Source organism: Saccharibacillus sp. JS10 (assembly GCF_024436065.1).
In the GTDB taxonomy this organism is placed as follows: domain Bacteria; phylum Bacillota; class Bacilli; order Paenibacillales; family Paenibacillaceae; genus Saccharibacillus.
On the sequence record NZ_JANFNS010000001.1, the window covers coordinates 57,672 to 115,342 of the forward strand.

Annotated in this window: 54 protein-coding genes (2 of these 54 cut by a window edge); 39 read left to right on the forward strand and 15 right to left on the reverse strand. The window is 46.1% G+C overall.

Annotated features, from left to right (window positions below; translation table 11 throughout):
* The 8 genes from NOM90_RS00265 to NOM90_RS00300 form a co-directional block, all read left to right on the forward strand.
* Positions 1-231: the 3' portion of an ABC transporter permease gene (locus NOM90_RS00265; protein ID WP_255940492.1), read on the forward strand. It extends 732 nt beyond the left edge of the window; only the last 231 of its 963 coding nucleotides appear in the window; its start codon lies beyond the left edge, outside the window; its stop codon occupies positions 229-231.
* Between the two features lie 33 nt (positions 232-264).
* Positions 265-1,170, forward strand: a complete 906-nt coding sequence (locus NOM90_RS00270; RefSeq protein ID WP_255939115.1) for a carbohydrate ABC transporter permease — start codon at positions 265-267, stop codon at positions 1,168-1,170.
* Between the two features lie 44 nt (positions 1,171-1,214).
* The gene (locus NOM90_RS00275; protein ID WP_255939116.1) at positions 1,215-2,819 is read left to right on the forward strand and encodes a type 2 periplasmic-binding domain-containing protein; all 1,605 of its coding nucleotides are present in this window, start codon (positions 1,215-1,217) and stop codon (positions 2,817-2,819) included.
* Between the two features lie 100 nt (positions 2,820-2,919).
* Positions 2,920-4,323 (forward strand): alpha-L-fucosidase, encoded by a 1,404-nt coding sequence (locus NOM90_RS00280; RefSeq protein ID WP_255939117.1) that lies wholly within the window; start codon positions 2,920-2,922, stop codon positions 4,321-4,323.
* A gap of 10 nt (positions 4,324-4,333) precedes the next feature.
* Complete coding sequence (locus NOM90_RS00285; RefSeq protein WP_255939119.1) at positions 4,334-5,401, forward strand: carbohydrate-binding family 9-like protein; 1,068 nt, start codon at positions 4,334-4,336, stop codon at positions 5,399-5,401.
* A 7-nt stretch (positions 5,402-5,408) separates the two neighbouring features.
* A complete protein-coding gene (locus NOM90_RS00290; protein ID WP_255939120.1) occupies positions 5,409-8,054 on the forward strand; it encodes a transglutaminase-like domain-containing protein in 2,646 nt (881 codons plus the stop codon).
* A 41-nt stretch (positions 8,055-8,095) separates the two neighbouring features.
* On the forward strand, positions 8,096-9,199 hold the full coding sequence (locus NOM90_RS00295; RefSeq protein ID WP_255939123.1) for a glycoside hydrolase family 18 protein: 1,104 nt from the start codon (positions 8,096-8,098) through the stop codon (positions 9,197-9,199).
* Positions 9,200-9,418: 219 nt separating this feature from the next.
* Positions 9,419-11,116, forward strand: a complete 1,698-nt coding sequence (locus tag NOM90_RS00300) for a M3 family oligoendopeptidase (protein WP_255939125.1) — start codon at positions 9,419-9,421, stop codon at positions 11,114-11,116.
* Between the two features lie 65 nt (positions 11,117-11,181).
* On the opposite strand, the gene NOM90_RS00305 is transcribed toward NOM90_RS00300, so the two are convergent.
* On the reverse strand, positions 11,182-11,748 hold the full coding sequence (locus tag NOM90_RS00305) for a YdeI/OmpD-associated family protein (RefSeq protein ID WP_255939128.1): 567 nt from the start codon (positions 11,746-11,748) through the stop codon (positions 11,182-11,184).
* A gap of 97 nt (positions 11,749-11,845) precedes the next feature.
* Between NOM90_RS00305 and pssA the strand changes: the two genes are divergently transcribed.
* Genes pssA through NOM90_RS00330 form a run of 5 tightly spaced genes read left to right on the forward strand, consistent with a single transcriptional unit; the run spans position 11,846 to position 16,109 of the window.
* Complete coding sequence (gene pssA / locus NOM90_RS00310) at positions 11,846-12,373, forward strand: CDP-diacylglycerol--serine O-phosphatidyltransferase (protein WP_255939129.1); 528 nt, start codon at positions 11,846-11,848, stop codon at positions 12,371-12,373.
* Entirely contained in the window at positions 12,373-12,861 is a 489-nt protein-coding gene (locus NOM90_RS00315; protein ID WP_255939130.1) for a DedA family protein, read from the forward strand. Before pssA ends, NOM90_RS00315 begins: the two co-directional genes overlap by 1 nt.
* The gene (gene asd / locus NOM90_RS00320) at positions 12,848-13,669 is read left to right on the forward strand and encodes an archaetidylserine decarboxylase (RefSeq protein ID WP_255939131.1); all 822 of its coding nucleotides are present in this window, start codon (positions 12,848-12,850) and stop codon (positions 13,667-13,669) included. Before NOM90_RS00315 ends, asd begins: the two co-directional genes overlap by 14 nt.
* Positions 13,666-14,346 (forward strand): response regulator transcription factor, encoded by a 681-nt coding sequence (locus NOM90_RS00325; protein ID WP_255939133.1) that lies wholly within the window; start codon positions 13,666-13,668, stop codon positions 14,344-14,346. Before asd ends, NOM90_RS00325 begins: the two co-directional genes overlap by 4 nt.
* Positions 14,343-16,109 (forward strand): sensor histidine kinase, encoded by a 1,767-nt coding sequence (locus NOM90_RS00330; protein ID WP_255939134.1) that lies wholly within the window; start codon positions 14,343-14,345, stop codon positions 16,107-16,109. Before NOM90_RS00325 ends, NOM90_RS00330 begins: the two co-directional genes overlap by 4 nt.
* Before the next feature lie 49 nt (positions 16,110-16,158).
* Here the strand turns inward: NOM90_RS00330 and NOM90_RS00335 are convergent, their stop codons facing one another.
* Positions 16,159-17,373, reverse strand: coding sequence for an MFS transporter (locus NOM90_RS00335; RefSeq protein ID WP_255939136.1), 1,215 nt, complete (start codon positions 17,371-17,373; stop codon positions 16,159-16,161).
* A 183-nt stretch (positions 17,374-17,556) separates the two neighbouring features.
* Between NOM90_RS00335 and NOM90_RS00340 the strand changes: the two genes are divergently transcribed.
* From NOM90_RS00340 to NOM90_RS00350, 3 genes are all read left to right on the forward strand, one after another.
* Positions 17,557-19,023 (forward strand): aminotransferase-like domain-containing protein, encoded by a 1,467-nt coding sequence (locus NOM90_RS00340; RefSeq protein ID WP_255939137.1) that lies wholly within the window; start codon positions 17,557-17,559, stop codon positions 19,021-19,023.
* Complete coding sequence (locus tag NOM90_RS00345; RefSeq protein ID WP_255939139.1) at positions 19,016-19,762, forward strand: hypothetical protein; 747 nt, start codon at positions 19,016-19,018, stop codon at positions 19,760-19,762. Before NOM90_RS00340 ends, NOM90_RS00345 begins: the two co-directional genes overlap by 8 nt.
* Before the next feature lie 162 nt (positions 19,763-19,924).
* The gene (locus tag NOM90_RS00350) at positions 19,925-20,200 is read left to right on the forward strand and encodes an HPr family phosphocarrier protein (protein WP_255939141.1); all 276 of its coding nucleotides are present in this window, start codon (positions 19,925-19,927) and stop codon (positions 20,198-20,200) included.
* 67 nt (positions 20,201-20,267) lie between these two features.
* Here NOM90_RS00350 and NOM90_RS00355 read toward each other — a convergent pair whose 3' ends face one another.
* Both NOM90_RS00355 and NOM90_RS00360 read right to left on the reverse strand, forming a co-directional pair.
* The gene (locus tag NOM90_RS00355) at positions 20,268-20,864 is read right to left on the reverse strand and encodes a GNAT family N-acetyltransferase (protein ID WP_255939143.1); all 597 of its coding nucleotides are present in this window, start codon (positions 20,862-20,864) and stop codon (positions 20,268-20,270) included.
* A gap of 100 nt (positions 20,865-20,964) precedes the next feature.
* Positions 20,965-21,168, reverse strand: coding sequence for a hypothetical protein (locus tag NOM90_RS00360; protein ID WP_255939145.1), 204 nt, complete (start codon positions 21,166-21,168; stop codon positions 20,965-20,967).
* A 235-nt stretch (positions 21,169-21,403) separates the two neighbouring features.
* On the opposite strand from NOM90_RS00360, the gene NOM90_RS00365 reads away from it, so the two are divergent.
* From NOM90_RS00365 to NOM90_RS00380, 4 genes are all read left to right on the forward strand, one after another.
* The gene (locus NOM90_RS00365) at positions 21,404-22,489 is read left to right on the forward strand and encodes a FecCD family ABC transporter permease (protein WP_255939148.1); all 1,086 of its coding nucleotides are present in this window, start codon (positions 21,404-21,406) and stop codon (positions 22,487-22,489) included.
* Positions 22,490-22,497: 8 nt separating this feature from the next.
* Positions 22,498-23,520, forward strand: a complete 1,023-nt coding sequence (locus tag NOM90_RS00370; RefSeq protein WP_370866568.1) for a FecCD family ABC transporter permease — start codon at positions 22,498-22,500, stop codon at positions 23,518-23,520.
* Between the two features lie 174 nt (positions 23,521-23,694).
* Entirely contained in the window at positions 23,695-24,582 is an 888-nt protein-coding gene (locus NOM90_RS00375; RefSeq protein WP_255939155.1) for an aldo/keto reductase, read from the forward strand.
* Positions 24,583-24,745: 163 nt separating this feature from the next.
* Entirely contained in the window at positions 24,746-25,369 is a 624-nt protein-coding gene (locus NOM90_RS00380; RefSeq protein WP_255939156.1) for a flavin reductase family protein, read from the forward strand.
* 114 nt (positions 25,370-25,483) lie between these two features.
* Here NOM90_RS00380 and cls read toward each other — a convergent pair whose 3' ends face one another.
* Positions 25,484-26,932: a cardiolipin synthase gene (cls, locus tag NOM90_RS00385; protein ID WP_255939157.1), complete on the reverse strand. Its 1,449-nt coding sequence runs from the start codon at positions 26,930-26,932 to the stop codon at positions 25,484-25,486.
* Between the two features lie 223 nt (positions 26,933-27,155).
* On the opposite strand from cls, the gene NOM90_RS00390 reads away from it, so the two are divergent.
* From NOM90_RS00390 to NOM90_RS00405, 4 genes are read left to right on the forward strand one after another with little or no spacing between them, the layout of a single operon-like run.
* The gene (locus tag NOM90_RS00390; RefSeq protein ID WP_255939158.1) at positions 27,156-28,070 is read left to right on the forward strand and encodes a sensor histidine kinase; all 915 of its coding nucleotides are present in this window, start codon (positions 27,156-27,158) and stop codon (positions 28,068-28,070) included.
* Complete coding sequence (locus NOM90_RS00395) at positions 28,067-28,726, forward strand: response regulator (protein ID WP_255939159.1); 660 nt, start codon at positions 28,067-28,069, stop codon at positions 28,724-28,726. The genes NOM90_RS00390 and NOM90_RS00395 overlap by 4 nt, the downstream gene beginning before the upstream one ends.
* 19 nt (positions 28,727-28,745) lie before the next feature.
* Positions 28,746-30,431: a copper resistance CopC/CopD family protein gene (locus tag NOM90_RS00400; protein ID WP_255939160.1), complete on the forward strand. Its 1,686-nt coding sequence runs from the start codon at positions 28,746-28,748 to the stop codon at positions 30,429-30,431.
* Positions 30,432-30,478: 47 nt separating this feature from the next.
* Positions 30,479-31,282 carry a YcnI family copper-binding membrane protein gene (locus tag NOM90_RS00405; protein ID WP_255939162.1) on the forward strand — a complete coding sequence of 268 codons (804 nt, stop codon included), beginning with the start codon at positions 30,479-30,481 and terminating at the stop codon, positions 31,280-31,282.
* A 101-nt stretch (positions 31,283-31,383) separates the two neighbouring features.
* On the opposite strand, the gene NOM90_RS00410 is transcribed toward NOM90_RS00405, so the two are convergent.
* Complete coding sequence (locus tag NOM90_RS00410; RefSeq protein WP_255939163.1) at positions 31,384-32,229, reverse strand: alpha/beta hydrolase family protein; 846 nt, start codon at positions 32,227-32,229, stop codon at positions 31,384-31,386.
* A 206-nt stretch (positions 32,230-32,435) separates the two neighbouring features.
* Here NOM90_RS00410 and NOM90_RS00415 point away from each other — a divergent pair, with 206 nt between their 5' ends.
* From NOM90_RS00415 to NOM90_RS00445, 7 genes are all read left to right on the forward strand, one after another.
* On the forward strand, positions 32,436-32,963 hold the full coding sequence (locus NOM90_RS00415; protein ID WP_255939165.1) for a sigma-70 family RNA polymerase sigma factor: 528 nt from the start codon (positions 32,436-32,438) through the stop codon (positions 32,961-32,963).
* Positions 32,964-32,991: 28 nt separating this feature from the next.
* Positions 32,992-34,110, forward strand: a complete 1,119-nt coding sequence (locus NOM90_RS00420) for a hypothetical protein (RefSeq protein WP_255939167.1) — start codon at positions 32,992-32,994, stop codon at positions 34,108-34,110.
* On the forward strand, positions 34,107-35,081 hold the full coding sequence (locus NOM90_RS00425; RefSeq protein WP_255939169.1) for an ABC transporter ATP-binding protein: 975 nt from the start codon (positions 34,107-34,109) through the stop codon (positions 35,079-35,081). The genes NOM90_RS00420 and NOM90_RS00425 overlap by 4 nt, the downstream gene beginning before the upstream one ends.
* On the forward strand, positions 35,078-35,908 hold the full coding sequence (locus NOM90_RS00430; RefSeq protein ID WP_255939172.1) for an ABC transporter permease: 831 nt from the start codon (positions 35,078-35,080) through the stop codon (positions 35,906-35,908). Before NOM90_RS00425 ends, NOM90_RS00430 begins: the two co-directional genes overlap by 4 nt.
* A 49-nt stretch (positions 35,909-35,957) precedes the next feature.
* Positions 35,958-36,539: a hypothetical protein gene (locus NOM90_RS00435; RefSeq protein ID WP_255939174.1), complete on the forward strand. Its 582-nt coding sequence runs from the start codon at positions 35,958-35,960 to the stop codon at positions 36,537-36,539.
* A gap of 168 nt (positions 36,540-36,707) precedes the next feature.
* Positions 36,708-38,663, forward strand: coding sequence for an ATP-dependent DNA helicase (locus tag NOM90_RS00440; RefSeq protein ID WP_370866544.1), 1,956 nt, complete (start codon positions 36,708-36,710; stop codon positions 38,661-38,663).
* The gene (locus NOM90_RS00445) at positions 38,663-38,959 is read left to right on the forward strand and encodes a DUF6509 family protein (RefSeq protein WP_255939178.1); all 297 of its coding nucleotides are present in this window, start codon (positions 38,663-38,665) and stop codon (positions 38,957-38,959) included. The genes NOM90_RS00440 and NOM90_RS00445 overlap by 1 nt, the downstream gene beginning before the upstream one ends.
* 84 nt (positions 38,960-39,043) lie before the next feature.
* Here the strand turns inward: NOM90_RS00445 and NOM90_RS00450 are convergent, their stop codons facing one another.
* Positions 39,044-39,736 (reverse strand): hypothetical protein, encoded by a 693-nt coding sequence (locus NOM90_RS00450; protein ID WP_255939179.1) that lies wholly within the window; start codon positions 39,734-39,736, stop codon positions 39,044-39,046.
* 195 nt (positions 39,737-39,931) lie between these two features.
* Here NOM90_RS00450 and NOM90_RS00455 point away from each other — a divergent pair, with 195 nt between their 5' ends.
* The 5 genes from NOM90_RS00455 (at position 39,932) to NOM90_RS00475 (ending at position 44,407) form a co-directional block, all read left to right on the forward strand.
* Positions 39,932-40,993: a GGDEF domain-containing protein gene (locus NOM90_RS00455; RefSeq protein ID WP_255939180.1), complete on the forward strand. Its 1,062-nt coding sequence runs from the start codon at positions 39,932-39,934 to the stop codon at positions 40,991-40,993.
* A 454-nt stretch (positions 40,994-41,447) separates the two neighbouring features.
* The gene (locus NOM90_RS00460; RefSeq protein ID WP_255940493.1) at positions 41,448-41,819 is read left to right on the forward strand and encodes a MarR family winged helix-turn-helix transcriptional regulator; all 372 of its coding nucleotides are present in this window, start codon (positions 41,448-41,450) and stop codon (positions 41,817-41,819) included.
* Between the two features lie 102 nt (positions 41,820-41,921).
* Positions 41,922-42,866 (forward strand): ring-cleaving dioxygenase, encoded by a 945-nt coding sequence (locus NOM90_RS00465; RefSeq protein WP_255939181.1) that lies wholly within the window; start codon positions 41,922-41,924, stop codon positions 42,864-42,866.
* Positions 42,867-42,904: 38 nt separating this feature from the next.
* Positions 42,905-43,516 (forward strand): alpha/beta hydrolase, encoded by a 612-nt coding sequence (locus NOM90_RS00470; RefSeq protein WP_255939182.1) that lies wholly within the window; start codon positions 42,905-42,907, stop codon positions 43,514-43,516.
* Positions 43,517-43,615: 99 nt separating this feature from the next.
* Entirely contained in the window at positions 43,616-44,407 is a 792-nt protein-coding gene (locus tag NOM90_RS00475) for a sulfite exporter TauE/SafE family protein (protein WP_255939183.1), read from the forward strand.
* Positions 44,408-44,894: 487 nt separating this feature from the next.
* On the opposite strand, the gene NOM90_RS00480 is transcribed toward NOM90_RS00475, so the two are convergent.
* A complete protein-coding gene (locus tag NOM90_RS00480) occupies positions 44,895-45,560 on the reverse strand; it encodes a hypothetical protein (protein ID WP_255939185.1) in 666 nt (221 codons plus the stop codon).
* Positions 45,561-45,604: 44 nt separating this feature from the next.
* A complete protein-coding gene (locus NOM90_RS00485) occupies positions 45,605-46,414 on the reverse strand; it encodes a hypothetical protein (RefSeq protein WP_255939186.1) in 810 nt (269 codons plus the stop codon).
* Between the two features lie 322 nt (positions 46,415-46,736).
* Here NOM90_RS00485 and NOM90_RS00490 point away from each other — a divergent pair, with 322 nt between their 5' ends.
* A complete protein-coding gene (locus NOM90_RS00490; protein WP_255940494.1) occupies positions 46,737-47,696 on the forward strand; it encodes an iron-hydroxamate ABC transporter substrate-binding protein in 960 nt (319 codons plus the stop codon).
* A gap of 85 nt (positions 47,697-47,781) precedes the next feature.
* Here NOM90_RS00490 and NOM90_RS00495 read toward each other — a convergent pair whose 3' ends face one another.
* The 6 genes from NOM90_RS00495 to NOM90_RS00520 form a co-directional block, all read right to left on the reverse strand.
* Positions 47,782-49,242: a M20 family metallopeptidase gene (locus tag NOM90_RS00495; RefSeq protein WP_255939188.1), complete on the reverse strand. Its 1,461-nt coding sequence runs from the start codon at positions 49,240-49,242 to the stop codon at positions 47,782-47,784.
* Between the two features lie 51 nt (positions 49,243-49,293).
* Positions 49,294-50,919, reverse strand: a complete 1,626-nt coding sequence (locus tag NOM90_RS00500; protein ID WP_255939189.1) for an ABC transporter substrate-binding protein — start codon at positions 50,917-50,919, stop codon at positions 49,294-49,296.
* Between the two features lie 60 nt (positions 50,920-50,979).
* A complete protein-coding gene (opp4C, locus tag NOM90_RS00505; RefSeq protein WP_255939192.1) occupies positions 50,980-51,891 on the reverse strand; it encodes an oligopeptide ABC transporter permease in 912 nt (303 codons plus the stop codon).
* A 65-nt stretch (positions 51,892-51,956) separates the two neighbouring features.
* The gene (locus tag NOM90_RS00510; RefSeq protein ID WP_255939195.1) at positions 51,957-52,907 is read right to left on the reverse strand and encodes an ABC transporter permease; all 951 of its coding nucleotides are present in this window, start codon (positions 52,905-52,907) and stop codon (positions 51,957-51,959) included.
* 34 nt (positions 52,908-52,941) lie between these two features.
* On the reverse strand, positions 52,942-53,958 hold the full coding sequence (locus NOM90_RS00515; RefSeq protein WP_255939198.1) for an ABC transporter ATP-binding protein: 1,017 nt from the start codon (positions 53,956-53,958) through the stop codon (positions 52,942-52,944).
* Positions 53,955-54,974: an ABC transporter ATP-binding protein gene (locus tag NOM90_RS00520; protein ID WP_255939201.1), complete on the reverse strand. Its 1,020-nt coding sequence runs from the start codon at positions 54,972-54,974 to the stop codon at positions 53,955-53,957. Before NOM90_RS00520 ends, NOM90_RS00515 begins: the two co-directional genes overlap by 4 nt.
* 247 nt (positions 54,975-55,221) lie before the next feature.
* On the opposite strand from NOM90_RS00520, the gene NOM90_RS19285 reads away from it, so the two are divergent.
* Complete coding sequence (locus NOM90_RS19285; RefSeq protein WP_255939203.1) at positions 55,222-57,009, forward strand: sensor histidine kinase; 1,788 nt, start codon at positions 55,222-55,224, stop codon at positions 57,007-57,009.
* A 101-nt stretch (positions 57,010-57,110) separates the two neighbouring features.
* Positions 57,111-57,671, forward strand: the 5' portion of a protein-coding gene (locus NOM90_RS00530) for a response regulator transcription factor (RefSeq protein WP_255939205.1). 219 nt of this gene lie beyond the right edge of the window; only the first 561 of its 780 coding nucleotides appear in the window; it begins with the start codon at positions 57,111-57,113; the stop codon falls past the right edge of the window.

Sequence of the window (57,671 nt, forward strand, 5' to 3'; positions counted from 1 at the left end):
AACATGGGTGGATTGCTGGGTGTCGGGTACGAGAAGATTTTGCTGCTGCAAAATCCGCTGAATATGGAAGCTTCCGATGTTATCGCGACTTCGGTCTACCGAACAGGCTTGCTTGAAGCCCAGTATAGTTATTCGACAGCTGTCGGATTATTCAACTCGATTGTCAATGCGATTTTGTTGATTGTCGTCAATCAAGTCGTACGCCGTACCAGCGAAAATAGTCTGTGGTAGACCACTAGATAGGCTAGGGAAGGAGGCAGAATCATGATTAGTTCGATCAAAGAAACGAAGCAAGATAAAGTATTCCTCGCTTTTGTCTATCTGATTTTGACGATTGCGCTCGTGCTTGTCGCTTATCCGCTGATCTATATTTTGAGTGCTTCGATCAGTAACCCGACGATTGTAGCCGCTGGCGAAATGTGGTTGCTGCCCAAAGATATTACGTTCGAAGGATATCGCCGCGTTTTTCAAGACTCTAGTATTTGGAACGGTTATCTAAACACAATCATCTACACGGTGGTCGGAACACTCGTCAATCTGATTGTCACGTTGCCCGCCGCGTATGCACTGAGTCGCCGAGATTTTATCGGACGTAACCTGTTCATGATTTTGTTTATCGTCACGATGTTTTTCGGCGGCGGCTTGGTTCCGACTTACCTGGTCGTACGTAATCTTGGATTAATCGACAGTATGTGGGCGTTGATTCTTCCTGGCGCTACATCGGTCTGGAACTTGATCGTCTGCCGCACCTTTTTCCAATCGTCGATTCCTAGAGAATTACAAGAAGCTGCCGAGATCGATGGATGCAGCAACTTCCGATTATATTTCCGTATCGTGCTTCCGCTGTCTACCGCATTGATTGCCGTTATGGCACTCTTTTTCGGAGTCGGGCATTGGAATAACTATTTCTCCGCGATGATCTATCTCAACCAGCAAGAAAAGTATCCGCTGCAATTGGTACTTCGGCAAATTCTCGTTCTGCAACAAATGTCAGCGCAAGGCGGCACGGTAGATGCTTCGATGGCAAGTTCGCTTAATAACAAAGCCGAAGTCGCAGCACTCGTCAAATACGCCGTCATTATCGTCGCGACATTGCCGATCATCGCCGTCTATCCATTTCTTCAACGGTATTTTGTGCAAGGTGTCATGATCGGTTCCGTCAAGGGATGATCTTGTCATAGCAGAGCTACTTAAAAAAAGGGGAGGGTATTTAGATGAAAAAAGGACGTAGCAAAGCCGCTTTAACGTTATCTGGAGTATTGTTGTTCTCGCTTGTTGCTTCAGCTTGTCAGTCTGGAGGTTCAAAAGAATCAGCCGAACAGACCGGAGGTAGCGTAAGTAAAGACGGGTTCCCGATTGTCGAACAACCGATTACATTAAGCGTGTTTGCTCCAAGTGCAGATATGGCGCCGTGGGACACCATGCCGGTTATCGAAGAGATGGAGAAATTGTCCAATATCAAAATCGCTTTCCAGACTGCTCCTATCGACAGTTTCCCAACGAAAAAGAATCTGGTCTTCGCAAGCGGCGATCTGCCTGATATTTTGTACGCTGCCGACATTACGCCTGCCGAGCAAGTAAGTTACGGAACGCAAGGACAGTTGGTTCCGCTCGAAGACTTGATCGACAATTATGCACCGAATCTCAAAAAAATCTTGGATGAAAATCCGAATGTACGCAAATCGATCACGACGACAGACGGGCATATCTACGCTTTGCCTTTTATCGATACAACAGCGGTATGGTACCGCGGCCCGATGTGGTATAACGGCGAATTTTTAAAAACATTGAATGTGGAAGAACCTAAAACAACCGACGAACTGTACGACTATCTCAAACGTGTCAAAACCGAAGATCCAAACGGCAACGGCAAGGCTGATGAAATTCCGCTGACTTCGGTAAAATTGGATGATCTACGAATGTATTTCCTCGGATTCTGGGGCATTTATAACGAAGTGTATTACGCAGACAAAGACGGTAAAGTACACTACACACCGCAAGAAGAAGGCTACAAAGGCTATCTGACGTTCCTCAATAAATTGTGGAATGAAGATTTGCTGGATCATGAGACCTTCTCCCAAACGGACGAACAGAAAAAAGCGAAAGGTGCAAAAAATCAACTCGCGCTGTTCAGTGATTACTATCCGTACTTCACGTTAGGCGGAACCGAAGAAACGATGGAAGATCCGATGATGACGCCGGTGAGCAGCGAAATCGCAGATACGCCAGTCTACGGCAAACATCCAGGCATGTCTTCGAATGGTACATTCGCAATCACCGTTACGAATCCAAATCCAGAAGCGAGTATGCGCTGGATCGATTATCAATACGGGTATGACGGAGCGACGCTCTGGACCCAAGGCCCGCAAGGCAAGATGTGGGATTACGTAGATGAAGCGACGCATGAGAAAAAGTATCTCGAAGTACCGAACGGCGGCGACCGCGAAGAATACCGCGCAACGCTAACGCCTAACTACGGTATCGTGACGCCGGGCGTAAATATTCCTGATCTGACAAACGGCTTACGAAGCGAAGTGGAAGATTGGGTTGTTGAGCAAAATGAAGAAAAATTAGTACCGATCGCTAAAATTCCGTTCCCGAACGTGTATCTGACCAACGATGCGCAAACGGAAGTGTCGGCATTGCTGTCCGATCTAAATACGTATGTCGAGCAGATGGAAGCCAAATTCGTCACGGGGCAAGAACCGTTAAGCAATTGGGACAGTTATGTCGCGCAGCTCAAAAAAATGGGCAGCGACCGAATCGTCGAGATTTACCAAGAAGCTTATGATCAATGGAACAGTGAAAATACGCAGTAAAAAGAGTTGATTTCAAGACGTAAGGGACAAGCGAAAAATGAAGCGGTAAGATGCGTCTTCGTTTTTCGCTTTTTTCTGCTAAAAAGGAGTGGGAATCCAGATGACGGATACGAAAAATGCTGAAGCTGTAGAACATGAAGAAGAAACGATCGTTCACGAAGGCGTGCATAACTATAGCAGCGAAGACGAATGGGTGCGCCCGACCGATCCGGTTATTTTGGAACGGCTGGAATGGTTTCAAGATCAGAAGCTCGGACTGATGATGCACTGGGGACCGTATTCGCAGCTGGGCGTTGTGGAATCTTGGGCGCTGAGTGACGGCGATGCGGATTGGGCGAGAGATTGTATCGATTGGGGCGTTGCGGGCGAAGAATTAAAACGCGAGTATTTCGATCTGAATCTGACGTTTAACCCGATACGGTTTCAACCGGAAGTCTGGGCGGATCTGGCGGCAGACAGCGGATTTAAGTATTTGACTTTTACGACCAAGCATCATGACGGATTTTGTATGTGGGATACGCATACGACCGATTACCGGATCACGGGATCACAGACGCCGTTTCATCGACATAAATATGCAGATATTTGCCGCAATCTATTCGATGCGTTTCGCGCGCGCGGTTTGGCGATTTCTACGTATTTTTCCAAAGCGGATTGGCATACGCCCGATTATTGGGCACCGGGGATGGAGCGGGGAGAGAAGATGTGGCGCGGGCCTTCTTACGATCCCAAAGAATATCCGTGGCTGTGGGAAAAGTTCGTTCAATTCACTCATGAGCAAATTACGGAATTGATGACGCGCTACGGTCGGATCGATATGTTGTGGCTGGACGCGGGCTGGGTGAACGAACATAGCGGCCAAGATATAAGGCTTGGCGAATTGGTCGATCGGATTCGGCAAGAACATCAACCGTGGTTGTTATCCGCGGATCGGACAGTCGGCGGTGCTTACGAAAATATTATTACGCCGGAGCAGACGTTGCCGGATCGTCCGCTGCATGTGCCGTGGGAAAGCTGTATCACGATTGGCACATCGTTTTCATTCAATTACGAAGATCGGTATAAAAGCCCGCGAGAACTGGTACATTTACTCGTTGAGATTGTCGCAAAAGGCGGGAATTTGGCGCTCAATATCGGGCCTCAACCCGACGGACGTCTGCCAAAAGCGGCGATTGACAGTATGCAAGGGTTGGGGGTTTGGCTGAAAGATAACGGAGAAGCGATCTATGGAACGCGGATTTGTGCACCGTACGCTTCTAACGAGCAGAACGTTTATTGGACGCGCAAAGACGATATGACATATGCCATTATTCTGTACAAAGAAGGCGAGAACGTGCAGCAGCAGCTTGAGCTTTCGCCCGTTGAGCATGTGAATCGTGCGGTGCTACTAGGCGCCGAGCAAGAATTGCCTCTGCAACCTACAGATCAAGGAATCGTCGTGACTTTGCCTTCTTTTGCAGAAAATGAAGAAACACCGATTGCGTTGGCAATCCGGTTGACTTAGGAGGGGCCCAATGAATTTAAGTGCTGTATCGGAGCCGGGTATTCCGTTTGCGCCGCTATCTTATACGTGCAAACGTGCGACGAGCAAATTGAATTTGGATGGACGTCTGGACAAACCGTTTTGGGAACATGCGCCGTGGACAGCGGATTTTGTCGATATCGAAGGAGACTTGAAGCCTAAACCAAGCAAAAGAACGCGCGTGAAAATGCTTTGGGACGACGAATATTTGTATATCGGAGCGGAACTAGAAGAAGACGAAATCTGGGCGACGTTAACGGAACGCGAATCGGTCATTTTTTACGACAATGATTTTGAGATTTTTATCGATCCCGATGGAGACAGTCATCAATATTATGAGTTTGAGATTAATGCGCTGAATACGGTATGGGATCTGATGCTGGTGACGCCTTACCGCGACGGCGGGCCTCCGATCAACGGTTGGGATATCCGGGGCTTGCAAACGGCGGTACATATCGACGGCATTCTGAATGATCCGGCTGGGGATAATCGGCGTTGGAGCGTTGAAGTCGCGATGCCGTGGAAGATTTTGCGTGAATGCGCGCCCGATCAACGATCACCCGAAGCCGGGCAGTATTGGCGGATTAACTTTTCGCGTGTGCAATGGCAAGTGGATCGAGACAGCGGAGCGTATGTAAAAAAGATCAATCCGGACACCGGCAAGCCTTATCCTGAAGATAATTGGGTCTGGTCGCCGCAAGGCGTGATTAATATGCACTACCCGGAAATGTGGGGCTTTTTACATTTTGTCGAGGAATCGTATGGCGCGGATTCAGATTTGTCTTCGTTTGGAATGCCGAGCGATGAGCAGGTGAAGTGGAAATTAAGACAATTGTATTATCGGCAACGTAATCAGTATGCAGAGACTGGAACTTTTGCTTCCAAGATTGAAGATATGGTGCCCAAAGACGACCCGGATCAAGCATTAGCAGAGTGGGCATATTCGTCAGCAAATTTGCTTATCGAAACAACGACTCATTCTTTCCGTATATGTGCGTCAACAGTAGACGGAAGTGGTCGTTATTGGATACGTGAAGACGGCAAAGTGTGGAAGGAGTGAATGTCTATTGAACCCAATCATAAACGAAAAATTTTCGCTCACTTCAGAGCAAATTCAACAGATTGATGCAGCTTTTGCCAAACGAAAAAAACTCGCTTCTGCGCGTGAACGAGCATTGTTTGGTATATTCGACGCTACTTTGACGGAGGAAGAAGCTTTGGCTTTACGGTTTTTGTACGCGTATATGCCAATTCAGGATTTGGCGGATTACGACGGAGAACTCTTTTTGACGCATATCCGCCATGCTCTCAATACGCGTCAGCATATGCCGTGGGGCGCCGAAATTTCTGACGAGTTGTTTCTTTATTATGTGTTGCCACCGCGAATCAACAATGAACAGATCGAAGATTATCGCGGTGTGATTGCAGATGAACTGAACTCTCGGGTGCAAGGTTTGTCGATGTCGGAAGCAATACTTGAAACGAACTATTGGTGTTATGAAAAAGCAACTTACACCGGAAGCGATGCGCGCACGATCTCGCCGCTTGGGATGATCCGCAGCGCCAAAGGTCGTTGCGGCGAAGAATCGACGCTTACGACAGCGGCGCTACGCAGTATCGGAATTCCGGCGCGTCAATGTTATACGCCGCGCTGGGCGCATGTGGACGACAACCATGCTTGGGTCGAAGCTTGGGCAGACGGGAAATGGCATTTTCTCGGCGCTTGCGAACCGGAAGCGCGGCTGAATCAAGGTTGGTTCGACGCGCCGGCTGCAAGAGCGATGCTGGTGCACACTTCGGTGCCAGCCGGATACCAAGGGAGTGAACCGTTTACCGAGATTAGCGAGGTTCACAAACAGCTGAATCTGCTGGATCATTATGCGCCAGTGTGCGAGCTGAGCATTTATGTCGAAGACGCGGACGGTCGTCCGGCGGCTTTCACTGATATACAGTTCCAATTGTACAATTATGCGGAATTATTCACGATCGCTTCGATGAAAACAGACGATCAAGGCAGGGCAACCTTTGTGACAGGATTCGGCGATCTCATCATTCGGGCGATGAAGCAAGATCAATGGGGAGAAGTATTGTTCGGCGGAAGTATCAATCATGAGCAGAACCCCAAACTTCAACTTAAGCTGAGTAGGAGCGAACAAGCCGAGGGCATAGTCGATTTTGAACTTACGCCGCCGAGCGAGCTTCCTACGCCGGAAGATCCGTCGCCTCTAAGTTCAGGGGCATTTGAGAAACATCGACAACGGTTGCAACAATGCGAGCAGATTCGCGCTGCGTATGAAGATACGTTTGTTAATGAGGAAGCAGCGAAGATTTGGGCGCAAAAGTTAGAGTTAGATGCCGAGCGTTTGTTCAAAGTACTCAGCGATGCTCGCGGCAATTATACGGAGTTAACCGGTTTTTTGGAGCAAACTGTGCCTGAGCATGGCGAATTTCCGCTACGTTTATTGGAAAGTCTGACGTCCAAAGATCTGATTGATGTTCGGCAAAAAACTTTGCAAGATCATTTGGCGGGCGGACTAAAAGCTTTGCGACTGTACGAATCGATGAATCCCAAGCAAAGTTCGCATGAGACTTTCGTGTCGTATGTATTGCGTCCGCGTGTACGCTGGGAACGGTTAACCCCATACAGACAGTTGTTTCTTGAAGCCTTTTCGGAGCAAGAGCAGCAAGATTTTCGCCGCGATCCACAACGTTTAGCTGCGTATGTAACATCGAATTGGTCGATTCAACAGAATCAAACCCCCACACCGGGAAAAGCTTCGCCTGCTGGAACATTTGCTTTGAAATCCGGTGATCTAGAGTCGATCGAAATCTTGTTGATCGCGTTATGTCGAAGCTTCGGGATTCCCGCAAGGCTGCATCCAGCAACGCAGCAGCCGCAAGCGATGGTCGATGAAGAATGGATCGCACTGATATCTTCTAGCGATAAAGCTCCAGAATTCGGAACTTTACTACTCCTACAATCAAAAGGAGAAAAAGGTTCTTCGATCGAACCGTCATATCGGGAAAACTTCACAATTGCGCGTCTGGAGCAGGGACGGTACACAACGCTTCAATATCCATTTCGAGATAAAAATAAAATTCAGCAACCGCTGCATTTGCAAGTCGGAGATTATCGGATGACCACCGGGACTCGGCTACAAAACGGCAAAGTGCTCGTTCGAATGTTTTATTTCAAAATCGAGCCTAATCACGAACGAATCTTAACGCTTACTTTCCGAGAACTTGAAGATTCGATCCCGGTCTTGGCACAGGCTCCTAACGATTTGAGGATCAATCTGCAAGATGGATCAAGCTCGGATTTGAAAAATATGCTGGGTGATCGCGGAGCGATCGTAGCTTGGATCGATTACCGATTGGAGCCGACCCGTCATCTGCTGCGCGAAGCCGGAGAGCTTCGAACAGAGCTTGAATCGAATGATGTACCGCTTATCTTGATCGTTGGCGATTCAGTGATTGATAACGAGCGAATATCTGCTTTTATACCGAAGCCGTTACCGGATACTGCACTATTCGTCAGCGACGTTTCGGGACAAGCTTTGCATCGATTAAGCGAGGTTTGCCCGCCACCGGGCAATGAATATCCGCATTTATTCGTCTGGGATCGTGAGTATCAGGTCCGTTATGCGGAATCGGGATATAAGCCCGGTAGTTGCAGTGAAGCTTTGGCAATTTGGCGTTCCCTGCAAAATTAAATGATCCGCATCTAACTTCTATACAGAAAAGAGGTAACGATATGCAGCAATCCAGAATTCCAGACTCTAATAAGAAAACCGCTGTTCGTACAGTCGGTTATGTCGGGCATCATGATCTACCCAATCTGAAAACAGAAGATTTGCTCAAATTAACGCATATCAATATTGCATTCGGTCATGTCAAAGATGATGCAATCGCGACCGAACATTTGGAAAATATGCACGAAATCGCCCGGCTCAAACAAGAGCATCCTGGAGTTCGAATCTTGTTATCCGTGGGCGGATGGAGTGCAGGCGGATTTTCCGAAGCGGCATCCAGCGAATCCGGTCGTCGCAAGATGGCGGAATCTTCGTTAGCCGTCATCGATCAGTATGGGCTAGACGGGATTGATCTGGATTGGGAGTATCCATGTTACGGCGAAGCCGGTATTGGATCAAGCCCGGATGACCGCGAAAACTTCACGTTATTGCTGTGGGAAATTCGAGAACTTATGGATGCACGAAGCGTGAGTGATGGGAAGACTTATTTACTGACCATTGCCGCAGGCGCGGATCAGTATTATATCGATGGGACAGAGATGGATAAAGTCCAGCAATATCTCGACTACGTTCAACTCATGACTTATGATATGCGCGGCGGATTTCAGATTTTGACAGGGCATCATACGAATCTGTATACGCCTACCGGCGACTTGTTTCGAATTAGCGTCGAAGCGTCCGTAAAGCTATTTGCAAATGCGGGCGTACCCAAATCGAAAATCGTTGTCGGCGCGGCTTTTTATTCTCGTATGTGGAAAGGCGTACCGAACATCAACAACGGTCTACATCAGATGGCGGCTACAAGCGGCGGATACGGACCGGAGTACAGCGAATTGTTTGAGTCGTATATCGATCAAAATGGCTTCCGCAAATATTGGGACGAACAAGCACAAGCGCCTTATTTGTATGACGGCGATACGTTTATTACGTACGACGATCCACAGTCGATTGCCAGCAAATGCCGGTATGTGAAAAATGAACAATTGGGCGGCGTGATGTTTTGGGAGTATCGCTGCGATACAACCGGGCAGTTGCTTGAAGCGATTGCAGCAGGATTGGAACAATCGGAGCACTCACCGAATCAAGCTTCGCCTGCGACGTCTTAGCTCTGAGTTAGACTGGACAGATCGATCTTCGCGTTTTACAATCGGATACAATCTTCGAAAACCCTTTTGGTTACAGAAGGGTTTTCGGCGTTGGATTCAAAAGATATGTTAACTAACCTGCCGCAAAATGAAAAATGATCTAGCGATTATGTTGCAAACTCGGTATACTGAACAAATAGTTCGTACATAAATAGCGCATACATTAGAGGAGGAACGACCTTGACGACTTTCCAGCAATTCGATTACTTGCGTCCAAATATTGACCAGTTGAAGATTAACTTCAAAGAAGCTATTGCTAAATTTGAAGCCGCAGCAACCCTTGCCGAACAAGAATCGGTCATGCACGAAATCAATGCACTTCGCAACAGCTTCGATACGCAGCATCAGCTTGTTAGCATCCGCCATTCGATTGATACAACGGATGAGTTTTATAAAAACGAGCAAGAGTTTATGGATGAAGTCGGCCCTGTCGTGCAAGAATATATTTCCGATTATTACCGTGCTTTGACTACTTCGAAATTTAGAGCCGAGCTGGAAAGCAAATGGGGAACCCAATTGTTTGCTTTAGCCGAAAGCGCGATTCGTACCTTTAGCCCGGAGATCATCGAAGATTTGCAACTCGAAAATAAACTGTCGACGGAATACGATCAATTGATTGCGTCGGCGAAAATTATGTTCGAAGGCGAAGAACGTACTTTGCCGCAATTGCTTCCATTCGAATTGTCGACGGATCGCGGTATGCGTCAAAAAGCTTCGGAAGCACGTTTCGGATTTTTACATGAAAAAGAGCCGGAACTTGACCGTATCTATGACGATTTGGTGAAAGTCCGTACCAAAATGGCAAAACGACTTGGCTATCCAAGCTTCGTTGAAATGGGTTACGACCGTATGATGCGTACCGATTACAACGCTGAGATGGTCGCGAATTTCCGTAAGCAAGTGCAAGAAGAGATCGTTCCGGTAGCAACGCGTTTGCGTAAGCGCCAAGAAGAGCGGATCGATGTCGATACACTGCGTTATTTCGATAACGGATTTAGCTTCAAAAGCGGTAACGCTACGCCAAAAGGCGATCCGGATTGGATTGTCAAAAACGGCGAAGAGATGTACAAAGAATTGGCGCCGGAAACGGATGAGTTTTTCCAATTTATGCTCAAAAACGATTTGATGGATCTGGTCAGTAAAAAAGGCAAAGCGGGCGGCGGTTATTGCACGTATCTGCCGGATTACAAAGCACCGTTCATCTTCTCGAACTTCAACGGAACTTCCGGTGATATCGACGTATTGACGCACGAAGCAGGGCACGCTTTCCAAGTGTATTCCAGCCGTGGTCACGAAGTACCGGAATATCTGTGGCCGACGTACGAGTCCGCCGAGATTCACTCGATGAGCATGGAGTTCTTCACATGGCCGTGGATGGAGAAATTCTTCAAAGAAGATACGGATAAATATCGTTTCGATCACTTGGCTTCGAGCCTGTTGTTTATCCCTTACGGCGTATCGGTCGATGAATTCCAACATTTCGTTTATGCGAATCCGGATGCAACACCGGACGAACGCAAAACGGCATGGAGAGATATCGAGAAAAAATATTTGCCGCATTTGAACTATGAAGGTAACGATTATTTGGAGCGCGGCGGCTTCTGGCAAAAACAAGGGCATATCTTCGGCGCGCCGTTCTACTATATCGATTACACATTGGCACAAATCTGTGCGTTCCAATTCTGGAAACGTTCAAGAGAAAACTTCGAAGACGCATGGAAAGATTATATTCATCTGTGCGGCTTGGGCGGTACGAAGTCCTTCACGGGTCTTGTCAAAGAAGCAGGTCTGATTTCCCCGTTCGAAGACGGCTGCGTGTCGTCGGTGATTGGAACGATTGAAGAATGGCTGAACAGTGTAGACGACAAAGCGCTGTAAAAAGCACAAAACTAAAAGCGTTCTTTTCTTCGGAAAAGAGCGCTTTTTGATGATTCCGCAACCTATTACTTCAATCTCCCGCCATCATTCCATTGCCCGTACATTTTATTCGCCCGAGTTTGCTCCAGAAATTTATCCAAGCGACTAGCGAATAGCTCCGGTTGTTTGCGGTAACTCTGAATATTGTCGATCCGAATACGCCGATACAACTCGGGAAAAGACAGAAAATTCGCATAAGTCTGCGGATCTTCCTGTAATCGCTGCTGGATATCCTCGTCAATCGTGAAAGTATCTAACCCGCCAAGAGGATAAACTTTGCGCCCGGCTTCGTGCATTTGCCCCAGACGTTCCAACCTTAATGCTCGCTGCTTGTTAAGCTCTGTCCACGAACTGCTACGCGCCCGGGGAGAAAGCCGCTGCATCACGCCTTCGTCTGGTACGCTTTTTTTCACGCCGTCAATCCAGCCAAAACATAACGCTTCTTCGACCCCGTCCAAATAAAGTACGGTATTCTCGACCGGTTTCATACTGACTTTGATCCAACAACATTTTTCCGTATCGTGATAGTGTTCCAGCCAACTTCGCAGTTGTTCCCGCGTATAGACTTCTGTTAGCAAAGGGTACATCTCCATTTATAACTCCTCCTTATGTCTAGGCAAACACAAAAAAAACACAACTTAGGATTACACTGACTCCAATGACCGAACTGATCTAGGAGAGTGTACAGAAATGAAAAAAATAATTCCTTCTGCGTTGACGCTAAGCAATTTGCTACTCGGATTTCTCGCTATTTTACTTGTATTCAAAGACGAATTGTTACCTGCCATATTGTTGATTATGCTCGGCATGTTATGTGATGTATTCGATGGATATTGTGCACGGAAATTAGATGCGGCTTCGGAACTCGGTAAAGAATTGGATTCGTTAGCCGATCTTGTGACTTTCGGCGTCGCTCCTGCGGCTCTGATCTATGTCGCTTCATTGCAAGAAATTCATACATTCGGAGCCCTTTGCTGCGTCGTATACGTCTGCTGCTGCGCGATACGGTTGGCGCGTTTCAATACCAGCCAAGCGACGACGTCAGGCTTTATCGGTATGCCAACCCCATTTGCCGCAGCGATGATCTTGTTGATTTCCATTGTATCTAGCCCAGCTGTAACCGAGATCGGCGTGTTGGTAATCAGTTGGTTGATGGTGAGCCGAATCCCTTTTCCAAGTTTTAAAAAGATCAAACCGGAACCGGCGGAGGAGTTCTAATGGAAACAGCGCTGCAATTTTTATCCGACTACGGCTATGCGGCGGTTTATGGATTGCTGACTTTAGGGATAGTCGGCGTACCCGTACCGGACGAGATTTTGATGACCGCCGTCGGCTACTTAACGTTGATCGGCACGATGAAGCTTTCCTATGCGATTTTGTTTAGTTTTGCAGGAGCGATGAGCGGCATGATGATTAGTTATGCAATCGGTCATAAAGCAGGTCGTCCGCTGCTGGATCGGTATGGAAAATGGGTCGGAATGAAACCTGCCCGAATCGCTAAAGTCGAAGGTTGGATGAATAAATATGGTGCGATATCGATCATGATCGGTTATTTTATTCCCGGTTTCCGGCATGTGACTTGTTATTTGTGCGGAATCGGTAGAATGCCACTCCGTAAATATATCAGTTTTGCATCCGTAGGGGCGTTGGTTTGGTGTGTAATTTTTATTATGATGGGAAGGGTCATTGGTCATGTCAATAGTTGAAGCAATCAAAGGAAAACTTTATCGCCTGATTATGCGTATGCTTGGAGGGAAATGGAGTAGCGGAGTCGTCAAAAAGTTTTGTGATTCGAGATTGAGCCGTCCGTTGATTCCTGCTTTTATTAAATTCTATCGTATAGCCGAAAAAGAAATACAAAAGCCGGTTGCTCATTATCAATCGCTTAGCGACTTTTTTACTCGGACGATTGATCTTGATCTTCGACCGGTCGATTCCGATTGTGCTTCGGTTGTCAGCCCCGTAGACGGATATGTACAGAAATTTGGAGATCTGACAGCCGATCAACGTTTCCAAGTAAAAGGCAAATGGTATTCGTTCGAAGAATTAACGTCGCTTCAAATCGAAGGTACAGCCTATGGCGGCGGCAAATTTATCATTTTATATTTGAGCCCTTCTCAATATCACCGATTTCATAGCCCCGTAGCAGGTGAAGGTGCGCAGGTCGCGGAATTGGGACGTCGGTCTTTGCCTGTAAACGCGGGAGGTTGGAAGTACGGAGGACGTTTGCTTTCGTTCAATCACCGGATTGTTTTTCGGATTCAGCGCCGCGTATCGAGTATGCTGATGATTGCGGTCGGAGCTTTAAATGTCAATTCGGTCATTCCCAGTTCTGCCCGTCCATTTTGGAACAAAGGCGACGAAGTCGGTTATTTTTCTTTCGGATCGACGGTTGTTTGCTTATTTGAAAAAGGTAGCGTGGAGTGGAGCGATACCTTGCACGAAGAAGCTTACGTTCAAGTCGGAGAAAAGATCGCGACAATGACAGTGTTAGAAAGGAAGAACTGGATTTGAGTAAAAAAGTATTGATCGTAGAAGACGAACAGCGGATCCGAGAATTGATCTCCGATTATTTTTTGGCGCAAAAATGGATCGTATGCGAAGCAGCAGATGGCAGTGAAGGGTTGTATACGTTTGAAGTCGAAATGCCGGATCTTGTGATTTTGGATCTGATGATGCCGGAAATGGACGGTTGGGAATTATGTCGACGTATTCGGCTTCGTTCGGAAGTTCCGATTATCATTTTGACTGCGATGTCAGGAGACGAACGTCAAATTCAAGGGTATGAACTGGGCGCCGACGATTATGTGACCAAGCCATTCAGCCCTAAAGTATTGGTGTCAAAAGCCGAAGTGCTGATGCGCCGCATAGATGGGCAGTTGATCGCCGATTCGGAAATTCAAGTAGGGTTCGGCGTTCGATTAAACACACGGAACCGCAAGTTGGAGTATGGCGAAGAATCGATTGAACTGACGCCCAAAGAGTACGGAGTCCTTCAGCTATTTATGCGTAACCGGGGAATCGTCTTGTCGCGGGATCATATTTTGAGTTCGATTTGGGGCGGAGAATACGAAGGCGATGTTCGGGTTGTAGATACGCATATCAAAAAACTTCGCGGGAAAATGGGACCGGCCGCCGAATGTGTACGCACGGTATTTGGTGTGGGGTATACGTATGAGGACAAACGATGAAAAAAAACAGTGTCACAACCAAGCTTTTTATCGCGACTGCCTCTATTTTTATTTTGTTTTATATCATCGTCTTATTGGCTCAACTCTTAGTATTCCCTCAATTTTATGAAAAACGCAAAATCACGAAGTTGCAGCAAGGCACCAATCAATTGGCTGAAGCGTATCGTGAAGATCCGAATTCATTGCTGGAAACGGATTCGGATTTTCTGGTGTCTTTACGACGCTCCGATGTTAACTTTGCACTCACTGATTTAACAGGAGATTTACCGCTAAATGATCCATTTCGTATCCAAATTCAGCGTGCGGACGGTACGAAACTTCAAGTTTCTTTATCTTATTTAGTGATTTCTTCGCGCGGCGAATTCGATCGGTTGAAGCTGGATGCGGGCGAGTCGGTGCAGCTTTACGGTGACTTTGGGCAAGGCGCGGACCGGGATACTTTTTATGCTTTTTATATCGGAGCAACAACAGGGCAAGGGATCGAAGGGAAAGAAGCGGGCGATCGAAGTCTGCTAGGAACAACACAGCGTATTGAAGGAAAGTTGCTCACGACAAAATTACCGGATACCGATAAGCTGGGGCGGCGCCTAGGCTTGGTTTATCTCGCTTTGGATGAGTTTTTTCCTTTGAAAACCGAGGACCAACAGCAACTTCGACAAATGCAGCCGGTTCAGCGGATCTGGATCGATTCGTTCAGCGGAAATCGCAGTGCGATCCGTCTGCAACCTGTACAAGATGCGTCCGGTGAACTTCAAGTGTTGTTAGTCGTGACCTCGTTACAAGAAATCAAAGAAACGAATAGCGCGCTTCGGTTATTTTTCGTCTATCTGGGAGTTGGCGGCTTTATCTTGATTCTGTTTCTGTCGATCTTATACTCGGGAATCGTTACGCGTCCTCTGGTCAAGTTGAATCAGAAAGCGCAGCGAATGAAGCTCCTTGATTTTTCTCAAGAAGAACCTCTTAAGCGCAAAGACGAATTAGGCAGTTTATCAAACACATTATTCGAATTATCAAGTCAATTAGGGGTAACTTTAGATGAATTAGGCAAAACGAATTTTCAGTTGAAAAAAGAAATCGAACATAACAAAGAATTAGAGCAACTCCAAAAAGACTTTTTTGCCAACGCTTCTCATGAACTTAAAACACCTTTGAGCATCGTAAAAGGATTTGCCGAAGGGATGCAAGACGGGATTGGAGCCGGTAGGCAAGATCATTATATCGGCGTCATTTTGGAAGAAAGCGAGAAGATGGAACGACTTGTACAAGATATGTTAGAGCTCCTTCGTCTAGACTCGCAGACGTTAAAATTGTACAAAACTCCGGTATTATTGAGCGAATTGACCGAAGACGTATTAGAAAAATTGGTCTATCAAATGCGCGAAAAAAAGTTATCGGCACAAATTTTGAAAGACAACGAACAACCGCTTTCATTGGATGCCGGCAAAATGGAGCAAGTCGTGTTGAATTTACTGACCAATGCGATCCGCCACGCAGCGCCAGGAAGTACGATACAGATTAACATTTCATATGAACATGATCGATCCACGTACACGATTCACAATCAAGGCTCTAGCATACCTGAAGATTATTTGAACCGCATATGGGAACGGTTTTTCCGCGTAGAAGCGGCAAGAGACCGTGCCACCGGCGGAACGGGTCTGGGGCTTGCGATCGTAAAACGTATTTTGGAATTGCATGATTGCGAATACAAAGTCGAAAATGTCAATGAAGGCGTGAAATTTACTTTAGTTTTTAGAGTGTAAAAAGGGCTGCCAAAGCAGCCCTTTTTCGTATGTGATAAGTGATATGAGTTCAGACCAAAACCGGATTTGTTTCCGATTTGCTAAGTTTAAGGCGTAAAGTGAGCAAACAACAAGATAACGTCAAGATCGAAGACAGACTATACACGACGAACAATGAAGATATATTCATCAGTACACCGGAAATAGAAGTTCCCATTAACACGCCCGCCATCATCATTGGAATAATCACGCCATTTACACGACCGATATAATCTTCTTTAACTTCCTGAATCATAAAAGCCACAAAGATCACTTCAAAAAACGCTGCGCACAGCCCTGAAAGTACGCGTGTACTCGCCGTCAATGCCGGGAAAATAGACAACACTTCAATAAAAGTGAGAACCGCCCAAATCAACATCACTCCAGTCATTACGCTTTTGCGATAACGAGCCACCCAACCGGTCATCGTTGCTGCAAGCAAACCTCCGATTAACATGCCGACTCCTTCTGAAGCGGTTAACCATTGTACGCCTTCTTTTGGAAGCCCCAGACGATTTATCGCAAGAAACACATCAAGCGGTTGAGTTAGACCGATCGAGATGCCGCTAATTAAAAACAACACGCAAGTCAGTCGAAGATTAGAACGTTCCCACACATACCGTAATCCGTCTTGAAGGTCAGTCCACGGCGAAGTCTTTTCTTCTCTAACTTCACGTTTGGAATCCGGTAACAACAGCTGAATTCCTGCCGCGATCATGAAGATCATAACAAGTGCAATCAGAGAAGCATACAGCCCGAGTTGGGTATAAATAAAAGTTCCGACAACTGGACCCAAAATCATAAAAATCGCCATCATGCTTTGCGTAATTCCAACGGCTGTCCCGACTTGATCGGCTGGGATATGCTGACGGAATAAGATAGCCGACGAAGGCTGGGAAAATTGACTGACAATAGCCGATATGACCGTAGCCACAAATACCGCTTGCCAAAGCCCGGCGAAGATCAGCAAGACAATCACAATGATCGATAGAGCACTTAACGTATCACCTGCAATGACCGTCTTTTTTGGATTCCACCGGTCGGCAAAGGTTCCTCCTATTAACGAAAATAAAAAGATCGGCAAATATTCAAGCGCGGTTAATAGCGACACAGCGACCGGGTTATTGCCGCTTTGTTCCATGACATAGAATAACAGCGCCATATTGCGAATCCATATTCCAAGTTGTTGCAATAAATCTGCACTTGCGACAATCAAAAAAACACGGTTTTTGAACAACGCGTTCATGCTCAGTATCTCCTCGTCCCTAAAATCTGTCTCTTAACTTTCTTTCGCTATTTTAGCGTTGAGTTTTGTTTTTCGTGTGTCTTTTTTGATCTTGCTCAGCCACGACAGTGGTTATAGATGTCGACCGCGGTTCTTTTCTTTGAGCGCCGAATATGGAATGATAGAAGATAAGGAGCTGAGCGTATGTTTAAAGATTTTAAAGTAGAAGGCGATAGCCCGGCTTATATGCAATTGAAAATGTATATCGAAGCTTTGATTACGCAAGGTCTGATGCCGCTACATCATAAATTACCTTCGACGCGCGAGTTATCGGGGTTACTTGGAGTCAGTCGTACAACCGTGATTAGCGCGTATGAAGCACTGGAGCGGACAGGATGGATCGAAGCGGTGAAAGGTCGAGGCAATTTCGTTTCGAGAGCGGCTGTGCATCTGGAAGAACCGCCGAGTCTAATCAATTGGAACGAACGATTAAGCCCGCAAGCTTTTTTATCGGAAGAAATGGATTTGATGAAACACGGGATCAAGTGGGAAAAAGGCATGATCGCGTTTACGAGTATTGCACCGGATGAACGATTGTTCGATATGAACGGAGTCAAGCGAGCTTTTTTGGATCGGATGTCGCTGGAAGGCAATGTGCTGATGAACTATGGCTATGCCCAAGGGTACCGTCCTCTTATTCAATATTTAACGAATTATATGACAAGCAAAGGCGTAGACTTAACGGAAAAAGATATTTTGATCACAAATGGATTCACGGAAGGATTTGATCTACTTCTCACGGCGATCGGCAAGCGTAGCGGACGCATTTTATGCGAAAATCCAACGCATCACACTGCGATCAAAATGATGAAGTTACATGGGTTCGAGCCCGTCGGTGTAAATATGGAACGTGACGGAATTCATATCGAGACGTTGAGGTCGATGTTAAACGAGCAGACGTTTGATATGGCGTATTTGACGCCGTCTTATCATAACCCGACCGGAATCGTGACTTCGCCGGATAAACGAATGGAGTTATTGCGTCTATTAGGCGAGCATGAAATTCCGGTGATCGAAGATGGGTTTAATGAAGAACTTCGGTATTCCGGTGCGCATGCGGCTCCATTGATCGCTTGCGCGGGAACCGGAAATTCGGTCGCTTACGTCGGCAGTTTTTCCAAAATTTTATTCCCGGGTATTCGAGTAGGTTGGATTGTCGCAGATCGTCAATTGATCGGGTATCTGGAAAGTCTGAAACGCGCGCAAACGATTCATACTTCGACTTTGGATCAAGCGTTATTGTTTCAATACTTGCACAACGGCAATTTCGAACGATATCTTAAGCGCATACGTACAGAATATAAACGTAAATACGAATGGGTCGTGCATAATTGCCAAGCGCATATTCCGATGCAAGAAATGAGCGGCGAAGGTGGCTTACATGTATTTATAGAGTTGGATTCTAGGCTGAACGCCCGGGATATTCTCGCGGATTGTTATAAGCTCGGTGTCGTATTTACGCCCGGCGATATTTTTTTCACAGACAATACAGGTCATCATACGTTGCGGATCGGCTTCTCGCGTGTACCGGAAGAACAGATCGAACAAGGGATTCAAGTGATTGGGAATGTGGTGAAAAAGCATTTGGAAAGGAGCGAGGCGTATGAATGAACGTAAAAAGTACATCAAATTATGGGCGGTTGCGGCTGCGCTATCCAGCATCTTGTTGCTCAGCGGATGTATTCGTTTTGGCCCGCAAGCCGACGAGATGGAAAATACAGCAAACTCTACAGCCATGAAGCAAACCGATACAGATTCAACCTCATCTGAGTCAGCTGACAATTCAAGCCAATCGACAAAGTCTACGAATACCGATGAAGATACAAGTTCAGATACATCTAGCGATGTCGCTGATTCAGCCGATACAGCTACCGACTCTGACTCTATGGTCGAAATCGAGGTAAAGCCGGAAGAATCAGAGAAAGTGGTCGAGTTCCAGTTGTTGCAATTACCATCCGGATATTCGCTATACAAAATGACTTGGGAACCACAAGCTTTAGAAACATCTTTAGATAATGAAGAAAGCAGCGAGGAGAATAATACAGAAGAGTCGGCACAAGAACTTTCTTCCCAAGGAAGTGCTTCTTCTTCAACACTCGACTCGGATCTTATTGCAACCACGTATTCTCAAGCGATTACAGCAGGGCAACTTGAAAGCAATGGATTTTTTATCGATAACAATGGTCAGCGGATTGGGTATCGATATACCGACGAACAGACCGGACGTGATGGAATCGTCCATCTCGACTTTCGTGATCCAGAAGGCAGCATTGTTTCTTGGGAAAAAGAGCTGACCCTTGGCGTTAACTCGGTGCAAAATGAAGTCGATAATCCAGAAAATAATCAATAATTTTAAATTTCGTATGACGCGTTTCAAGGTTAAAATAAACGGATATAAATGTTTACACCGTATGAAAATTAGAACATAAGATTAGACTTTAAATTTATACTTGATTTTGGATGTGAATTCTGCTACCTTTTTTAACGGACTATGTAAAAAGGAGAACCATCTATGAGAGTACACGAGTTTAAAATCGAAGGCGAATTCGATCGCGATGAACTGCTTCGAATTTCGTCGGAAGCGGCACAGTTTTCTTCAGACATCAAACTTTTTTGCGGAGATGAAGATCAGCAGCGAATCGTTGATGTAAAAAGTCTGCTTGGAATGATGTTGGTTCCGATCCATGACGGCAATACGATTCGGATTAGCGCACGAGGTCAAGATGAACTAGCTGCGTTGGAATATATGTGCGCATTATTTGAACATCGCGCATATGCGACTCATTAAAGCAGTCGAACATAACAAACCCCCTATGACTCTGTGCAGAGCCGTAGGGGGTTTTGTCGTGGTCTGATTATGAGCGGCGTGCGTAACTTTGTTTATGAAAAGCTTCGATTTGCTGAAATAATACGCGTCCATCACGGCTTAACGGATGCGCAAGGCGCTGGTGTTCGCTTTGCAAATCCATGGTCATCGCTCGGTACTTTTCAGGAATCCATCTGTATGAATGAATATAATCCGTAGATTCAAATCCGCAATGTAACCAAAAACGTAGACGATGTACGCCTTCTGGACGATCGTCAGCTTCGGCTTCGATCAGCAATCCGTCTACATGATGCGTTTCACGCGCCCAGGTTGCTAAGGCGGCAATCGTTTGTTGACCTATACCTTGACTACGTTGCTCTGGGGATACCGCCATGTAGTCGATAATGAGTAGACGCTTGTCAGTACTCAGCCCCGTTAACGCCATCGAGCAAGGTTGCCCTTCAATATGACCGACGTGTAAAAAAGCATCCATATGTTGCAGCATATTACGTATAATCCGCTCCGGTTTGCGAATATGTTCGGGAAACGAATCCTCGTAAACCGGCTTAATCTCCGACCATATTTCATGATTCCATTTTAAGCTTGTATGCAATTGGAATATCGAATCTGATTCCGACCTGCTCATATTCGTTTTCCTCCTTGTTAAAAAAACTCATACAAAAAACTCTATCTTTGAAAAAAGCCGCAGATAGAGTCTGTGTGCAAAATGTGACGAAAGATATAACTTAGTTATGTTCGTGTTGTAAACGTTCAAAACGTTTCACTGCCCAATAAGGTAGAGTTACCGAACGCTCCGGTGTATTGACCGTAAAAAAACGCGCGTCGTTTAGATTGGGAAAGCAGGGCCCCGTATAAAATTCGCCACTCACTAGATGAAGACGTAATATTTCTTCTTCAAATACGGCCTTTTTGATCTCTTGAACTGCCATGATGCAGGCCCCCTATGAGCTTAATAAAGTGTTACAGATGTCTCATTACGTTATACTTACCCAAATATTGAGTAATTAATCATGTTGCTAGCCAGATAGCAAAAGAAGTTTGAATATCATAGATTCGTTTTTTGTTGCGTCAGAGTCTGGACGTATATTTTTTCGACTGCTATACTTTTGATAATCAATCTCATTTGAGCGTGCTTATAACTAAGTCTGTAGACCTTTGGGGTCTATGGAGGTTTTGGTGTGCATTCGGAAAAAAGGTGATGTATTGCAGGACGTACAAAAAGAAATCAATACGGCAAAAAAAATCAAAGTTCGATCCCGACCTTTGGCAGCTTCGCTTATTTTGATCGGTGGTGTAATCTTACTACTGTTCGGTATGGCGCTTGCGATTGCAATCGGAGCGAAAGACATTGCATTACCGGACGTCTGGAATGCTGTATTCCATTTTGACCCGAATTTGACGGAACATCAGATTATTCGCGAATTGCGTATGCCGCGAGTGATTGGTGCCGCAATTGTCGGAGCTGCTTTTGCAGTCGCAGGTGCGATCATGCAAGGCATGACTCGAAATCCGCTTGCCGATACAGGGCTTCTAGGACTTAATGCCGGAGCAGGGTTCGCTTTAGCAATCTGCTTTGCTTTTTTCCCGGGGATGTCTTTTCTCGGTCTTATGCTTTATTCGTTTGTTGGAGCGGGTGCCGGAGTCGGAATCGTGTATGGAATCGGTTCGCGTTCCAAAGGCGGTCTGACACCGATTCGACTTGTTCTTGCCGGAGCTGCGGTCAGTGCGCTATTCACTGCCCTTAGCGAAGGCGTAGCTTTGTATTTCAAAATCGGTCAAGACCTTGCATTTTGGTATGCAGGCGGAGTTGCAGGAACGCAGTGGGTACAGATTCAGATTGTTTTGCCCGCTGTCGTGATTGCATTATTAGGTGCTTTTGCGTTATCTCGTTCGATTACTCTTTTGAGTCTGGGCGACGATATTGCGACTGGATTAGGGCAGAGAACCGGTCTGATTCGTTTGTTTGGTGTATTGATTGTCCTTGTTCTTGCCGGTACAGCGGTCTCAATCGTCGGTTCAGTAGGTTTTGTCGGGCTGATTATTCCGCATTTGACCCGCAAACTGGTTGGGGTTGACTATCGTTGGATTATTCCTTGTTCGGCCGTACTTGGAAGTCTGCTGATCGTATTTGCCGATCTTGCGGCACGCACGATCAATCCACCGCAAGAAACACCAATTGGTGCGCTTGTCGCATTGATCGGCGTACCGTTCTTCCTTTATCTCGCTGTTAAAGAAAGGAGGAGCCTGTAATGGGATCAATGATTCATCAAGCCGAACGGCGTAAACGCAGCCAAGGGATTTTTGTAGTCGGTATTTTTATCATTTTAATTATTGTAGCTTTTATTATCAGTATGAATACAGGATTTATTCGACTGTCGCCGATTGAAGTGTTTTCCACTTTGTTTGGAGGCGGGACGGCGCAACAAGAATTGATTTTGTTCGAATTCCGTTTGCCTCGTATCGTCATTTCGATTCTGATCGGGGCAGGCCTTGCCGTATCCGGCTGCGTTCTTCAAGGACTATCCCGTAATGCTTTAGCGGATCCGGGTATTCTGGGCATCAATGCTGGAGCAGGTCTGATGGTTATGCTGTATGTATCTTTTTACTCGTCGAGTGTAAGCGGTTCGGTCTTTTTGCTTCCGATGCTTGCTCTGATTGGAGCGGCGGCAGCGGCTGTGCTGATCTATGTCTTGTCGTATAAAAAAGGCGAAGGTCTGATTCCTACGCGAATGTTGCTGGTGGGAATCGGGGTCGCTGCCGGAATCAGTGCTGCGATGATCGTGCTCACGCTTCGTCTGCGCCCAGAAGAATACCAGTTTGTCGCGTCATGGTTAGCAGGTCGAATTTGGGGAACGAGTTGGAAGTTTGTGCTCGCTTTATTGCCGTGGTTGGTGCTGTTCTTGCCTTTTGTTTTTTACAAAGCCAAAGTAATGAACGTGCTCAATATGGGCGATCAGACTGCTACAGGGCTAGGTACCTCAATCGAGCGCGAGCGATTGTTACTGCTTGCGGCAGCGGTTGGTTTAGCAGGATCTTGCGTCGCAGTCAGCGGAGGAATCGGCTTCGTAGGTTTGATTGGACCGCATTTGGCTCGTCGATTGGTAGGGCCTAAGCATCAAATATTGCTGCCTGTCTCCGCACTTGCCGGAGCGTTACTCGTTTTGGTTGCGGATACGATCGGGCGATGGATTTTGCAGCCGACCGATATTCCGACAGGTGTCGTGGTAGCCGTAATCGGAGCACCTTATTTCTTGTATTTGCTTAGCAAAAGCAAAATGTAAATGGATTTGTAGATAGGGAAGCCGCTCTTGAACGTCAAGAGCGGCTTTTTCTTATGCAAAATCATGAAGCATAGATTTGATAATATTCGCCGAATCGCCTATGATGGAAGCGTTATCTAAAATTCGAAACCGATTTAGAACCTAATCGATGCAGTTGGAAAAGGAGAATTGGAGATGAAGTATAGAAGACTTGGCAAAACAGATCTGAATGTCTCGGTAGTGGGGGTAGGAACTTGGCAATTCGGCGGGGATTGGGGCAAAGATTATACCCAGCAAGATGCAGATGCTATTTTGAGCCGCGCTCAAGAGCTGGGCATCAACTTGATCGATACCGCAGAATGTTACGGCCCTCACCATATGTCGGAGAATTTTATTGGCGATTACTTATCGCGTCATCGGCGTGAAGATTGGGTCTTGGCGACAAAGTTTGGTCATCATTGGCATGATCATTGGGAAAATGCGTGGAGCGTTGATCAGATTCGGACGCAATTGGAAGAATCGCTTCGTGCGTTACGCACGGATTATGTCGATCTGTATCAATTCCATTCCGGTTCGGACGAAGCTTTCAATAACGATGAACTATGGACCATGCTCGACAAACAAGTGCAAGCCGGTAAGATTCGGAATCTGGGTATTTCGATCGGAAGTAACGATAATCTGTATCAGACCGATCGAGCGACGGAAGTGAATGCGAAAGCGATCCAAGTCGTATATAACCGAATCGATCAAGTACCGGAAGAGCGGGTGTTCCCTTCTTGTGAGCGTCAAGACCTCGGCGTACTGGCGCGTGTTCCGCTTGCTAGTGGATTTTTGAGTGGGAAGTATAAGCCGGGTGCTGTATTCGAAGATAATGTACGCAAAGGTCGCGACCGCGAAGATGTAGACGCCAAGCTCAAGCAAGTTCAAGAAATCGCCGCAAACGAAGTACCGGAAGGCGTCGGCATGGCAGAATGGGCTTTGGCATGGTGTTTGAAAAATCCAGTGGTCAGCTGTGTGATTCCGGGATGCAAAACGGTAGAGCAGGTAGAATCTAACGCCCGCGCCGCAGAGATCGAATTGTAAGTTTACTTTTTCGCTGTGCTGGTGTAAAGTGTTATCAGAACGGTTTTCGCGTTGAAGTCAAACGCGAGGGCCGTTTTTTTATGCTTAACTTTGAATCAAGCGACATAATACGCTACATTTATAAAGTGAAGTAGATGAAGCCGACAGAAAAGAGGTTTTGCGTATGTATAACTTAGACCCGCTTGAGCTAGATGCTAAGCTTGTATACAAACTGATGACAGGTACGATTGTACCTCGTCCGATCGCTTGGGTGACTTCTTGGTCAAACGAACACAATGTGGTGAATGCGGCACCATTCAGTTATTTTAATATGGTCAGTTCCGATCCTCCGCTTATTGCAATCTCTGTCGCTCGTCGCCCCGATGGGCAGATGAAAGATACGTCTCGGAATGTAACGGATCATCAAGAGCTGGTCGTGCACATTTGCGATGAAACTCTAGTTGAAGAAATGAACCGGACGGCTGCGATGTTATCGCCTGAAGAAAGCGAAATTGATCTAACGAAACTGACTTTGGTCGATAGCGATGTCGTAAAAGTACCGGCGATCGCAGAAGCGAAAGTCCGGTTTGAATGCCGTTTGGAAAGCCATTTGCCGATTAAATCAGACGATGGCAAGATTACGCATGATTTATTGATCGCTCGCATTTTGCGCTTCCAACTTGCGGAGTCTATTTATGATGCGGATCATGGCTATATTTTGACCGAGCAACTGCGTCCGGTCGCTCGATTAGCAGGGAACGAATACGCTGAACTGGGTCGTTTGTTCTCGATTACACGCCCGGTTTAACTGAGCGGTAATTAACAAATTTATACCCGACAGAAAAAGCTTGAATACAAAAAATCCGCTGCGAACGTCAATAAGACGCGTCGTAACGGATTTTTTAAGTTTCCATTATTGGATTTATAAAATAGGTGAGAGCAATCTTGTGAACGACTCCAGAGCTTTACGCAGCAGTGGACGTTGTTTGTATTGCTCTAGCGTCAGTACTTCGCTTTCTTCCATATCTTTGCGGAATAACGATTCAAGCTCACCCGCTTTTTGTGAATCGTACAAAATCGCATTCACTTCAAAGTTCAGTTTGTAGCTACGAATATCCATGTTGGCTGTACCGACCGAAGCAAGGCGTCCGTCAACTACCATCGTTTTGGCATGGATAAAGCCTTTTTTATACAGATAACAATTGACGCCAAGATCCAGCAGTTCGCCCAAATACGAATACGATGCCCAATACACCATTTTGTGATCGGGAACTTTTGGGATCATCAGATGAACTTCTACGCCGGACAAAATCGCCATTTTGAGCGCGGTCATCATACTATCATCCGGAATAAAATAAGGCGTTTGGATCATGATACATTCGCGCGCTTGATCCATCATTTTGATATAAGCCAATTTGATCGTTTCGCGGCTTTGATCGGGACCGCTTGAAATGATTTGAGCGCCGACTTTACCCGGGAACGGATGGGACACGCTCAAAAACAAATTTTCGGGAATCGGCTGCTTGATCGAAAGACTCCAATCGTGCAGGAAAATCGCGTGCATCTGAATCAGCGCCGTACCTTCGATTCGTAGATGCGTATCGCGCCAGTAGCCGAACTTTTCGACTTTGCCTAAGTATTCGTCACCTACATTGAATCCACCGATATATCCGCAAGAACCGTCGATAATAACCAGCTTGCGGTGATTCCGATAATTCATTTTGAAATTGATAAACGGAATCCGGGACGGGAAGAAAGGAGCGGCTACGCCGCCGGCGTCGCGGAACTTTTGCAAAAAGCGCCGACCGACTTTTTTACTGCCCCAAGCGTCGTACAAGACCCGTACTTCCAGCCCTTGCTTGGCTTTCTCGGTTAGCGCGTCGATCAGACGTCGACCCAGGTCGTCATTTTGCCAAATATAATACTGCACATGAATATATCGTTCGGCGCGAGCAATATCCGCAAGAAGGGCATCAAATTTTTCTTTTCCGTCCGAATAGATAATGACGTCATTGTCTTGCGTATAGAGTGAGAAATCGCCGACCATATTCATATGAAGCAACTCGCGGTAACGAGCGGTGCGTGGATCATTAAACTCGAGTTTGTCTTCTAACAATTGCTGACGTTGCACAGAAATACCGGGTAGCAAAATCTTTTCTTGTTCTCTGAATTGATACCGTTTGATTTTGCTCAAGTTTTGTCCCAAGAATAGATAGAGTACGAAACCGATAATCGGCAAGAAGAAAAGAACCATGATCCAAGCCCAAGTGACTCCAATATCACGGCGTTCCAAAAAAACGACAGTTAAAGCAAGAATTACGTTTAAAACGAGCAAAAACCACGGAGCTTGAAGGAACCAGTATAATTCCAATGTTGCGACCTCCACTTTCTCAAGTAAACTTTAAGATAATCATACGCCGATTCCGCATAATAGTGTACCTGATTGTGATAAATAAGTGAACAGAATAGACAAAATCACCGCTTTAAAAGTCGAAAAGACGTCATAAGGTAGCCCGAAAGAGCCATCCTTTCCTTTTCGATATTAGTTAAAATGAAACAGAAGGCTCGCGGATTGCGGGTAAGGAAGGTTGGAAATGATGAGCGATAAGCAAATCAAATGGTTGATCTTGTTTTTGCCAACTATCGTCGTAGGGATTTGGGAATACGTGCGGCATCAATTTTTGATGCCTGTCCTATCGATGAACGCAGGCAATGTTTTGACGCCCGTACTCGTATTCGTGGTCAGTATCACGCTGCTTCGCCGTTTGTTTGCAAGATTGGAACGGATTCAGCGCGAGTTGGAGCAAGCCCGTGCGGTCAAAGCGAATTTGGAAGCCAGAGAAGAGTTAGCACGCGAGCTGCACGATGGAATGGCTCAATCGTTGTTTCTATTATCCGTCAAGATAGACCGAATGGAAAAAGGGGCTCAAGATTCTGGGCTTGGAAATGAACTGGGTGCGATAAGAAAAACGGTGCATGAAGTAAATCGATATGTACGCCAAGCTTTATCGAATTTGCGTGAACCGAAGCCCAATTCTGTTTTCCCAAATCCAGGCTTTTCGCAAGAGACTTCTCAAGCGCCAGAAATTGCGACTTCAGATGAGGTAGAACTGCCTGCAGTTGCTGAAGAATCGATGGCAGCTAGAGTTGAAAGACTCGCGGAAGAAGCGATGATTAAAGTGAAGGTGCATTGGACATTGCCAGACGAGCAATTAGGTAGTCGTGAAAAGGTAGAATTGCTCGCTTGTGTGCGCGAAGCCGTTATTAATGTTCGCAAACACGCGTCGGCAGACTCTGCTGAGGTGATCGGTCAATCGATGGCAAACGGATGGTCGGTCGAGATTGTCGATAACGGCAAAGGTTTTGATGATGATCCACTCAGCGTACCGGGTCGTTATGGATTAAGAATCATCGCGGATCGCGCTCAAGAAATGGGCTGGGACTTTATATGGGATTCCAAACAAGGACGCACATCCGTGAAGTTGCTACGGAAGGAGGAACGATCATGAACCGCTGCCGCGTACTCGTTGTCGACGATCACAAACATGCGCAAGAAGCCATCTGCGATATTTTATCGACCGATCCTCTTTTCGAAGTGGTTGGCGTTGTATCGAGCGGAAGTGAAGCGATTGCGTTTACGGAACAATGGATGCCGGACTTGATTTTGATGGATATTCGGATGAGCGGCATGAGCGGGCTAGAAGCAACAGGACGTATCAAAGTCGCGTATCCGTATGTGAAAATCATCATGATCACGGTATCGGACGATATTGCTTATCTGCTCGAAGCGTTGAAGCAAGGCGCTCAAGGTTATTTGCTCAAAAATTTGGCGCCGTCTACGTGGATCGAATACCTCAAATCCGTAGTCAGTGAAGAAGCGCCGCTTAGCCGGGAATTGGCTTTTCAAATCCTCAAAGAATTTTCCGCGCCGGCTAGCGAACCGGAGAACGATACGCTTACGATCAGAGAACGGGAAATTTTGCGTCAAGTCGCTTCGGGGCTGACGAACCGGGAAGCCGGAGAAGTATTAGGAATTTCGGAACACACGGTCAAAAATCATTTGAAAAACATTTTACAAAAACTCCAGCTGCAAAACCGGGTACAACTGACTCGGTACGCGATGGAAAAAGGCTGGGTAGGCAAAGACGGCTTCAAAGGCGAGTAAGTTGCCGGAAAGGATAGCAATGAACAGAAAGATTGGAGTATGGAAAAGATTTGTACTGCTGCCGATCTTGGCTGCGGTAATACTGGCAACAGGGCTGATGCCAAGCTTGGCTTCGGCTCACGCTACGCTGGTCTCGTCAACTCCGGCAGATCAGACTTCGATGGCGAAGATGCCGGAAACTATTCAACTGACTTTCAACGAAACGATACAAGGTGAATTTCTGTCGATAGAAATCACGAATACAGCCGGGAAAAAAATGCCGGTCGGACAAGCGACGGTTCAGCAAAACGATGAGCGCATCGTGACCTCGGCAGTTGAAGGCGATTTTCCTGACGGTATTTATACGCTGAATTGGCGCGTCGTATCCGCGGATGGTCATCCGATCCGGGGGACGATTCGGTTCGGTATCGGCTCAGACGGCGTACTAACCGATGCCGGAGTAGCCGGGGGAGCTGCCGATTATACACCAGGCGCAGATACGGTCGCGCATCGCGCAGCCCTATATACCTTATTCTCAGCGGTAGCGGGCGTGATCTTATTCCTCGGCTTTCTGCTCCCGGCAGAATTGCGGAGTACCCAAAGTATAACGCGTCCGATGCGGATTTTATTTTGGACATCCATGACCTTGCTGTTGCTCGTTATTTTGATTGGCTTGCCGCTGCAAGCGAAGTTGTTCGCGGATGTGCCGTGGAGCGAAGCTTTCGGCAAAGAAATTTTAGGTCAGACGCTGGAAGGCACATCGTCCGGTCGAATGTTCTTATTGCAAGTGTTAGTTTGGCTGATGATCGCGGGCGCTGTAGTCGTCAACGACGTTATGGGCTGGGGCAAACGCGGCGGGCACTGGACGATTGTCATTGTCGGATTTGTGCTGTTGCTTGTGACCAAAGCGTTGACAGGGCATGCAGCAGGAACCGAGCATGTATTCAGTCAAGTGTTAGCCGACACCTTGCATATGTTAGGGGCGACGGTATGGATCGGCGGAATACTGGCGTTACTGTTCTACCTGATCTTTGCGAAAAAAGAAGGAATAGGCGGCATATGGAAAAAAACAGTCCAGCGCTTTGCCCCGTGGGCATTTGGTTCCGTCATTGCGCTGATCTTTAGCGGCGTGGTGATGAGTGTGACGCATATTCCGACTTGGTCTGATCTATTCACCAGCCGTTATGGTCAACTCATCGTCGCCAAATCGGTGCTGCTACTTATTATGGCGACGCTCGGATTTATTCATTTCCGTAACGCCCGCCGCAAACAGGAAGCACAGAAAATAGGGGCTTTAATTACCGAATTTGCAGCCGGTATTATTGTATTGGTGCTGGCAGGTCTGCTGACGAATGTACCGACGCCGCCACCTGCGGCAGCCGCGCCAACAGCTTTCTCAGATGTGCAACCTGCTGAAGACGCAGAGAATGTCAAGATTTCTCTTGATGTGCGTCCGCTCAAAGTTGGCAATTCGACCTTTACTGTACGCTTTACCGATGCAGAAGGGGCGGCGCGAAGCGATTGGCAGCAAGTTACGCTGCGAATCGCACCTCAAGCTTCGCCAACCGAAGAGACCGAAGTTCGCGCGGACAAACAAACCGACGGGAGCTACCAAGTGTCAGGTCTGTATTTCGGTAACGCCGGAACCTGGAATGTAGAAGTTCACGGATTGTCGGATCGTTTTGAACAAGCAGATCGAACATTCACAATGGAAGTTAACGAATAATCCAAAGATTAATTTTAAAAAACATATAAAAGGCGGAATTTATCCCTATGAAAATCAAATCGATGAACCACACATTCAAAAAAATCATGACGCTTGCAGCTCCGGCAACCGCAGCTTTCTTGTTATTTGCTACCGTAGCCAGTGCTCACGTGACGGTGCTTCCTAAAGAATCGGCTACAGGAGCTTGGGAAACATATACGATGAAAGTTCCCGTCGAAAAAGATGTGAATACAAACAAAGTCGTACTGAAAATGCCGGAAGGCGTAGAATTCCAACAATACGAACCGATTCCAGGCTGGACAACGACCGTTGACGAATCCGCAGGAACCGTGACTTGGGAAGCCGAAGGAGATGGAATTGGCGCAGGGCAATTCCAACGATTCACTTTTGTCGCTAAAAACCCGGCAGCAGAAGGCGAAGTCGCATGGGATGCGTTCCAATACTACACAGACGGCAGCATCGTAGAATGGACAGGCGACGAGAACGCCGCGACGCCGCACTCCATGACCATGATCGGCGCAGCCGCAGGTGAAACTACTGCGAATGCTCACGGACAAGCCGTAGGTACAGACAACGCAGCAGATGAAGCTACAACCGATGAGTCCGCAGTCAGCGACCCAGCCGAAGCGACGACCGATGAAGCGTCAACAGATACGGCTACCGATCCAGCAACAGCTGAAGAAACGAATGATGCTTCCGCAGTCAGCGACCCAACCGCTGTACCCGCAGACGCACCTTCCGATGCACCAGCTGCTTCAACGAGCAATGTATTGCTCTACATCACCCTAGCGCTATCGATCGTAGCCATCGCTTTGTCAGGCGCAGCCCTAGCAACCCGCAAACGCAAATAATGGTATTAAAAAGACCTTCATCCCCTAACAAGAGGGGTGAAGGTCTTCTTTTCTTAATTCCCAAAATCCCGCTTCCGCCCGCACAAGTAACTCAATAAGATTTACGAGTTGTTATCCAACCACTCAAACATATCCCCCAGCACTTTCATCCGTACTTTCTGCGGCATATGATGCCCAAGATCCTCCAGCGTAAACAGCTCGCCGGGCTTCCCAAGCCGCTGCAACTCCGCATACATCCGCGCTGCATGTTCATACTTCACTTGTACGTCTTGCGTACCGTGCATAACGAGTACCGGGCACTCGATATCTTTTGCCATATAGATCGGTGAACGTTCTTGATACTTTTCCGGAATTTTATAGACCGAGCCTTCCATCACTCGCTTGAGCATTTTACGCAAATCAATACGTTCTTCATACGTTTGCCCCAAATCGGACAAGCCGCCCCATAAGACCAGATGCGTTGCTTTTTCTGAGATCGCGGCATCCGTACCATTGATCGAGCCACGCGAAAATCCGAGCACCGCGATCTGCTTCGAATCCGCTTGCGGAATCGCTTGAGCGATTTGCATCGCAATACGCGAATCTTCCAGATCCGCGCCGCCGAATCGGTCGTAACCGACGCCGCTTTCGCCGCCGCGGTAGCAAGGCGCGATTACGATTCTGCCAAACGAAGCAAATTCAGCCAGCCAATCGACTCGTACACGACCGACTTTTCCAATCCCTCCCCGGCAATAAACAAGCACCGGATAATTGCTTTTTGCGGTAGGATTAGATTGCACGGTAGAGGGTAGTACGCAAGCAACGTGCTCGACCGTGAGTTCGGAATCGCCGAAATATTCAGTCAGGAAAAGCAGCCATTCTTCGGGCGAAAGTTGGAGTTCCGGAGGGAAAGCTGCGTAAGCCGCCACATGCAGCCCGCCAGACAAGTAAGTAAAACGATAGATCATGGCAGCCTCCTTTTAAATAAGAAATAAAGTCATTAAGGATCGAAGAAACCTTGTACAGATATTCTTTTAGTGTACTCTCTTTATTCATTGATTTCGAATTTCTATATTTTTTTTGCAAAAGGCGATACAAAATAAAAGAACCTGTCGTCTTTTCAGTGTATATACGGCAAGGAAGAGCGGCCGCACTTCAATAAGGAGGTTCACACATGGACCATTTAAATACAGAATCAGATACGTTTCAAGCGATCTTTCTTCAATATTACCCCGGTGTTCGTCGGAAGCTCATCGCGATGGTAAAAGACGAAGCGACAGCGGAAGATTTGGCTCAAGAAGTATTTTTGAGACTTTATCGTAATCCGCCGGATGATCCCAATGTGCTGGGAGCTTGGCTCCACCGAGTGTTAACCCGGATCGCTTACGATCATACAGACCGGTTGGTGAGGCAGCGTAAACTTCAAGAAAAACAAGAACATTATTTCGACCGTGAACAGACGTGGGAGAGTGGAGAAGCCGCTGTAGTCCGTAGCGAAGATCAAGAAGAAGTGAAACAACTGCTTGATGAACTGCCGGAACGCGATCGCCAAGCGCTCATGCTTCGTTACTCCGGTTATAGTTACGCGGAAATCGCGGAAGAAATCAAAGTCGGTGCTCCGAGAGTCGGATCGTTATTAAATCGTGCAGCGGAAAAGTTGAAAAAACGGGCAGCAGGTAGACCCAACGGATTGAATTCATAAACAAAATCGATTCTAGGAGGAATTTGTAATGACGACAAGCAAAAACAACGAGCAAGAACAGGCAATCGCTAATCAAGCATGGGAGAAGATGCAAGCACGTTTGCAGCAAGAACCGGTAAATCCAGTATGGGCAACATGGAAAGAAGCAGATTTCAAGCAAACTGAGCAAGGGGCTTCTGCATTTCTTGCAAACTCCGCAGAAGATCAGAATAATCAGTCGGCAAAAAACAACGTACATCTGCTGCAAGATTCTACGGCGAATATTTTAACATCCAAAAAGAACAAAAAACGCGGTGCCCGTATTGCATTCGCAGCAGCGGCAGCAGCTGTAATCGCAACTGCGGTAACGCCTGTAGGAAACCAAGCGCTTGCAAGCATTTTAAATAAATTTACGATGCAAGACGCGGTCGTTGTTCAACAATCGGAATTGGATAACATGAGACAAATGATTTATAACATCGATGACGATTTCCAAACGGCGAATATCTACGGAGATTTTAGCAGCAGTCCATTAAACGAATTTGGCGAGAAAGATTCCGTCGAACAAATTCGTGAAAAACTAGGCTATACTCCGATCGTTGGACCGCAAGGTACCGAAGGAAGATTGAGTGCGGCTATCGGTACCAAAACCGAAATGAAGCTGGATGTAAACGAAGTGAATGAGATGCTGCGAAAACTTGGAGCGGAGTATTTATTCCCACAAGAAGCGAATGATAAATCGATTACGATGACTTACCCAGCAAGAGTAATCTATAATTTCGGTAACGACTCAGACTCATTTGAGGCAGACACATGGGCGATATTGGATCAATCGGATATGCCTACGGTAGAATTCGATGAGTCTTTCCCTGTAGAACAAACGATGGAAGCTGTGATGAATTTCCCTTATTTGCCGGAAGAATTGAGATCCAGCCTTCAAAAAACAGCGGTATCGAGTGGGAAATTACCTCTTCCTATGTTTGAAAGAGGTCAAGCGAAAAGCTTTGACGTATCGGGTGTAAAAGTCACGTATACCGAAGAAGAAGGCGGAACAAGAAGCGCATTTTGGATTAAAAACAATCAGTTATTCGAATTTAACGCAGCTATTCAATTTAAAGGTGGCGAAGCCGGATTCCTCGACTTCGTGAAAGGACTGGCGGTTCAGTGAATTCTTTAACTCCTGCAATTCAAACTCAATCTTTAAGCAAAATTTACGATAACGGACGCGGTTGTCGCGATATTACGCTCACAGTCGGACAAGGGGAAGCCTTCGGCTTCCTCGGTCCTAACGGCGCGGGAAAAAGTACGTTTGTCAAAACGTTAGTCGGTCTGGTATCGGCGAGCAGTGGCAGCGGATTATTGCTTGGAGAACCGATCGGTTCGTTGAAAGCACGTGCGCAGATCGGCTATCTACCCGAATTGTACCGATATCCGGAATGGCTAACGGGTGAAGAAGTGTTGAAATTTCACGCGGGGCTGCTCGGGATCAAAGGGAAAGAAATGAATATGCAAATTCGCACTTTGCTGGACGAAGTCAGTATTGGAAAACGTGGACTCGATCGAGTCAAACAGTATTCGAAAGGGATGCAGCAAAGACTTGGCTTGGCTTGTGCGCTTCTCGGTAATCCCCAAATTTTGTTTTTGGATGAACCTTCTTCGGCGATGGACCCAGTGGGTAGACGCGAAGTTCGTGAATTGCTGCTTGAACTTAAAAAAAGAGGCAAAACCTTATTTTTGAACTCACATCTCATGCAAGACGTCGAAACGGTCTGCGACCGTATGGCTCTAATGCTCAACGGAAACATGATTCGTACAGGAACCGTTGAAGAATTGTTGCAAGTCCAAGTCCGCTGGCGTTTCAAAGTCGGCGGTTTTTCCACTCAGTCTTTGGAATGGCTACGGGCAGAAAGCGGATTGAATATTACGTTGGAAGATCCAAATTATAATCCTGCGCAAGATTGGGAGAGCCCGGTATGGCTGCAAGCCGAAATTGCGGACGAAAATCAAGCCGGACTGCTAAACATGCTCATTATGGAACAAGGCATGACTTTGTATGAATCTTCGATGCAATCGGAAAAGCTGGAAGATTGGTTTGTCGATACCGTATCCGGGCAAGATCAGAGGGGGGAACGCGGATGAATATGATCATTTCCGCTACATGGAAAGAAATGATACGCCGCAAAATGCTTCTGATCGCTGCCGTATTAACTGTGTTGTTTTTGGCGGTTTATTGGTTTATTGGCGATACCGTAAGTGGTGAGGTGCACGGAGATTTACTGATGCAGGTCGCGCGTCGAAATGCGATTTTGTCGCTGGGATTCTTTTTTGCCGGATTCGTCGTCGCTTTTTTGGCGATTTTCGGTTCGTTTTCGGTCATTTCCGGGGAAGCTGAACAAGGCATCTTGCAATCGGTATTAACACGCCCGCTTCCGCGATGGAAATGGTATATCGGTCGTTGGATCGGTTATGTAACGTTGATCGGTGCTTATGCACTGCTGTTATTTGCCGCTCTTTTATGGATCACGAATATTCATGCGGGGTTAACGCGCGACTATGGCGATATTTTGGTTTCGCTTTTGCTCTTTTTAGGTGCAGTTCCGATCCTTGTTAGTGCTTCAATGCTTGGATCAACGCTATTTTCCGGAATCGGCAACGGTGTCTTTATGACGATGTTATACGGCGCAAGCTGGCTCGGCGGTATGGTCGAGAAAGTGCGCAGTATCCTTCCGGTCGAAGAAAATGTGCAAGCGACATTGTCGAGAATCGGTACGCTGCTCTCGCTGTTAACGCCAGCAGACGGACTACAACGCCGGATGTTATTTGTACTTACGCAAGGAAGCGACGAACGTATTCCTTTTCTCACCGGAGGGAATCCGCCTTCCGATACGTTTGTGATTTATTCCGCTATTTTCGTTGTTTTTGCTTTCGGCGTCGGATTGTGGTTATTTAAAAGAAAAGACTTTTAAATGCGAAAAGTGCTAACCACAAATCCATATCGGAAAAGGGGACAGGCTTATGGGTCGACAAACGTATCAAATCCCGTTCGGAGCCGAACCTGCTGTGCGCCAAAATAAAGGGACGTTAGTCTTTTACGATTCGTTCGAAAACGTGAGCGACGAGCAGTTGGAACGTGCCGCGCAAGCGGCGGTGGCTCGTTCTTTTTCACAACTTGTGCTGTATCCGCTGCATGAAGCGACAGTGCGACGTCTGACCGGCGAGGCGGCAAGTGCTTTTTACAAACGCGATGATCGGCTGCATGATTGGAAAAGGTCTCAAACGATTATGAAAAATGTTACGGTGGAAAATTGGGATGGTAAACGTAAAAAGTATACACCGCTTGAAGCCGCGCTTCGTTTTATCGATGAAAAGTATCCGTCGCCGTTATTTTTGTATCTGACCGCAGACAATGCCAATCGCTTTGCTTCATTCGCTACGTTCGAAGAGTGGATCGTGCGTATTCGGTTGGTACTGGAAGACTCGCCCAAGCATCTGCATCCAAGGCTGGAAAAGTTCCGTCATCGCTGGGATACCGTGGATGAATGGCTCAGAAAAGAAAAGCCGAACGCTCAGACCGATTCTTATTCCCGTAGACGTTAAGCGGCAAAAGTGAATTCAATGATTCGCCTGATCGCAACGTGACCGTTTCTTTCGTAATGAAAGAAGCGGTTTTTTGTTTTCTGCTCGCCAAATGTTCAATTTTCAGTTATAATGACGGGTGGCTCGATTGCAATCTGTTTAACAATCGTAGCTAAATCCGCAAGTTCAATGGAGGCTATTACCGCTTTGACCACTACTTATCCGTTTACGTTCGACCCTGCGGCTCCTTTTTTGGATCAGGCTTCTGATTGGATCGCAGATGTCTTCTATGATCTGCTACCTGAAGCTGGATTTGAGACGCGCGACGAACAAATTTTTATGGCGTTCCAATTGGAGCGTGCGTACAAAGAAAAGAAAACGATTTTCGCAGAAGCAGGGGTAGGTACGGGAAAAACGCTCGTCTACTTGCTGTATGCGTCCTTATATGCACGATATACACGTAAGCCGGCTGTGATTGCTTGCGCAGACGAATCGCTGATTGAACAATTGGTGAAGCCAGAAGGCGATATTGCCAAAATTGCCCGCCATTTGGATTTGAATATTGATGTTAGACTCGGCAAATCGCCGGATCAATATCTGTGTCTGAACAAACTGGAAGATGTACGCGGACCGGGCAGCGAAAGCGAAGTATTCCAAAATATTTATGAAGAATTGCCGCCTTTCGTTCATTTCCCGGATACGCTGCAATCTTTTTATCCGTATGGCAGCCGAAAAGATTACCCGGAACTCGATGATAAAGAATGGAATAAAGTCGGTTGGGACGTATTCCAGGATTGCTTGGTATGCAGTCGTCGCCACCGGTGCGGTCAGACGTTGTCGCGAGATCATTACCGCAAAGCGACCGATCTGATCGTCTGCTCGCATGACTTCTACATGGAGCACGTGTGGACATACGAAGCCCGCAAACGCGAAGGTCAACTTCCGTTACTGCCTGAGCATAGCTCTGTCGTGTTCGACGAAGGGCATTTGCTGGAGACGGCAGCGCAAAGCGCGCTTACGTACAAACTCAAACATTCGGCGTTCGAAGCGATCGTAACGCGTCTGCTCGAAGGCGAAGTCCGAGAGTCTTTGGCATTGTCGGTTGAACGCGCGATCGAGCGCAGCGATGATTTGTTTGCTTTGCTTGAATGCTATAGTACGCCTGTTGCGGCATCGGATCGGAGCGAGCTGGAACTTGCCGCGGAACTGATGCAAAGTATCCAGGCATTCCGTTCAGCGATTGACGCGATCGAAGAAGAATTGGTGTTCGAAAGCGGTATGTTCAGTCTGGATGAATATCAGCTTCGCATCGTGGAAGAACATTTGGAGATGATCCAGACGGCGCTGATGTTGTTTGCGAATCCTCGCGAACTGATCTGCTGGACACAAATGGATCAAGGTGATATGACGCTTGTATTAATGCCCAAAAAGGTCAAAGAAATCTTGAACGAACGTGTCTTTTCCAAAAAAATGCCGATCATTTTCTCTTCCGCGACATTATCGGCTCAGACTTCGTTCGATTATATTTCGGATAGCTTAGGGGTGAGCGATTATCTATCGTTCTCGGTGGATTCTCCTTACGATTATGAACAAAATATGCAGGCAAGCTTGCATACCGAGACTTCGATTGCACTCAAGTCCGATCATATTCTTCGTGCTTTAGAGCGCCGTGAGGGCGGCATGCTGCTGTTGTTCCCGTCTCGCGAATCGATGGAGACATTCCGCTTGGAAGCCAACGCTAGAGCGGAATTTGCGCAGTTCCCACTGTTATACGAGGGCGATGCCGAAATCAGCCGCTTGATCTCGGAATTCCAAAACGATAAATTCACGAATTTATGCGCGGTTACGCTATGGGAAGGGCTTGATATTCCGGGCGATTCGCTCAATCACGTCGTGATTTGGGAACTTCCTTTCCCGCCTAACGATCCGGTATTTGCTGCGAAGCGCCGCGAATCTGCCGATCCTTTCGGTGAAGTGGATATGCCGTATATGATCTTGCGATTGCGTCAAGGCATCGGTCGCTTGATTCGTACCAGTGAAGACCGTGGACGCGTCGATATTTTCGGAGAAGCGTTACAACAACAGGATGTGCGTGAACAAGTGAGCAATCTGCTTCCTTCCAGCACCGAAAAGGAGAATAAGTAATGGAATTTACAACGTATACGGTAGAAAAAATTCGTGATGCTTTTGGAATCGTAGAAGGGGAACGTTACGAATTTATCATTGATTTCGAAGTGGACGAAGAAGACGAGCTGTTCACACCGCAAGGGTTGTTGCTTCGCGTCATCTACGGCGTAAATGGCGAGACGAAAAAAATCATCAAACATGAGATTATCGAGCGCGGAACGAATCAAGTATTGGAATTCGATCTGGAAGACGATGAGCTTGAGGAAACGTTAGCGTTTTGCGGAGAGCATTATTCGGAAGCGGAACAACAATAAGGACCATTATAATAGAAAAGAAAAACACGTATTCTTCTTATTGAAGAATACGTGTTTTTTGTAGGCACAATGATGATCTTTGGATCAATCGCCGGATACGGGATCGCCGAGATCTAAAGTCAGCAGACTTAGATCGTCTTCAAATGCCCAATCCAGATAAGCGGTATTCAGTTTTCGATGCAGCAGATCGCTAATCGGTAGTTGTTCGATAAATCCGTCCAGTTCCAATTCGCGTTTGGCTACTCGAAGCTGACTATTGAAACCTTTTTTGACAAGCTTTTTTTCCAAATTAATCAATAATCCGCTTCGTATAATCAAAAGCAAATGCTGATCCAGCCAAAACGATTCGATACTTACCGGTGATTTTTGCACTTTATCCGTAACGGCTTCGACGACGCGGTGAATCTCAGCTTTGCCTACGTACGAATCTTCTTCATAAGCTTGTTCACCGGGTTTAAACAAGATCGAAATTGCAGCTGTATCCGTTTCGATCTTCCAATCGATAAAAGCGTAATCCGTTTGTTTGCCTGTTAATTTTTCAATCTTCGGTCGCAAAGACGGGAAGATAAATTGTTCAAGCAAAATATAGATATGCGTATAACGTTCATCCGGGTCTTTCGGTAGCCGTTCGTCACGTTTCTCCGTTAATCCTTTGTAAAAAAAGACGATAGAGCGTTCGTTGGATCGAATCTCGATGGACTCTGGTGTTTTGCCAAATTGACTTTTACATAGCGTATTTGAGTAATCTTCTAAAATTTGAACGTTTTCGTGGTCCATTTGAACGAACTCCTTTCTCTATCCAACGTTATACAAGCCATTTTTAACTCTCCTGCTTTCTCATTACCCTCAACAATGATTTTTGTAATCGAATTGTCGACAATTTTTTATGAATTATATTTATTAAATAAACGAAGCTTGCCGATAATGAGTGTAAGACGATGACTTTAAGATTGTGCAAGGAGAGGAACCGCGATGCTTCGTGACTTATTTATCAACTTCTGCTTGCTATCCACTTTTTTGTTTTTTGGAGATATGGCATTAAATATTCTTCGGAATCATTTTAAAGCTTCTCCTATATGGCTTAATCTAGCGAGTGGAATAGGGCTTGGCATGTTTGGCATTGTACAGTTGATTTTTACTTTTAAATTACAAAATGGAATCTTACTTGATTTTCGTCAACTTTCTATTATAGTCGCTGCGAGTGTCGGTGGTCCGTGGGCAGCTTTGATCGCGTCATTAATCATTGCTACAGGAAGAGTTTTGATTTTTGGAGGAATTACTTCGGCATCGATCATCGGTGTTGTTGCAACGCTGTTAACGTTCGTTCTCGTATTTCCTGCCTTTTTACTCAAAGGATCATTTCGTCTGAAATGGACGGTTGCCGCTATATCGACTACGATCGTGGCTCTTGCATTACTGCTCTATCGCCTAGGGCTAGGAGGGCTTCCGATCATTATGCTACTTGCTGCTTTGCAAGTGATAAGCTGTGTGTTTACGTATTATATGGTGCGTTACCTGCGGGAAACCCGAGAAATGCACGATATGCTAAAACAAGAAATCGAACACGACTTTTTGACAGGGCTTTATAATTCACGAGGTTTTGAATCCAGATACCGGTTGGCAATCGCTTCGGGAAGCCCTTTTGCGTTGTTGTTACTGGATATTGATCATTTCAAAAAGGTGAACGATACGTATGGTCATCCGGCGGGAGATGCGGTGTTGGAACAACTCGGCAAAATCGTTCGCGAGTATGTTCGAAAAGTTGGCTGTGCTTCACGTAAAGGTGGCGAAGAGTTTGCCGTGATTTTACGTCCTTGCGATAGCAAACGCGCGATCGAGACCGCTGATCGTCTACGTAGAAAAATCGAAGAAACTCCATTTTTGTTACCGGATGGTCGGCTGATCCATATCACCATTTCGGTAGGAATCGGCTTGTATCCGACATTTTCCGAGAGTCAATTGGTTGAAGAAACCGATCGTGCTCTGTATCGTGCGAAGCAAGAAGGACGTAATCGCGGCGTGCTTGCAGTGTGAAAGTCTCCGATCTATTACCGTTTCATATCTGCGTCCTTTGGGGAAATGGCAGTATAGCGAGTCGGCTTAAGCCAATGCCATTTTCCAAACGAGGAGGATGAACCACCATGAGAAAAATTATGCGCACGATTGGAACAATTGCAGCTGTTGTAACAACAGCCAAGCAAGTGATTAACTTGGTACAAGGTATGCGTAGAAGACGTTAATCGATGGATACACTCAGCCCTTTTCAAAGGGCTTTTTCTTTATTCAAAAAAAGATTGACATATCTTTCATTATGATTTATCTTTAATTTAAGATATTTGATTTAAAATAAATTCAGTCTTCAAGGAGGTGAGTGACAATGACGGAACAAGAACAAGGAACACAGGTAGAACCTAAATCTTCGGCGAATCCCGAAGAAGCTGCGGCATTGAAATTATTCGTCGTACTATCCAAAGCGTATAAGAATGTGATGGATCGGGCAGTCAAAGATATGAAAAAACACGGTTTATCACCGTCCGAATTCACAATCCTTGAAGTGTTATACAACAAAGGTCGTTTTCCATTGCAGCAGATCGGTGAAAAAATATTGATCACAAGCGGTAGCGTTACCTACAACATCGATAAGCTGGAAAAAAGAGAATTGCTTCGGCGGGTACCGAGCCCAGATGATCGACGCGTCATTTTTGCTGAGATTACCGACGAAGGTCGAGCGTTGTTTGATCGAATTTTCCCGGAACATGCAGCGGAAGTGCATCGGATGATGAGTGCATTAGATACGGACGAGATTGAGATTGCTTCCACATTACTAAAAAAGTTAGGGAAAGAGGCGGAACGCGGATAGCGTTTCGCTCCCTGACTACGAATCAAGATTTATTTTTTGATCAATATCTTAAAATAAAGAAATTTAAAATTAAATCATAAATATAAAAAAGGAGAGATGATCATGAGTTTGCAAACTGCTGGTATTCACCATATCACCGCTTTCGCTGGAGATCCTCAAGCTAACGTCGATTTTTATGCAGGGGTATTAGGTCTTCGTATGATCAAAAAAACAATTAACTTTGACGCACCGGATGTGTACCACTTGTACTTCGGGAATGAAGAAGGTTCGCCGGGTACGATCATTACCTTTTTCCCTTTCCCAGGAGCACGTAGAGGGCAGATTGGCGGCGGACAAGTTGGATTTACTACTTATGTGATTCCGCCGGGCACATCGGCTTTTTGGAAAGAACGGTTGTATCGATTTGGGATTTCTGTAGTCGAAGCCGATCGTTTTGGTGAACATTACCTACAATTTAAAGACCATGAAGGATTGCAACTTGAATTGGTTGAACGTGCAGAAGGAGCAGCGTCGACGTGGTCGTTTGCCGGAGTACCTGCTGAAAAAGCGATCAAAGGTTTCGGCGGCGCAATCTTATACAGCACAAACCCACAGCGTACAGCTCATGTACTGGAATCGGTATTGGGCATGGAAAAAATCGGCGAATTCGCAGGATTTACTCGATTCCGTACTACCGGTGAACTTGGCAATCTGATCGATCTGCCTATGTCGGCGGTTCCTCGGGGAGCGGGCGGAGCAGGCACGGTGCATCATATTGCTTGGCGCGCTAAAGATTACGAAGAACACGAAATGTGGCGCAGCGTAGTCGGCAGTGACGGGTACCAACCGACTCCAGTAATCGACCGTCAGTATTTCAATGCGGTATACTTCCGAGAAGAAGGCGGAATTTTGTTTGAAATCGCGACCGATCCACCAGGATTCACAGTCGATGAAGCTCCAGAAGCGTTGGGCGAAAAGTTGATGTTGCCTGAATGGTACGAAGGAAAACGCGCACAAATCGAAAATGGTTTGCTGCCGATTACCGTGAGAGTTCCAAAGAAAATTTAATTTAAAATCAGCAGATCGCGTAGAGGAGAGGACTCAAAATGAAGCATATTTTCCAAAAAGGTAGTAACGAGAATTTACCGACGATTGTCGTGTTTCACGGCACAGGCGGTACGGAAAACGATCTGATTCCACTGGCTGAAATGATTGCACCGGGAGCTTCGATCTTATCGCTTCGCGGTAACATCTCCGAAAACGGCATGTCTCGCTTTTTCCGTCGACTGGCGGAAGGGGTATTTGACGAAGAAGATCTTATCTTCCGCACTAATGAAATTCGAGATTTTCTAAGCGAAGCGGCGGAGCAATATGGATTTGATGTCTCGAATCTGGTGGCTTTGGGTTATTCGAATGGCGCGAATATCGCGGCAAGCTTAATGTTCCATTTCGATCAGGCGTTTAAAGGCGCGATGCTGCATCATCCGATGGTTCCGATCCGCGGCTTGGAGCTTCCGAATATGAACGGTATTCAAGTATTTGTTGGCGCAGGCCGCAATGACGGCATGGTTCCAGCGGATAATACGGAGGAACTGGTTCAGTTGCTGGAAGGCGCGGGCGCTGAGGTGAAAGCGAACTGGGAGCATTTCGGGCACCAATTGACGCGGACTGAAGTGGAAGCGGCTCGTAGATGGTTTGAAGAACATTTTCTTGGCTAAACGACTTGAGGGGAACCCATCTTAGGATGGGTTCTTTTTTGAGTCTATATTAAAAAAATGGTAGGGTGTATGTGGAATGGTGGAAAGGAGGGATGAATCATGGAGATCATAATCTTAATCGCAGTCGGTATGTTCGCGTCGATCTGCGGAGCAATAGCGGGGCTAGGTGGCGGGTTTATTATTGTTCCCGTTTTGGCTTTTATGTATGTGATTCCAGTGTCCGAGATTTCGGGGACTTCGATGGCGGTTCTATTTGTTAGTGCGATTTCGAGTACGATCGCGTTTTCCAAGCAAAAGCGGATCGATTATCGGAGTGGTCTGATTTTTGCGGTTGCGATGATTCCGGGTTCGATTTTGGGCGCATGGACGACGGGCGTTGTGGAAAGTCGCGTGTTTTTTATCTCGCTTGGAATCTTTCTGATTTTAATGGCGATTTCGATTAATTTTAAGCCGAAAAAAAGCCGCGATGGATTTTTGAAGCCTACGGTTAGCCGAAGTCTGCTGGATGCTACAGGTACGACGCATCATTATGCGTTTAATGTACCTTTTGCTACAGGGGTTGCTTTTTTCGTCGGATTTTTGTCTAGTTTGTTTGGGATCGGTGGAGGATCGGTCATGGTACCGACGATGATTTTGTTCCTTGCGTTTCCACCGCATATTGCGACAGCGACTTCGATGTTCTCGATTCTGTTGTCGTCATTCGTCGGCACAGCGTCTCATGCGGTATTGGGGCATGTGATGTGGGATACTTTTGTGTGGCTTGCGATCGGGGCTTTGGTCGGCGGTCAGATCGGTGCACGCTTGGCGTCTAAAATTCCGGCGATTGCTGTGGTTCGGATTTTGTCGGTATGCCTGCTGATTGCGGCGGTTCGAATAATGTTCAAAGGTTAACGTTATTTAGCGACTTCATATTTACATTAAATTGGTAAGCATCGTTAATGGGGAAAAGTAGTGAACGAACTGACGAACGACATTTTAGTTTCCATTATAGCGGCGATCCTAGAACTGATTGGAATTGCTGTTTTTTTCTTATTCTGCAAAGTCGTCTCATATATTGAAACAAAGAAACGTTTAGCAAAAACCGGATCAGCAAAAACCATGGCTATGGACGCTAGCAAAGTAAGGTTATGTGCACGCCGAAAAAAACCGAAAAGAACTAAGCGCATACGGTAAGTTTGGCGTTGCGTATGATTACCTTGCGAAACGAGCAGGAGAGTTTGAGTTAGAAGTGGATGCGGATCATCTTTGCGCTAAAACGCAAGAAGCACGGACGAAGCTAGAAGGGATGCCTTGGGCAATCAGTCTTGATCTGAAACAGGTACGTTCCATCATCGAAAACGAAGTATTTGGAATACTTGAGAAATAAAAAGAGCCTCGCCTATTCGGCGGGGCTTGTTTTTTTGAAATAATTTTGAAGTTCATTAATGTAATTTTTGTAGGATTTCATCGATGTATGATATTTTTTAAAATCTGTAGTTATATAACTACCTGTTGCAATATCATATCTTTGTATCGCAGCTGCTCTTGAAGTGTCATTTTCTTCTATATGCAAAACAGGGGGATCAATAACTGATTCATACGCGGACATAATATTTTCATCAGCGATTACTAAGTCAATAAAAGGATCTCTAAATTCGCTATGTTCCCATTTCTTGTATAGCAAATCAAGTTTATCATTAATCTCCTTTGCTTTCTCGAGATTTTTCTCAGCAAAGTTCTTATCAATTTTAAGTGGATCAGCTTTTATATCGGTATCAATCTCAGCCAAACTATCATATAACGGTTGAACATCTGCTAAGAAAGAGTCTAGATTCTTTTTGGACTCCATCCTTTTATATTCTTTGATACTTCGATTTTTTAAATCCAATGCGTCTTCGTCATTAGGTTTATCTATCAATGCGTAATTAAAATGCTCCAAAGCTTCTTCAAATTGTTCTTGTTTAAGCGCTTCTTTACCAGCGTTCATAGACTTTTCGAAATCGCTAGAACACGCTACCGTTGCCATAAATAAGATTGAAATTAAAAAAAGTAGTCTAACTTTCATAATATCTCCTCGCTCATTTTTGTAAGCTGTATGACGTTAAATCATTAATTTGTAGGAGACGTTTGGGTTTCTGTCTCTTCTAAATCACCTATTTCATACCAACCGTTAGAAGTCATAATCTCAGTATGTCCCGTAAATCGATTAATCTTTACTGGATATTGTTGCTCATACTTATCATATTTGTAAACACCAGGATATATAAATAGACCAAAAGCGATTATAATTGCAATGATAGCAGCAAGATAAGAGAATTTGAATTTACTGTTTTCAGGAACAACCATTTTATTTGTTTCGTTCTTTTTAAGATCAAGCATAGTTCTATCAGTAAAATTTTCGTATTTTTGAATTCTACTTTCAGTCACTCTTTCTCCTAAACTTTCCGACAAAGCTTTTAAGAAAGGAGTAATACACCGTTGTTGCTCTTCTGATTTGTAAGTTTTCAACGCACCTAACATACGATGCAAAGTAAGAAGTTCGTGGTAAAGTGCAGAAGGATTAGAAACTGGCTTATACTTGTTTGCTGTTTCTCTATAATCTGCATATGTGTTAATTTCAAAAACTCCAGGATATTCATTTATTATTTTCAATCCTGACGTATACTTTCTTACTTCTTGAATTAATATGTCTTCGGTGAATATACCAGGAAGCTTGTTTTTGTTGAAAGAAAGAGCAGATGCAATGATAAGCAATAACCAAAAAGCAATAAAGGCACTTATCATAGTGAAAAATGCACCCAACCACATAAATTGACCATAATCCATGTATGAGATAACAGCCCACCCTAAATAGATAATCACACACATTTTAAAAGGAATTGTTTTATGGGAAGAAATAAATTCCTTGAAAGAATTCAAAACATCAACCCCCGTCTTTTTCTTACAACATACCAAAAAAAGGAATACATGCCTAGACGCTTGTTTGTTCGCTTGATATAATAGCCGAAGGGTAATGATAATCAATATCAAATGGAGAAGAGAATTGTCATATCAAACATCACAAATTTGCCGACGATTAGCTTTGATTGACGTTGGTGCAATTTCTGATCCTGTTAATGTGACGGCGTTTCGCTTCATTAAATAATCATAGGCGATGACGCACTAAACTTCATTCAGGATGACGATTATCAATAAATATTCCTTAACAAAAGAAAAGAGATTTCGGGGGGACGTTGAAATGATGAAAAAAAACTCGTATTGGCTAGCGGCATTGATGCTGGTTCTAGTCTTGGTTATGAGTGCTTGCGGAAACTCGGCAACGACTACAGAGACAGGCGCGGAAGCGAATGCTGAGCAGCCTGCTACAGCAGAAGCAACTTCGGGTACCGTCACGTATGAATCGGAGACCGGACCTATTGAAATCCCGGCAAATCCAACTAAAATCGTAGCGTTGACCAATGCACCAAACGTATTATCGCTCGGCGTAACACCAGTCGGCGTGGATGAATGGACAGGTGCAAATCCGCTCTTTACAGAAAAACTTAAAGACGTAGCTGTGGTATCGGAAGAACAACCAGAGACAGTAGCCGCTTTGGCGCCGGATCTGATCATTGCGGGTTCGCAAATGAAAAACTTGGATCAACTTAGTAAAATTGCGCCTACGGTGACCTACACATGGGGAAAACTGAATTATTTGGATCAACAAGTCGAAATCGGCAAGATCCTGGGCAAAGAAGACGAAGCTAAAGCTTGGGTCGAAGACTTTAAGAAAAGAGCCGCAGACGTAGGCGACCAGATTAAAGCGAAGTATGGCGACGATGTAACCGTATCGGTGATCGAAGTCGATGGCAAAAGCGTATACGTCATGGGCGATAGCTGGGCACGCGGTACAGAGATCGTGTATCAAGCGATGGGTCTGAAAATGCCTGAGAAAATCAAAGAAGCGGTCGCTACAGACGGTTACTATTCGCTTTCGTTAGAAGTGTTGCCAGAGTATATGGGTGATTTCGTATTGGTTAGCCGTAATTTGGATGCGAGCAACGAAATTGTCGGTTCCGAAATCTGGAAGCAAATCCCTGCTGTCAAAGAAGGGCATGTGATCGAGTTCGAATCGAGAGCTTCGTCGTATAGCGATCCAACGACACTTGAAAACCTGTTGAGTATTTTTGAAAAAGGATTTTTAGAACCAACGAAATCTTAATCTAATCTTCCGCATCATAACAAAATGCCCGAAAGCCGTTCGATTGAAAATCGAATCTAGCTTTCGGGCATTTTTTGTCATCAGATTATCGGGTCAAAGCGACTTCGGCTTGCGAATGTAACGGATTGATCGGCTGAGGAGGATGAACATCTTCGGGAATCGGACAGACATAAGATTCGCCCGCCAGTTGAGTCTTTAAATCTTCTTTCGCAGAAGCAATGATTTCAGGATTCATAAGCACTTCGAGTGCAGTCGCTGCCATACTTTTTCCGGCATAGAGCATCGCGGCATGAGCATGAGGCGATTGACCTTGGGCAACCACTTGCCAAGAATGCCCCGGCGTGGCGAACGCCCAAGTTGCCGTAGAACATTGAACCGTAGGCACCAACCAGCTGACATCGCCTACATCTGTCGAAGCGGACATCGGCACACTGCCATCGATCAGCGGCATCAGTTCAGGAAGCAGCGGATTATCATGTAGCTTAGCGACTTTTTCCCGGCTGATTCTTTGCGCGGCTGACAGCTTGTCTGGTTCTGGAATCGAAGCGAAAATCTTTTTGGCAAAAGCGATATCTGCCGCAGTCGGAATCGGTGGAGACAATTCTTCCATATGACGGTGCATGACGCGCTCAAGCGTGGGATTTGGAATTAGATCGGACGTTGCTCCGGTGACCGTAAATTCCATCCGTGTACCGGACATCAAGGCTGCGCCGCGAGCGACATCTTGTACACGGTCGAACAATTCACGAACCTGCGCGGATTTCGGTGCGCGGATCGAATATAATACTTCGGCTTCGGATTGGACAACGTTGGGTGCGCTACCCCCGGTGTTCAGCACTGCGTAATGAATACGCGCTTGGTCGATCATATGCTCGCGCATATAATTTACGCCGACACTCATCAGTTCTACCGCGTCGAGCGCACTGCGTCCTAAATGCGGCTGAGCCGCGGCATGCGTGCTTTTGCCCAGAAATTTAAATTTCACAGTCGTCGTAGCGAGCGACGTAACTTGCATAATGCCGTTGTCTGTGCCCGGATGCCACGTGATCGCAGTATCCACATCATCGAATAATCCTTTTCGCGCCATAAAGGTTTTGCCGGCACCACTTTCTTCGGCTGGGCATCCGTAGAAACGGATCGTACCCGGAAGGCGATTTGTGACCATATAATCTTTTGCCGCTACAGCCGCAGCCAAAGCACCGGTACCGAGAAGGTTATGCCCGCATCCGTGACCTTGTCCGCCGGGAGCTACGGGATTGAATTCGCTCGATCCCGCTTGTTGACTCAGACCGGCTAACGCGTCATATTCGCCGAGCAAAGCAATGACAGGCTTGCCGCTGCCGAAACTTGCAACGAAAGCAGTCTGAATTTCTCCCGCTGTCCGTTCTACGGTAAACCCTTCCTTCTCCAAAATATCGCTCAGTAACTGTGAAGATTGAAATTCTTCATACCGGATCTCTGCAAATTCCCATACTCGATCGCTCGCATCGGTAAACAACTTCTTTTTTTGCTCAATCAATTTAGAGACTTGTTCGGTCAGACGCATACAACCACCTGCTTTCTTAGAGTAGCGGGCAAAGCCCGATTTGGCGCGGTATTAGTTTGTTTTTTCCCACAGATACAAGTTGTTCAACATATCGGGTCCAACTTTGCCTTTGAGACTGGTCGATTGCACGCTCATCAGATTGTCGACATACATCGCGAATTGAGGAACATTTTCATGGAAATATTGTTGAACTTGGTTATAAGCTTCTTTACGAGCATCCGTATCGGTTTCTTTAGCGCCGAGTTCGATTAAATCGGTCAACTTCGGATCGTCGATTCCGGTAAAGTTCATCGAACTTTTTGGAGTGAAGTAGTTAAATACAGAACTTGGATCAGCGGTATACGGGATTGTAACAACGCCGACTTCATAATCATTGGCTACGAGCTTTTGCAGTAATGTCGGGAAATCAAATTTTTGAATTTCGATTTTGAGACCGATCGATTTCCAATCGGCAGCGACCAATTCAGAAGCTTGCTCACGTACTTTGTTTCCGACAGGAATCGAGAAAGGAATCACTTGGTTAAAGTCCCAACCTGCTTCTTGTAGCAATTTCTTCGCGCCTTCTGGATCGAATGGATAAGGCTCGATACTGCTATCGTAAAAAGGATGGGTACTTGGCAGCATGTTATCGACGATCTCGCCATTGCCTTTCAGCAGTTTTTCCACGATTTGCGGACGGTTAACCGCCATCTCAAGAGCTTGACGGACTTTGGGATCATCCATTTTGTTCACGTTGAACATGATCGATACCGGTGTGCTGATTGGAGAGAAAGAAGAAGTCACGTTCGTCATATTCGATACTTTTTCAAAATCTTCGACCGGGATGAGACCTGTGCGATCCATATTGGCATCGACTTCGCCTGTCTGAAGCTGTGCAACCAAGTTCGGAGCCGTCAAGATTTTTACATATAGCTCGGACAATTTCGGTGCGCCCAGATAATAATTTTCGTTCGCTTTGTATTGCACATACTGATCTTTGGCAAATTTTACAAAGCTGAACTGCCCGATCGAGACGGTTGGGTTCTGCATGTATGGGCTTTTGTCCAGATCGGCAGGAGCCGTATCTTTCAATACATGCTGCGGCAAGTAGCGGACTTTTCCGCTGAAGTTATCGTTGAAATAAGTGATTTCGACCGGGAATTTGGTTTTGATTTTGAATGTTTTGTCGTCGACTTCGCTGAATCCTTCGATCTCGGTTACTCCTTCGTCAAATTTGCCAGAATCGTTCAATCCTTCAATAAAGGAGAGATTGACGTTCGTGGTAACGGCTGGATCGGCAATCATGCCAAGGGTGTACGCCACGTCTTTGGAAGTGAAATCTGTTCCGTCATTCCAAGCGGCTTTGTCTTGAAGATGGATCGTGAAGGTCTGATTGTCCTCGGTTTCGATAGACTTGGCTAGACGGGGTTCGAATTCGAGCTCGTCATTCACGACCATCAAGCTATCGTTCATGATGCTAATGGCTTGGATCGAAGCGGTGTCGTTCGGATTGATTGGGTTAAAAGTTGTCGGCGGATTGACGATACCAATCACGGCTGTGCCGCTTCCCGATGAAGAAGGCGCAGCGGCGTTCACTTCATTAGTCGTCGTATATCCGCTGCCTCCGCAAGCCGACAACGTTAGTGCAAATGCTGCGGTCAGAAGCAGCCCAGCGAAGCTTTTTTTACGATGCGTCATAGTATTGACCCCCAATATCGATTTAAGTATCCATGTTGAACAAAAATGAGTAAAGATTGATTATTGCTTAGGATCAAGCGCATCGCGCAGACCGTCGCCGACAAAGTTAATGGCAAGTACAGTCAGCAGTATCGCTAGACCCGCAGGAAGCCAAAGCCACGGTTGACCACTTAATACCGAGATGGATTGAGCTTCACTTAACATATTGCCCCAGCTTGCCGTCGGAGGTTGGACACCCATCCCGAGAAAGCTTAGCCCGGATTCAGTCAAAATCGCGGAAGCGACGCCGAATGTGGCATTGACGATGATTGGAGCCATCGCACCCGGGAAAATATGATGCCGGATAATCCGCGGAGTACGAAGCCCAAGCGATACAGCGGCTCGTACGTGATCGGCTTGTTTGAGCGAAAGGACGCTACCGCGTACAAGTCTGGCAATACTCGGCCAAGAAAATAAAGCGAGTACCGCAATTATGGTAAAAAGACTAGGCCCGACGACACTGACGACAACGAGAATGACCATCATAAAAGGAAATGCCATAAACATATCGGTGATCCGCATCACTACCGTATCGATCCAGCCTCCGTAATAAGCGGATAACAAGCCGACCACAGTACCAAAAGCGACATAGATCGCAACCGTTGCAAATCCGACCAATAAAGAAACTTGAGTCGCGGAGATCAATCGGCTAAGTACGTCGCGACCGATCTGATCGGTACCGAGCCAATGAGCCGAACTTGGCGCAGCCGCGAAATCGCCTGTAATCTCATCCGGTGCATACGGTTGAAGGAGTGGAGCGAACAATCCGATCGCAAAAAGCAATAAGCAAAATAGAAGCCCGATTACCGCCATCTTATTTTTGACGAAACGACGCGAGACTTGACGAAACCGAGTTTCCGGTAGTTCGACTGCAACACTAGGTATAGCTTGTACACCTGACTGGGCTAACTTTTGGATATCGGTCGAAGACATCACAGCCACCTCCTAAAATGAAATACCGAGCAAGCAAAATTTCCAAGTAGGTTGAAGAAAAAGAATTAACCGACTTTGATTCGTGGATCAGCTGCGGAATACATCACATCTGTGAGAAGATTGGCGCCGAGTACGGCAATCGCTGCAATCAAATTCAATGCCATAATTGTCGGATAATCACGTGACATCATCGATTGAAGAGTCAGTTGACCGATACCCGGCCATTGAAAGATCTGTTCGGTAATGATCGCACCACCCAGCAGAATCGGAATCTCCAGACCGACCACAGTAATGACGGGAAGAAGGGCATTACGCAGCGCATGTTTATTCGTCACCCAAAATTCATGTACGCCTTTCGAACGCGCTGTTCGTAAATAATCTTGTTTGAGTACATCAAGCATACTGGCGCGTACATAACGAACTTTACGTCCGGCGATCGCGGTTGCGAGTACGATCGCTGGCAAAATCATATGTATCATTCGATCGCCAAATCCACCGTCTCCGCCAAGCTTTTGCATTCCTCCGGTTGGTAAGACTCCTAAATTCACGGCGAAGATGTAGATCAGAGCAAGCCCTAAAAAGAAGTTAGGAATTGATGTGCCGATAAAAGAAAGCCCGGTCACCAGATAATCGATCTTGGTGTTTTGCTTCAATGCGCTTAAAATGCCAAGCGGTACAGCGATTAGGAGAGCGAGAACGAGAGCAGCAAGTCCAAGCGTCACGGTCGGCATGATCCGTTCTCCAATCAATTGAGCTACAGGAGCGAATGAACTCATTGAGTAACCTAAATCACCAGTCAAAATCGTACCGAGCCATTTGAAATACTGAATAAATAACGGATCGTTCAGACCCAGCGCTTCTTTTTTGGCTTCAGCGATAGCCGGGGACATATTCGGATCGATATACATATCGACCGGATTGCCGGGAGCCATATTGATAATGATAAAATTGATGATCGTAATGCCGAGCAGAACAGGAACGAAAATTAACAGCCGACGCGCAATATAGGTAATCATCCGAACTCCTCCTTTTCAACTTTGCCGGGCAGACTCAGAATGCGTAATGACAAGCGGCTGCGTGCCCGTCGATCCCGCCAAGTAGCGCCGGTTCTTCTTGCCGACAACGATCTTGAACGAAAGGACAACGGGTATGGAAGCGACAACCGGACGGCGGATTTGCGGGAGAAGGCACATCGCCTTGTACGACAATTTTTTCCCGACCCCGAAGATGCGGATTAGGTACCGGATAAGCATTTAGCAAAATCTGCGTATACGGATGCTTGGGAGCACGGAAGATTTCTTCTTTTGTCCCGATCTCGACGACTTTGCCTAGATACATTACCGCGATTCGCGTACTGATATACTTCACTGCCCCCAGACCGTGAGCGATAAACAAATACGTTAAGCCCATATCTTTTTGCAATTGTTTGAGCAAGTTCAGTACTTGAGCCTGAATCGAGACATCCAAAGCGGATACCGGTTCATCGCAGACGATAAACTTCGGATTCAAAGCCAACGCTCTGGCAATCCCGATCCGCTGGCGTTGTCCGCCGGAAAATTCATGCGCGTAACGTTCTTTGTAAGCGCGAGGAATGCCTACGGCATCGAGCAGACGATCGACTTCGGCATCGACAGTCGCGCTACTTGCTTTGTCATGCGCAATCATCGGTTCTTTGAGAATATCGCGGACTCTCATCCAAGGATTCAACGAAGAAAAAGGATCTTGGAAAATCATCTGCATTTCGGTTCGCATTGGACGCATTTTCGAAGTGGAGTAGTGCGTAATATCTTCACCCCGATACCGAATCACGCCGCCTGTCGATTGCTCCAATCTTAAAATCGTTCGCCCGATCGTCGATTTGCCGCAACCGGACTCGCCGACCAGCCCCAATGTTTCGCCTTGGCGAATATCCAAGCTTACGCCGTCTACCGCTTTGACATGACCTTTGACTCTTCCAAGTAGCCCTTTGCGAATCGGATAATACGTTTTTAATCCATCCAGACGTAACAACGTATCCGCAGTATCCGGTCTAGATACCGGCAAAGGCATCGATTCCAATTCAATCATGTCGTCACCTCTTTCAGTAAAGTCAACGTAGAACTTTTGATATCCAATTCACCTTGTGCCGCCCAGCAGCGGACACGATGACCTTCGGCTTGTTCCAATAATGGTGGAGCTTCGGCGGCGCATTTTTCAGTCGCAAGTTCGCACCGTGTATGGAATCGGCATCCGGAAGGCATCTGTTGTAGCGGTGGCACCGTACCCGGAATCGAAGCCAAAGTCTCTTCGTCATCGCCGTCCAGATGCGGGATCGAACCCATAAGCCCGGCGGTATAAGGGTGTAGGGGTTTGTCGAATAGAGTGAAGACATCGGCTTCTTCGACCACTTGACCCGCGTACATGACGATCACTCGATCCGCCATTTCGGCAACAACGCCTAGATCGTGCGTGATGAGCATGATTGCCGTACCCGTTTCTTCGCGCAACTTCTTCATCAAATCCAAAATCTGAGCTTGGATCGTAACATCAAGAGCGGTCGTGGGTTCGTCGGCAATGAGCAGCTTCGGTTCACACGATAAAGCAATCGCAATCATCACCCGCTGACGCATTCCGCCGGAAAGTTTATGAGGATACTCATTCATGATTTCTTCAGGTCTGGAAATACCGACTTTACGCAACATCTCGATCGCATGGTCTTGAGCGGCTTTTCCGGTCAAAGGAAGATGCAGCATGATCGATTCCATCAATTGATTGCCGATTGTAAAGACCGGATTAAGCGAAGTCATCGGATCTTGAAAAATCATGGAGACTTCGCTACCGCGGATTTGTCGCATTGACGACTCGGCAAGCCCTGTAATGTTGCGTCCATTCAACCGAATCTCACCTTTGCGAATCGAACCCGTTTTCCCGAGGAGTTGCATGATGGAGAGTGAGGTGACACTTTTGCCACAACCGGATTCGCCTACGATACCTAGCGTTTCACCTGCTTTTAGCGTGAAGCTTACACCGTCTACAGAAGTGACTTCTCCGCGTTCGGTACGAAACACTGTTTCGATCCCTTCGACTTCAAGTAAATTGCTCATTGTATCGAACTCCTCTCTCATGTCAGAATACCTTTCGTTGATGTCCTCATTGTAAGCAAAAGTTAAGTTTTCTGAAAGGAACATGAATTCATTTTTGGGTCTTATTTTTGCTGAGAAAGTGATCAAAAAAAGTAAAAAAGGATCATTATTTGTGAAAAGGGAATGTATTTTGTGCTTTAACGATTTAGAGCAAGCATGTATAATCGACGTAAAGCGTCAAAGAACGACAAAAAAAGGGGATGATGATGTGAAGAAAGTTTACAAAGCGTTTTTTGTTCGCAACCTTTCTTCATTTTTACTGCCGGTATTGATTCCTCTGGTTATGTTAGGTGGATTATCGATTACGATTATTCAGCGTTATGTGGGCATCGAGGTGCAAGCAGCAAATCAGCATGTGTTGGAGCGGATGAAAGAAAATATCGAAGTATTATTCGAAGAATTGGATACTTTACATATGCACGCGATCTCAAGCGCACTCGAATTCAATCAATTACGAGATATGCTGAATGAACCTTTTCCGAGTGCCGAAGATTACCGAGACTTGGCTTCGTTCAAAAACTTTATCGATTCCCCGGCAATAGCAAGACCTTATATCGAATCGATCTATGTTTATGTAGAGAATGGACGGGGACGTTTTATTTCTTCGACGACTGGAGGCATGATGGATTTTGAAGATACTTATGATTCCAAATGGTACGACAGTTATATGCAGCATCGCAGCGGGCAAAAGAAACAATGGAGCGAATCGCGTTCATTCAATAAATACGATTTGCCCAACTTTCAGACCGATGTGATCTCGTTATACCAGATGCTGCATATCAACAAAGACAACGATGCGGTGATCGTCTTGAACGTGCGCCTTGATTATGTCAAAGAACAGCTAACATCTTTGCCAAGTTCGATCGATCAACATTTACTCATTACAGACTCCAATCGACAAGTAATCGTTCAAAGCGATACCGATACCGCTATTTCATTCCCGTCTTCACGTAGATTTGATCCTTTTGAGCCTGAGCAATTTTATGGAGACAACAAGTGGGGATACGAAGTGTTGGAGCTTCAATCGCAGACATACGGTTTGAATTTTATATCGACTACGCCCAAAAGCGTATTGTACAGTTTGCCGCTACGGCTTGCAGGCTATACAGGAATTGCGGCTTTATTGTCAATTTTGGCATCGGTAACGATCAGTTTGTACTTTGCTCGGCGTAATGTCCGTAATATTCGATACATTGTAGATATGCTTCATGATGCAGAGCGAGGAACAGAACTATCGACCAAAGTGGGCAAACAAGATGTGAACGCGTATATTTTGCAGCAGATTTTAGCGAACTTTTTGGAGAAAAAGTATTTGAAAAGCCAACTCGCAGAACGAAAAGCAGTAAGCGAACTCATGGAACTTAGCGCGCTGCAATCGCAATTGAATCCGCACTTTCTGCTCAATACGTTGGAGACGGTGAAATGGAAAGCTGTCGCATTAGCGGGAGGAATGAATAATGATTTGACGCAAATGATCGAACAACTGGGCAAAATGTTAAAAGGGGCTTTGGATTTAGAAGAAAAAGAAGTGACGATCGAAGAAGAAATCAATTATACCGAGTCGTATTTGGCAATCCAACGATTCCGAAGCGGCGAGCAGTTCGAGGTGATCTGGGATTGCCGAGCGCAAGGTGAAGATCTTCGTGTACTGAAATTGATTTTGCAACCGGTGATCGAAAATAGCTTGCTGCATGGTTTGCAAAATCAGTCCGGCGGCATACTCAAAATCAAAATTTATTCCACTGCACACACGCTGCGGCTGTCGGTATCCGATAATGGGCAAGGCATGACGAAGGAACGATTGCATGAAGTGCGGGCAAGGCTTGAAGCACCGTTTGGGCAATCGTCACATATAGGAATTCATAATACGCACCAAAGGCTACGATTGGCTTACGGATCAACGTCCGGCATTCAGATCTATAGCAAGCCGGGAAAAGGAACGTTAGTCAAGATTGTGGTTCCGATATCGAAGAAGAACCAGAACCTAAGTAGATAAAAGTAATTGAATGAAAGGTTTGTGTGATATTTTCTGTAATTTTCTTGGTTGATGAATTTGTTACAGTTCGATATAATCGATCAACAAAAGGGGGTTGGTGCATGTATAAGCTATTAATTGCAGACGACGAGACGGAAATCAGACACGGGTTGGGGAATTATTTTCCGTGGCATGAGCTTGGATTCGAAGTCGATGGATTTGCGAAAAATGGGCTTGAAGCGCTGGAGTACATTGGATGCCATGATGTCGATGTACTGCTGTGCGACGTGATGATGCCGGAGATGACAGGAATCCAGGTCGCTGAATACTTGCATAGACAAAAGACTTCGCCGCGAATTGTGTTTCTGAGTGCACACCGGGATTTCGATGTTGCTTGCCGTGCCATGGAATTCGGCGTTAGTCACTACATTCTAAAACCTACCCAATATGAAGAATTAAAAAGTGTTTTTTCAACGTTAAAAGAAAATATGGATCAAGCTTCTCACGTCTTTCTGAATCCTGAGCCTTCTTCGCAAATTGCGTCAATCGAAGAGCAGCCTTTTCCACTGAGTGCAGGAGTTTCCGATCCGATTATTATACGTATTATGCGCTATATCGAAGAAAATTGTTCACAAGCTACACTGGAAGGATCGGCGCTGGCGGTACGGATGAATCCGACGTAT

What these genes read in the sequence shown, in the direction of transcription:
- NOM90_RS00270 (WP_255939115.1), top strand. Translation starts at nt 265, where the DNA reads ATGATTAGTTCGATCAAAGAAACGAAGCAAGATAAAGTATTCCTCGCT.
- NOM90_RS00275 (WP_255939116.1), top strand. Translation starts at nt 1,215, where the DNA reads ATGAAAAAAGGACGTAGCAAAGCCGCTTTAACGTTATCTGGAGTATTG.
- NOM90_RS00280 (WP_255939117.1), top strand. Translation starts at nt 2,920, where the DNA reads ATGACGGATACGAAAAATGCTGAAGCTGTAGAACATGAAGAAGAAACG.
- NOM90_RS00285 (WP_255939119.1), top strand. Translation starts at nt 4,334, where the DNA reads ATGAATTTAAGTGCTGTATCGGAGCCGGGTATTCCGTTTGCGCCGCTA.
- NOM90_RS00295 (WP_255939123.1), top strand. Translation starts at nt 8,096, where the DNA reads ATGCAGCAATCCAGAATTCCAGACTCTAATAAGAAAACCGCTGTTCGT.
- NOM90_RS00305 (WP_255939128.1), bottom strand. Translation starts at nt 11,748, where the DNA reads ATGGAGATGTACCCTTTGCTAACAGAAGTCTATACGCGGGAACAACTG.
- pssA (WP_255939129.1), top strand. Translation starts at nt 11,846, where the DNA reads ATGAAAAAAATAATTCCTTCTGCGTTGACGCTAAGCAATTTGCTACTC.
- NOM90_RS00315 (WP_255939130.1), top strand. Translation starts at nt 12,373, where the DNA reads ATGGAAACAGCGCTGCAATTTTTATCCGACTACGGCTATGCGGCGGTT.
- asd (WP_255939131.1), top strand. Translation starts at nt 12,848, where the DNA reads ATGTCAATAGTTGAAGCAATCAAAGGAAAACTTTATCGCCTGATTATG.
- NOM90_RS00330 (WP_255939134.1), top strand. Translation starts at nt 14,343, where the DNA reads ATGAAAAAAAACAGTGTCACAACCAAGCTTTTTATCGCGACTGCCTCT.
- NOM90_RS00335 (WP_255939136.1), bottom strand. Translation starts at nt 17,373, where the DNA reads ATGAACGCGTTGTTCAAAAACCGTGTTTTTTTGATTGTCGCAAGTGCA.
- NOM90_RS00340 (WP_255939137.1), top strand. Translation starts at nt 17,557, where the DNA reads ATGTTTAAAGATTTTAAAGTAGAAGGCGATAGCCCGGCTTATATGCAA.
- NOM90_RS00345 (WP_255939139.1), top strand. Translation starts at nt 19,016, where the DNA reads ATGAATGAACGTAAAAAGTACATCAAATTATGGGCGGTTGCGGCTGCG.
- NOM90_RS00350 (WP_255939141.1), top strand. Translation starts at nt 19,925, where the DNA reads ATGAGAGTACACGAGTTTAAAATCGAAGGCGAATTCGATCGCGATGAA.
- NOM90_RS00355 (WP_255939143.1), bottom strand. Translation starts at nt 20,864, where the DNA reads ATGAGCAGGTCGGAATCAGATTCGATATTCCAATTGCATACAAGCTTA.
- NOM90_RS00360 (WP_255939145.1), bottom strand. Translation starts at nt 21,168, where the DNA reads ATGGCAGTTCAAGAGATCAAAAAGGCCGTATTTGAAGAAGAAATATTA.
- NOM90_RS00365 (WP_255939148.1), top strand. Translation starts at nt 21,404, where the DNA reads ATGGAGGTTTTGGTGTGCATTCGGAAAAAAGGTGATGTATTGCAGGAC.
- NOM90_RS00370 (WP_370866568.1), top strand. Translation starts at nt 22,498, where the DNA reads ATGATTCATCAAGCCGAACGGCGTAAACGCAGCCAAGGGATTTTTGTA.
- NOM90_RS00375 (WP_255939155.1), top strand. Translation starts at nt 23,695, where the DNA reads ATGAAGTATAGAAGACTTGGCAAAACAGATCTGAATGTCTCGGTAGTG.
- NOM90_RS00380 (WP_255939156.1), top strand. Translation starts at nt 24,746, where the DNA reads ATGTATAACTTAGACCCGCTTGAGCTAGATGCTAAGCTTGTATACAAA.
- NOM90_RS00390 (WP_255939158.1), top strand. Translation starts at nt 27,156, where the DNA reads ATGATGAGCGATAAGCAAATCAAATGGTTGATCTTGTTTTTGCCAACT.
- NOM90_RS00395 (WP_255939159.1), top strand. Translation starts at nt 28,067, where the DNA reads ATGAACCGCTGCCGCGTACTCGTTGTCGACGATCACAAACATGCGCAA.
- NOM90_RS00400 (WP_255939160.1), top strand. Translation starts at nt 28,746, where the DNA reads ATGAACAGAAAGATTGGAGTATGGAAAAGATTTGTACTGCTGCCGATC.
- NOM90_RS00405 (WP_255939162.1), top strand. Translation starts at nt 30,479, where the DNA reads ATGAAAATCAAATCGATGAACCACACATTCAAAAAAATCATGACGCTT.
- NOM90_RS00410 (WP_255939163.1), bottom strand. Translation starts at nt 32,229, where the DNA reads ATGATCTATCGTTTTACTTACTTGTCTGGCGGGCTGCATGTGGCGGCT.
- NOM90_RS00415 (WP_255939165.1), top strand. Translation starts at nt 32,436, where the DNA reads ATGGACCATTTAAATACAGAATCAGATACGTTTCAAGCGATCTTTCTT.
- NOM90_RS00420 (WP_255939167.1), top strand. Translation starts at nt 32,992, where the DNA reads ATGACGACAAGCAAAAACAACGAGCAAGAACAGGCAATCGCTAATCAA.
- NOM90_RS00430 (WP_255939172.1), top strand. Translation starts at nt 35,078, where the DNA reads ATGAATATGATCATTTCCGCTACATGGAAAGAAATGATACGCCGCAAA.
- NOM90_RS00435 (WP_255939174.1), top strand. Translation starts at nt 35,958, where the DNA reads ATGGGTCGACAAACGTATCAAATCCCGTTCGGAGCCGAACCTGCTGTG.
- NOM90_RS00440 (WP_370866544.1), top strand. Translation starts at nt 36,708, where the DNA reads ATGGAGGCTATTACCGCTTTGACCACTACTTATCCGTTTACGTTCGAC.
- NOM90_RS00445 (WP_255939178.1), top strand. Translation starts at nt 38,663, where the DNA reads ATGGAATTTACAACGTATACGGTAGAAAAAATTCGTGATGCTTTTGGA.
- NOM90_RS00450 (WP_255939179.1), bottom strand. Translation starts at nt 39,736, where the DNA reads ATGGACCACGAAAACGTTCAAATTTTAGAAGATTACTCAAATACGCTA.
- NOM90_RS00455 (WP_255939180.1), top strand. Translation starts at nt 39,932, where the DNA reads ATGCTTCGTGACTTATTTATCAACTTCTGCTTGCTATCCACTTTTTTG.
- NOM90_RS00460 (WP_255940493.1), top strand. Translation starts at nt 41,448, where the DNA reads ATGGATCGGGCAGTCAAAGATATGAAAAAACACGGTTTATCACCGTCC.
- NOM90_RS00465 (WP_255939181.1), top strand. Translation starts at nt 41,922, where the DNA reads ATGAGTTTGCAAACTGCTGGTATTCACCATATCACCGCTTTCGCTGGA.
- NOM90_RS00470 (WP_255939182.1), top strand. Translation starts at nt 42,905, where the DNA reads ATGAAGCATATTTTCCAAAAAGGTAGTAACGAGAATTTACCGACGATT.
- NOM90_RS00475 (WP_255939183.1), top strand. Translation starts at nt 43,616, where the DNA reads ATGGAGATCATAATCTTAATCGCAGTCGGTATGTTCGCGTCGATCTGC.
- NOM90_RS00480 (WP_255939185.1), bottom strand. Translation starts at nt 45,560, where the DNA reads ATGAAAGTTAGACTACTTTTTTTAATTTCAATCTTATTTATGGCAACG.
- NOM90_RS00490 (WP_255940494.1), top strand. Translation starts at nt 46,737, where the DNA reads ATGAAAAAAAACTCGTATTGGCTAGCGGCATTGATGCTGGTTCTAGTC.
- NOM90_RS00495 (WP_255939188.1), bottom strand. Translation starts at nt 49,242, where the DNA reads ATGCGTCTGACCGAACAAGTCTCTAAATTGATTGAGCAAAAAAAGAAG.
- NOM90_RS00500 (WP_255939189.1), bottom strand. Translation starts at nt 50,919, where the DNA reads ATGACGCATCGTAAAAAAAGCTTCGCTGGGCTGCTTCTGACCGCAGCA.
- opp4C (WP_255939192.1), bottom strand. Translation starts at nt 51,891, where the DNA reads ATGTCTTCGACCGATATCCAAAAGTTAGCCCAGTCAGGTGTACAAGCT.
- NOM90_RS00510 (WP_255939195.1), bottom strand. Translation starts at nt 52,907, where the DNA reads ATGATTACCTATATTGCGCGTCGGCTGTTAATTTTCGTTCCTGTTCTG.
- NOM90_RS00515 (WP_255939198.1), bottom strand. Translation starts at nt 53,958, where the DNA reads ATGATTGAATTGGAATCGATGCCTTTGCCGGTATCTAGACCGGATACT.
- NOM90_RS00520 (WP_255939201.1), bottom strand. Translation starts at nt 54,974, where the DNA reads ATGAGCAATTTACTTGAAGTCGAAGGGATCGAAACAGTGTTTCGTACC.